Raw genomic sequence first — 57,671 nt, 5'->3', positions numbered from 1 at the left:
GCGGGGTCTTTTGTGGTAAAAATGTGGTACACAACCAATAAAGGATGCGTGTCAGATACATCAATCAGCGTGCCAGTGGTTCATCCATTTCCGGTGGTAAATGCAGGTCCTGATTTGTTTGTGCTCGAAGGCGGGCAAGCAATTATTCCGGCAACAGTTTCAGGAAGTAGTAATTATGTTTATTCATGGACCCCGGCAACGGATTTGAGCAATGCCAATACTTTGCAGCCCGTGGTACGCCCAGCGTTCGACAGAACATACACGTTGACCGTAGCTGGTGCCGGCGGTTGTAGCAGTACAGATGACGTGTTTGTAAAAGTATTGCTGGCACCCGTTATACCAAATGCATTCAGCCCCAATGGAGATGGCATCAATGATGTGTGGACAATCCGTTATCTTGACAGTTATGTTGGTGCTATCATCCGTGTGTTTGATCGTTATGGAAAAAATGTGTTTACCAGCACCGGATACCAGGTGCCGTGGAATGGAAAGTACAAAGACAAAGATGTTCCAGTAGGAGTGTATTATTATATCATAGATCCCAAAAACGGACGCAAACCAATTTCAGGATCTGTAACTATTGTAAGATGATGTTTCAAGTAAATAAGCTAACAGGAATGAGATTTTTTGCAGCATGCAGCATGATGATGCTACTGTGGGTGGCGGGCCGAGGGCAGCAGCGACCACATTATACGCAATATATCCTCAATAATTATATCATCAACCCTGCAGTAGCTGGTATAGAAAATTATACAGATATAAAAATTAGTCATCGCCACCAATGGGTGGGGATACTCGATGCACCGGTAACAACCTATGTAACGATACACGGGTCTATTGGAAAAGAAGATACTCGAACCAACCCGACAACTTTTGTACCAGAAGGAGAAAACCCGAGAGGGCAAGCGTATTGGGAATCTTACACTTCGGCTCAACCGCATCACGGATGGGGATTTACGATGATTAATGACAAAACCGGGCCACTCAATCGGTTTTCTGTGTATGGTACATATGCTTATCATTTGGGCATTGGCCCAAGAACAAGTTTGTCTGGCGGTATTAGTGTCGGGCTTACCAATAATGCACTCAATACATCTAAATTATTATTCGATAATCCTATTGACCCCGCCGTGGCTTCAAGCGGATACCTCAATAAAATGCGTCCGGATGTAAATGCGGGTTTGTGGTTGTATAGTGCTGATTTTTTTGCAGGCATTTCTGCACAGCAAATCATGAATCAGGGCCTCGAATTTTCGGGCAATACACTTACAACCAGCACCAAATCTTACCCGCATTTGTTTGTAACTGCCGGTTATAAATTGTATGCCAATGAAGATATCAGCATTATTCCATCTGCAGTTCTCCGGTATGTAAATCCATTGCCGCTTGGTGTTGACCTTAATGTAAAAGCTCAGTATCGTGACCGGGTTTGGTTAGGTGCCGGCTACCGTTTAAAAGATGGCTTGAGTGCTATGGCCGGAGTGAATATTTCCAATGTAATGAACATTGGCTATGCCTACGACTATACTACTTCTCCATTACAAAACTTTACAAAAGGCACCCATGAGATTGTAGTTGGCTTTATGCTAGGCAATAAGTGGGGTGATTTATGCCCCAGAAACTTGTGGTAGCATTCATAAAGGGCTCCCGTTTATTTTTTCTGGAGATCCAGTAAATACGTTACACCGTTTTCAGTTCGGGTAGATTTCACCGAACTGAGCGTGGTTCTGGTGATATTCCAGATGCCGGTTAATTTTTGTAACGGTGCTGGTCCGTTAGGAAAAGCAGAAGTAATGGTCATGGCAGATGCATCGCCCCGCCATGTGCCGGCAGCATCGGCCTGGCCAACCAATTGACCGTAAACAGTGAGGTCTTTGTTGAATTTAAAATCATATCCGGCAAATAAACCTGTCTGATTTGTACCGTTCTCACTATATAAGGTAACCGTCCATAAGTTATTGGTAATCAAGTTGACTACGAAGTCTTCTTGAACTGACTGTATAGCTTTTTTACAACTATACTGACCAAGTATTAGCAAGGCCATTACAGCTAAATGTATGCTGGTTTTGTTGCGCATCTCGTGTGTGTTTTCTTTAAATAGAAAATTACTACAAATCATTTATTGTTTGCACATTAAATGATTTACAACAGGGAAGGGGCGTCAATTACTTTTTCTCCAGCTACATTTCTCAAAGCCATAGTGAAACTTCCTGTGAGTGAATAGCAACCCGTTTCGCCTTTCTTATTCATGGCTATAAAGCCAATTTGCAATTTTCTGGCAGTGGCTTCTCCTCGGGCTTTTATCAAACGCTTCACTGCTTGTTTGCAGGCTTCGGCAGGCGAGTAGCCGTGCCGCATGTATTCTACCACGGTATGGCTACCACAAATTCTCACCACTTCTTCGCCAACGCCAGTTGCAGTAGCCGCACCCACTTCATTATCAACAAAAAGCCCTGCACCAATAATAGGAGAATCGCCAACACGCCCCTGCATTTTATACGCCATGCCGCTGGTGGTGCAAGCGCCACTAAGATTGCCGTGCTTATCTAAGGCCAGCATGCCAATAGTGTCGTGATTGTTTTTAATTCGTTCCAGCAGGTTTTCTACTGTTGTCATGGGACTGTACTGTGAGGTTTTCAGCCATTCTTTCCATGCTTTTTCACTCGCTTCGGTGAGCAGATTTTCCTTTTTCATACCATTTTCCAGCGCCAGGCGCAAAGCGCCTTCACCTACCAACTGAACATGCGGCGTCTTTTCCATTACCAATCGGGCAACTGTTATGGCATGTTTGATATGCTCAAGATACATAACCGACCCTATATTGTACTGATGATCCATGATACAGGCATCCAGCGTTACCCGGCCGTCACGATCGGGTAAACCACCATAGCCAACGCTTTGGTCATTCGGATCAGCTTCTGGAACCATAACGCCCTGGTGAACCGCATCCAATGCTGTACCGCCCTTAACCAGCACTTGCCACGCAGCAGCATTTGCTTTTACGTTGGGAGCCCATGTGCTTATTACCACAGGATTTATTTCGTTATCTGCATCAATTGGTTTTGCTTGAACATTTGAATTATTCAACAGAACACCTGTGGGTAATAATGAAGCTAATTGAACGAATTTCCTACGTCTCATGGTTGTGAAGTCTTAATGAGTTGGTATTAGTTTTCTCAAATGTGAAAGTAAGGTTTCAATATAGCTAAGTAGCTGGGTTTGTGTAAAAGTGTAAAGTAAAATATTTCATTATTATACTTATAATTAATATTATGTTAAGTGTCATATTTGAATAAAAGCCACTCTAATGTGGCCTTTATTCAAATATGCTTAGTGTGCTATTTTGGTGTACACCGCATTCCACTTCTTTTCTTCTGCTTCAAACTTGGCTTTGTCTGCAGGAACTTTGGTGGCTGCTTTTTTGTCTCCATAAATTAAGATAAGCTGGTCTACCAGTCGCTTGTAGTTCTGCAACTCCATTCCTTTCAAATCGGTATGCTTACCATAAGCCTCGGCAGATTTCAATAAGTACGGCAAGCCTTTGTCAACTTCATCGTTGTATGTTTTTTTCAAGGCGTCACGCTTGTCTGTGAGCTCTTTTGGTGGCGGAGGCAATTTTCCTGTTTTATCAGGCTTGGCTGTAGAATTTGCTTTGCGAATGTCGTCAGAAACCTTGCTGATATCTGCATTCACCTTCACTGCTTTATTGATAAAATGATTGCCCAAATAGTAAAATGGTTTTCCATCATCGGGCTTTTTATCGCCAGCCTGGCTGAGATAGTTAATCATTTTTTGCTCCATTTCAGCATAGTTAGATATGCCAGAAACATCCTCAGCATTTAACTTGTCAAACAAGATAAATCCATAGTTCTGCAGCAATTCCAGATTGCTTGGCTCTTTGGCAATTTTAGCTTCAATACGTTTTGTTTTCTCCGCTTCATCTTCCAAAGACATGATAAAATCTATTTCCTCGAAAGTGAAGTACTCACTTTTTGGATAGAGCTCTTTACCGAGTGCTTTGTATTTTTCAAAACCTGCTGCATCATCTTTTTTAAAGTAATAGCCCATAAGGAACTGATAAACGAACTCATTATCATCGCCTCCAATCTTTTTGTCTGTCAAACGGGTGAAATACGGAACGGCTGCATCGTCCTGCTTGGCATTTTGAAAAGCTGCCCCGGCCAGTAAGTTTGCTGTTGTATCAAATTCCATCTTGGCCAGTTTATTGGCAATAATGAAATCGCTCCACTCCACTGTGTTTTTAAAACTTGCAGAGGCTCCTGTCCAATCCTTCTTATTATAGCCTTTAATGCCTTCGTTGAAGAAACTGGAGTAATAGCCAATGGGTGCATTTGCATATGTGGGGTCTACAACCAAAGATTTGGCAGGATCCATTTCCAGGTACTTTTTATAGGCTTCGATGCTTTCGCTGCGCAGCTGCGTTGCGGTAGCTTCGTTTGCCGGATCATTCATCAGATAAGCTACAACAGTCGCTTTCAGGATATAAGCTTCTGGCTTGGCAGCATTTTTTGGCTTGGTAAGCAACTGGTCTAATTGCTCTTTGGCCTTTTTGTACTGCTGTATGGCCAGCGATGTTTTTACTTCATCAAATTGCGCCAGTGCAACCGATGAAATTAGTCCTGTCAAAGCAAGACTCAATGCAACTTTTTTCATGATCGATGTATTGGTTTACAATGTATTAGAATAGATTATTGATCTTCTTCGGTGGATGCTTCTGTGTCAGTGGGTGCATCTGGCTGCGCATCATCTGCAGGTGCAGCATCAGCTTCAGTGGTTGTGGCTCCTTCTTCTGTACTCAATAGTTCATCTTCCTCCTCTTCTTTCGCCATTTGTGTGATAGCGGCTATTTCGTCATCGTCCTCAATCCTAATGAGTTTTACACCCTGTGTAGCTCTTCCCGCTTCACGAATGCTGTCCACTCCGGTTCGGATAGTGATGCCGCTCTTGCAGGTAATCATCAAATCTTCCTCGTCTGATACGGTTAAGATACCCACCAGGTTACCAGTTTTTTCGGTAATACTGATGGTTTTAACACCTTTACCGCCGCGGTTAGTAATGCGGTACTCGTCAATCGGCGTTTTCTTTCCAAAACCTTTCTGGCTAACCACTAAAATCATCCGGTTTTCGAGGTCTTCCTTTTTCACACAAAGCATACCTACAACTGAGTCGTTAGCATCATCAACCTCTATGCCACCCACACCAATGGCTCCACGGCCGGTTGGGCGAACTTTTTCTTCCGGAAAACGAATGGCCCGGCCAGACTGTAACGCCATCATTATTTCGCTGTTACCATCAGTAAGTTTTGCTTCCAATAGCTGATCACCTTCTACAATAGTAATGGCATTAACCCCGGTAGATCTTGGTCTGCTAAAATCTTCGAGAGATGTTTTCTTAATAACACCTTTTTTGGTACACAAAACGATGTAATGCTGTTGAACAAACTCTTTATCATCTAAATTAGCGATATCAATAATAGCTCTAACCTTGTCATCCCCAGGCATTTGCATCAAATTCTGTATGGCCCTGCCTTTGCTGTTTTTGTCGCCTTCAGGTATTTCATACACTTTTAACCAGTACAGTCTTCCTTTTTCGGTAAAGAACAACAATGTGTGGTGAGTATTGGCTACAAACATGTGCTCAATCCAATCTTCCTGACGGGTACGGCTGCCACGGGCTCCACGTCCTCCCCTGCGTTGCTGCCGGAATTCACTGGAGCTGGTGCGTTTAATGTAACCCAGATTAGAAATGGTAACCACCACATCTTCCTGTTCAATTAGGTCAGCTATAGAAATTTCATCGGCCAGGTATTGTATTTCGGTGCGGCGAGGATCGCCAAATTTTTCTTTTACCTCCAACAATTCCTGCTTGATGATAGCAAAACGCATGTCTTCATTATCGAGCACCGTTTTCAGGTGGTCAATGAGCTTCATGATTTCTTCAAACTCGGCTTTAATCTTATCCCGCTCCATGCCGGTAAGGCGTTGCAAACGGAGATCCAATACCGCCCTTGCCTGAATCTCACTCATGCCGAAGTTGGTCATCAGGCCTTCACGGGCAATTTCTGGAGTAGCAGACTCCCTGATGAGGCGTATCACTTCATCGAGATGATCCAGCGCAATAAGGTAGCCTTGTAAAATGTGGGCTCTCTCTTCAGCTTTTTTAAGTTCGTAGCGGGTACGGCGTATCACAACTTCGTGGCGAAACGCTACAAACTCACTAATAAGATCACGAAGATTGAGGGTACGTGGACGGCCTTTTACCAAGGCAACGTTATTGATGCCGTATGAAGTTTGTAGTTCAGTTAATTTGTATAACTGATTGATTATTACCTGAGGTACAGCATCCCTCTTTAAGTCGAGCACCAAACGGGTACCTTCTCTCAGGTTACTTTCATTGTTTACATTTGAAATGCCTTCAATAATTTTTTCATTCACCAACTGACCAATTTTATCCGTCAGCGTATCCCGGTTTACCTGATAAGGAACCTGGGTGATGATGATTTTGTCTTTCCCTTTTTCGTCGGATTCTACAGTGGCTTTGCCACGAAGCACTACCCTGCCACGACCAGTGAGCAAGCCCTGCTTTACCCCTTCAAAACCATGTATTACACCGCCAGTTGGAAAGTCAGGTGCTTTTACATATTTGATGAGCTCTTCAGCTGTAATCTCTTTGTTTTCGATGTAGGCAATACAACCATCAACAACTTCGCCCAGGTTGTGGGGCAGCATGTTGGTAGCCATACCCACAGCAATACCACTGGCACCATTTACCAGCAGTTGTGGTATTCTGGTAGGCAGTACAGTGGGTTCTTCCAGGCTGTCATCGAAATTGAGCTGATAATCAACGGTTTCTTTTTCAATATCTACCAGCATGCTTTCAGAAAGCTTCTGCAAGCGGGCTTCGGTATAACGCATGGCAGCCGGTGGGTCACCATCCTGGTTGCCGAAGTTACCTTGGCCATCTACAAGGGTGTACCGCATGCTCCAGTCCTGAGCCATACGCACCATGGTATCGTAAATAGACGAGTCGCCATGAGGGTGATATTTACCCATCACTTCACCCACAATACGGGCACTTTTCTTGAATGGTTTGCCATAATCGAGGCCCAATTCATTCATGGCATAGAGCACCCTGCGGTGAACGGGTTTCAAGCCGTCGCGTACATCTGGCAGAGCACGACCGACAATAACCGACATCGAATAATCGATATAGGCTGTCTTCATTTGCTCCTCAATATTGATCTGAATTATCCTGTTGAAATCGTTTGTTTCCTGAGGCAATTGCTGTTCTTCCATAAGTGTGTTTACAAGGGTGACAAATGTACCGGAAACAGGCCTTATTTCATGGGGCTTACAGGCTTATTTTACCCACATTTTAACCTTGTATAAGTACGTTGAAAATCAGCTATTTATCATTTGTTTATGGTGTGATGTTCATACCATAGAAATCAATAAAAGCCTGCGCAACGTTTTTGTAAGAAAATTCTGCGGTTGTTTTGTCAGAAAGTTGGTGCCTGAAGGCAGAATGTTCGGTGTTGAAAGCCGACAGCATTGCAGTAGCTAATGCGGTAGTATTGCGGTTGGCTACAATCCAGCCTTGCTCCGGTTGCAGCAGCAACTCTTTCATGGGTGGAATATCGGAGCCTATTACGGGTACACCCACTGCCAAAGCTTCAATTACTACACAGCCAAAAGTTTCGAAAGCCGAATAGAGAATCAATGCTTTACTACGGGCTATTTCATGTACCAGTTCCGATTGGGGCATTTCTACCCTCCAAATAATCCGGTGAATGCAACCCAGTTGTTGAGCCAGTTCTTTAAGGTCTTTTCTCTCAGGCCCAACCATTACTAACACGCCATCCGGATATTGATGAACCACCTCGGCAAATGCCTCGATGATGAATTCGGGTTGTTTTTGCGGCGAAAAAGTAGATACATGTATGAGTTGATTGGCTTGGCTGTTGATGAGTGACGGGTTAAAAATGGCAGTATCTACTACGTTTGGAATGCGAACCACATTCTTACCGGAGAGCTCCTTCAATCGTTCGGCCAGGTAAACGGAGACGGCGGAAATGCCTTTGGCACCCCGCATGGCCTGCAGCCATTTAAAGCGTACATAAGCATTGGCTTGTTGAAAGTTCGGGGTGGCTTCTTTCAAATATTCGGTCCACTGCTCCGATATAAAAAAAGGCAATTGCCAGTGATTGGCCAATTTGTGTGCCAGCAAAGCAGCATACACAGCAATATGTGCATGAATGAGCTGTGGCTTACCAAACTCCTGCTCTTGTTGCCGGCTTTGCATCTTTACAAGTTGATGCATTTTTTGCAGCATCCGCCACTTGTCAATCACACGAATACCTGATGGAGGAATGTGAAAATAAACAACCGTTTCCCGGACATTCTCGATGAAACGTTTTTCTACCGAAACGGATGTAGTGATTTGCCCTTTGGCATCATGAACGAAAGCCCAAACATGCACCGGAATTTGCTGCGCTACTGCCCTTGCATGCCGTTGTAAAAAATCTCCTGTCAAGGGTTCCAGTGTATTTGGATACCAACTACAAATCCACAACAGATAAGGTGCCTCAGTGCTCATTTTTTCAAAAGTAATGCTATTTATGCCTTGGCTTTCATCACTTGCTGAAGCATATTAAAACCTGTGTTTTCTGAATTTGCAGAGCCAAAGGATTATGCCACCTTTGCCCCGCATGAATACCGGAATATTTCAAACATCTATTGGCAACGACCTTGCTATTGCTGCAGATTGGCTTCGCCAAAGTGAGTTGGTAGCAATACCTACCGAAACTGTGTATGGTTTGGCGGGCAATGCATTGAAGGAAGAATCCGTTTTAAAAATTTTTCTGGCCAAAGACCGTCCACGTTTCAATCCTTTGATTCTTCACGTGCCGGATATTGATGCAGTTAAGAAGTATGTGCTCGGCATTTCATCAGTCATGGAGTTGCTGATGAATACTTTCAGCCCCGGCCCAATTACTTTTTTATTGGATAAAAATCCGGCCTTGGTGAGTGATGTGGTAACGGCCGGCAGCTCAAAAGTTGCGGTACGTATTCCGGCACATCCCATTACACAAGCCCTGTTGAAACAACTCGATTTTCCTTTGGTGGCACCCAGCGCCAACCGTTTTGGGTATGTAAGCCCGGTAACTGCCGCCCATGTATACGAAGGCTTGCAGGGAAGAATTCCTTACATATTAGATGGAGGCACTTGCACCGTAGGTGTAGAAAGTACCATTGTGGATGAAGAAGACGGGCAACTCATTATCCGCAGAACGGGCAAAGTGAGTGTGGAAGACATAGCCAGAATAGCTGGCGTTACACCTGTGCTGAAAACTCATGCCGAAGATCATCCGGTGGCGCCAGGTATGCTAAAAACCCACTATGCAACCCATACACCTTTGTATTTGGGTAATGCAACAGATACATCGGCAATGGCTGCTGGTAAAAAGGTAATCATCATGGGTTGGGGAAGTGAGGAATCGATTGCTGCATCTTATCATTTTCAGGGCACAACTATCTTATTGCAAGTTGTTTCACTATCGAACGATTGTCGTATTGATGAAGTAGCCAGTAAGCTTTTTGCCAGCATGCGAAATGCAGACAATATGGGTGCAGAAGCCATTTTGGTAGAACCTTTTCCGAATGAAGGAATCGGGCAAGCCATAAACGATCGTTTGCAACGTGCATCGGTTTTGCATTGATGAAATCTTCATGCACCATAAAAAAACAAAGCCAGCTACTTGCGTAACTAGCTTTTGTATGTTGGTTGTTGTTGTGATTATCGCTTCAGTCCTTCAATAATTTTTTCGAAATCGGCGGCAATGAGGCTTGCACCACCCACTAAACCACCATCCACAGATGGACAGTTGAACAGTGCTTCTGCATTGTCGGCTTTTACGCTGCCACCGTACAAGATGGAAACAGAATTGGCCACGTTTTCATCGTATTGCTTAATGAGCATGGCCCGCAGATGGAAATGCATGTCTTGTGCTTGTTCGATACTGGCAGTTTTGCCCGTACCGATAGCCCAAATGGGTTCATAAGCAATCACTACATTTTTCATTTGCTCAGTGCTCAAATGAAACAAACTTTCCTGGAGTTGCTTTTTCACGTATTCATTTTGCGTACCAGCCTCCCGCACTTCGAGAGGCTCACCGCAGCAGAAGATTGGCTTCAGCCCGTATTCCAAGGCGATGTTTACTTTTTGTGCCAGTACTTCATTTGATTCGCCAAATTGTTCACGGCGTTCGCTGTGGCCAATCACTACATACTCCACACCAATAGATGCCAGCATAGCTGCAGAAATTTCTCCAGTGTAAGCACCATGGTCTTTGTGGTGTACGTTTTGTGCGGCTACAGTAAAGTAGTCGTTGTTTTGGCCCACCAAATCTTTCACCATAATGAGGTATGGATAAGGCACTGCCAGTACTACCAAATGACGCTTGTCGAAGGTATGTGAAATAGCGAGTAAATCTTCTACTAATGTTTTAGCCTGCTCTTTGGTGCAATTCATTTTCCAGTTGGCGGCTGCAATAAACTTTCTCATTTGTGAAAAATATGGGTTGTTGATTGAATTGATTTTCGTTGTTGAAATTACATGTGAATGAGGAATGGAAAGGCTGACATTTATCAAGCAGAATGGTGATTGAAAACATTCGACAACGTTTGCGCTTCCTGTTCGGTTAGCTCCTGCCCTTTCAATTGCTTCCAATTGCGGATATGTTCCAGTGCTTTTTCGAGCTGATACTTTTCATGCTGGCCCCAGCTGAAAGAGGGAACATGACCACTCGCCATACCAGCATCATGTAAACTGCAGCACACTCCGATGCAACATCCGGTATTGATGCTGGTATTAATGGCGGTTCTGGAATAGTCGCCCATGATGGTGCCTGCTTTTACCCCTACTGGTATATACCCTTGTAAGGCTTGCTGCCACACTTTCACCTCACCAGCCGTGTTTTTGATATTGCTGTTGCTGGTGCCGGCGCCCAGATTGCACCATTCGCCAATGTAACTATCCCCCAAATATCCATCGTGGGCTTTGTTGCTGTAGTTATGAATGATCGACTGTTTGATTTCGCCACCAACGGTACAGCGTTGGCCAATGCTGGTGCCACCGTAAATTTTCGCTCCGGCTTTTACCACCGTGCCTTTGCCAATGTACACCGGGCCGCGAATAATGCAACCTTCCATCACCAATGCATAATCGTCGATCATCACCGGTCCATCGGTAGTATTGATGATACAAGCCTGCATACGGGCGGTTGGTGCTATATACAATGCGTCGCCAAATACAGTGTTTTGCTGACGGAAAAAATCATTCGCCAATAGCAAGTTGGGCGCATTAACTGTTTGCTGTATGAATGTTGGGTTAAGTTGCACCAACGTGGTGGCATGGTCAAAACGCTTTGCTGTTACCTCCAGTGTTTTGCCCGATGACCAAACAGGCATTTGCCCAAACACTGGGGCCTGTGCGGTGCAAAAAGCTATAATACCAGTTGCATCTTCCAATACTTCGCCGGGCTGCATTTGTAAAATAGCAGCACACAATTCAGCATCGGGCAACACTGTTGCATCAATGCAATGATAGATAGCTGCGGATGGCAGCGCCACTGTCAAATGCTTTTCTGATACAGTGGCTATTGGTTGTTTGCTCAGCATAGCCCACCAGTTGGCCAGCGTAGTTGTACCCACCAGCAAATCGGCAATTGGCCTTGTAAGAGACAAGGGGTACAACTGTCGGCGACTGTGGGCGGTATCGTATACAACTATCATGAATACTAGCGAAATGCGGGCCAATATACTACCAATAGCGGTCACTCTTTTCAGCTGTTTGGCAGATGTATAAAAATAAAAACTCCCGCCAAAGGCAGGAGTTTTTAAACAGGTAGTATGGTTCGTAAAAATTACTTCTTGGCGTATTTCTTCTTGAACTTATCAATACGACCAGCGGTATCCACCAACACGTTTTTACCAGTGTAGAAAGGGTGGCTGGTGTTTGAAATTTCCAATTTAATCAGGGGGTATTCGTTACCATCTTCCCAGGTAATGGTTTCTTTGCTGGCAGCAGTAGAGCGGCTCAGAAAAGCAGTGCCATTACTCATGTCTTTGAAAACAACGAAGCGGTAGCTCTTAGGATGAATGTCTTGTTTCATAGTATGTTTTGTTTTACAACCCGACAGCGACCGGGTTGGTTAATGGTCGGCAAAAGTAGGCCAATCAGATTGAAATGCGCAAACCTTTTTCAAGAAATTTGTAATTGCTGAGTATCAGCAATTTAGCTCTTCATATTCACGAATTGAAGCGGAATGCCAAAGTTGCCGCCACGGCATTTGGCAATCACATCCTGCAGGTCGTCAATTTTTTTTCCTGTTACCCGAATGATATCGTCCATAATGGCTGCCTGTACTTTGGCACCGCTGTCCTTAATCATTTTCACAATTTTCTTGGCGTCTTCCTGTTTCAGGCCATTGCGTACGGGCACTTCTTTTTTCCAAACCTTTCCGCTTTGGTAGCCTTCTTTGGTCAGGTCGAATGCCTGGCCGTCGAGCCCCTGCTTAATGCTGCGGCTAATGAGTACATCAATCATTTGCTCCATTTTCATATCGCTATCCGCTTCCAGCGAAAGTACAAACGTCTTTTTGTCCAATTCCATCACCACATGGCTGCCTTTAAAATCGAAGCGGTTGGTGATTTCTTTACGGGTTACGTTTACGGCGTTATCCAGCGTTTGGCCGTCTACCTTGCTTACTATATCAAAACTGGGCATATCGTTTTCTTTTATTGGAGGGCAAAGATAGTCTTCTACCCTGCTGAAACGAACAGGCAGAACGGAAAACCGCCCTGCCTGCTGTAAGAATCTCAAAATGTAAATGTGCTTAGTTACCGCCAGATTTTACCCGGTTTTGTTCGTCGCCTGCACCACCGTTTTTGCGGGGTGATGGTCCTTTTACCGGCTTACCAAAACGGTAGGTGAAGCTAATGTTGAGTACCTGATTGTCCCACTGGTTTTTGATGCGTAAATCAATGTTCTGGTATTTTACGGTACCACGGAAATACTGCAGATCGAATGGATCACGGAAGTTGAGGCGCAATTGACCTTTGTCTTTCATCATTTTTTTGGTTACGGCAAAATTGATAACGCCCATCGACTGAGCAGTCAATACGCCTTCGAGCATACGGCTGCGGTAAAAACCACTGATTTCGCCACCCCAACCCTTTTTGAAAGTAAACTGGTTTTGAATGTTGGTCATCCAACCGTTCATATCTAGTTCGAGATAGCCACCGTTTATTTCACCGCTAAACTTGTTGTGAAAGGCATTCACATACACATTGGTTCTCCACCACTTGGTTACGGGCACACCTGCGTTGATGCTTACACCAATCTGGCGACTGTTGGCCACATTGTCTTTGGTAACGAATGTGGTATTGGTGGCATCATCCTGGCGAAACACTTCCGACATCATATCCGTGGTGCGGGTGTAATTGAGCGTCGTGTTAAGAAAGCCTTTGAAGCTGTGCGACAGTTCGATGTTGTGGGCAAACTGTGGTGTCAGATTAGGGTTGCCTGTTTGATATGTGTATTTATCAAGGAAGTAAATGAACGGGTTCATGTCTTCGTAGTCGGGGCGTTCAATGCGGCGGCCATAGTTCAACACAAAGCTGTGTTTTTCATTGGCTGCATATTGAACATATGCCGTAGGAAATAACTGTGTGTACGAACGGGTAAAGTCGAGTGAAGAAGTTAACTGATCGCCTTTGGCATTGGTGTTTTCTGCCCGCAATCCCAACTGGCCACTCCATTTTTTACTGAACTCTTTCGACAGGTTTACGTAAGCCGCATTGATGTTTTCAGTATAAATGAAATGATTGCTGCGGTCGGTATCAATAATCCAGTTGCCCGTGCTATGGTCAAATTCGGTATAACGGGCATCGTTATCGGTTTTTACAATGCTGGTTTTTACACCTGCTTCAAAACGAGCCTTGCCTTTCAACGGATGCGTATAATCAACCTTGGCACTGTAAATGTTGATGGTGGATGGCAAATCGCCACGCAGGTATTCATCTTCCTGCAGCTTGCTGCCGTCTTTATCAAAAAAGTAGTTGGCAAAATGCTGATCATTTTTGTTACGGTATTGCAGTACATCCACATCGGCAGTCAGCTCACGTCCGGTGCTGTCAAACTGGTGACGAACGTTGGCATTGGCGCCCCAGTTTTTAAAGCGCATTTCAATACTGTTGTTGGCTTCTGTTCTGGAAGTGAGGCTGTTGGCCGGATCCATAATGAGGGTGCTGTTGGTATTGCCATTGTTGCTTTTATTGCTGAAACCAGTCAGCGTAACACCCACCGTTGTTTTTTTACTGGCATAATAATCGAAACCCAGCTTGGCGTTGTGGCCCATGTTTTTGCGGCGCATGTTGCTCACTTGTTCAAAATTGCTTACTACTTGTTGAGTAGTTTGGTTGCGGAACACCCGCTGCAATTCCAGCTCCTGAAAATTCCTGTTGTAATAAGATGAATAATTGCCAAACAAGTTCCATTTGTTATTGCGATAGTTCAGGTTCAGGCTGTTGTTCAGCTTGGTGTAAACGCCCTGGCCACCCCCTACCGTAAATGAACCATTGAAACCTTTCGCCTTGTTCTTTTTGGTTTTGATATTGATGATACCAGCATTGCCGGCAGCATCGTATTTAGCGGGAGGATTGGTCATGATTTCTAACAATTCCAATTGGTTGCTGGGCAGGTTGCGCAGGTAGTTGGCCAAATCGGTGCCACTCATGTAAGTGGGTTTTCCATCAATCAATACCATTACGCCGGCCTTGCCTTTCAGGCTAATGTTGCCGTCTTTGTCTACTGTGATGCCGGGCGATTTTTCCAACACCTCCAATGCTGTGATACCTGCATTGCTGGCCTGGCCCTCTATGTTCACCACTGTGCGGTCAAGCTTTTGCTCCACCAATGGTTTTTTTACCGTTACCACTACATCTTGCAACTTTCCTGCGGCTGCTTCCAGTTCTGTGGTTCCAGCATCCTTGGTTTCTCCGGCTACAATGGTTGCTTTTGTAAATGATGGCTGATACCCTACGGCAGAAATGCGTAACAAATACTGACCAGCCAAAATTTGTTCTAGTTCGTATTGGCCTGCCGAATTGCTCACACTGAGCTTTACCAGCGATGAATCTTTAGTTTTTAATAATGCTACTGTGGCGGCGTCTACGCCCTTGCCCCCCGATTGTACCTGTCCTTTAAGTCCGCCTTTTGTGGTGGTTTGCGCCTGCAGGCCTGTAGCCAGCAATGTTGAAAATGCGATACCAAGCAGTGAGGATAATGGTTTCATGGTGTGTTGTTTTTGGTTCGTTTGATCTGATGAAATTGATTGGGCAAAGATTGGTACCTTGTATTGCTTAGTACAATAGAAAACAAGATAACTGGCTAAATACAGGTACAAACGGAAAGAGCCCATTTCGGGGCTCTTTTAGTGAGTTTCACCCGGAATGCAGGTGAGACGGATGCAGTAAATAGAAGGTTACGCTTTGGCTTTCCGCTTATAAAGGATAACGCCCACTCCCACCAAAATGAGGGCTAAGGCAATGAGTTCGGCCTGCGATGGATGAAAACCCAGCAGCTCGTTGGTGGTGTTTACCCTGATTTTTTCAATGAGGAAACGTTCGGTACCATTCATAATGAGGTACACGCCAAATAAAACGCCCGGCGCCAAGATGCGGGAACGCAAGAACCACAGTCCTGCAAAAAGCAACAGCCCCATTACAGTTTCATAGAATGGAGTTGGAAAAACCGGGAGTGGCAAGCGGTTGCTCCACTGGCCTTCATAGCCGGGTACTGGTATGCCTTCGCTCAGTACATTGTTCGGATAAGTATAAGCTACCATCCAGGTGGGTAAAAAAGAAGGTGCCACATAGCTGCTGTGCAAAATATCGGCAGTCGTATTCACTTCCTTCACACCATGCTGTGCTCTTTTAAAATAGTTGAGATGTACAGTGGCACTGTCATTCCATTGCTTGGGACTGCTGGCTAAAACAGCTTTGCCCTGCTCGTCGGCTACATAGGCACTGTTGGCCACGCCCCAGTCGCCGTCGCCGGCTACCTGGCAACCAATACGGCCTACGGCATAGGCAAGCATCAGAGCCGGACCAAATGAATCGACCAAATGCCAGAGGTTGATTTTGTGTTTGCGGGCATACCACACAATAGCGGCACCGGCACAAATCAAACCACCATAAAAGGTAAGGCCGCTGAAAGACAACAGCGCATTTACAGGATCGGCCACCAACTCTTCCCAGTTTTCGAAGTTGTGAAAGAGTTTGGCACCACCAAAACCAAACACCGCTGCCAATACAATCATATCGCCTACTCTGTCGCTGGGCCAAATACGGATGCTGCGTTTTTCGGGTTTGCTCAGTTTGGTTTTATTGCCAATGTACCAGCGCCATCCGGCAAAAGCAATGGCTGCCAAAATACCGGCAGGCAGGTTGCCCATTCCACTCAGTAGAAAGGCCTGCGGATCGGCCAGTGCAATTTCTTTATCAGTAAAGAAGCCAATGAATTTGAACCCAATGATAAAACCGAAGAAAGCATTCCAGATAATATCACTCATGGGAGCCCCGTCACCCACGGTTATTTGTGTTTCGGTAAAACCCAGCCAACCCGCTTGCTGACGACGTTTGAGTTCTGTTGTCAATGCCCATGCGGCACTCAAAAAAGCCAGTGCTACCAGAAAACCAAACGTATTGATGAGTTTGAAAAATTGAATTTCTACACCAAAAACTTCCTTGAGGAAAAAATACAAATTTGGGTACATGCAACGTGGCTTTTTACAGACAATGCCTGAGTGAGTAGCAAATAAAAACCTTCCCGCCGAAACGGAAAGGTCTTTTTATACAAAGCGTTCAATAGTTTGATTAGCAGTGTTGCTCAAACGCACTGATAAGGTTGCTGGCAATGACTTGTGCCGGGCGACCTTCAATTTGATGACGCTCCAGCATGTGCACTACCTGGCCATCTTTCAACAAAGCAATGGCAGGTGATGACGGAGGATAAGGCAGCAAATACTGACGAACCTGTGCTACTGCTTCGCGGTCGAAACCAGCGAAAGAAGTGGTAAGGAAATCAGGCTTTTTGCTGGCGTTGTGCACGGCCATTAGCACACCAGGGCGGGCACTACCGGCGCTACAACCACATACGCTGTTGATCATTACCAGTGTGGTTCCCGTTTTTTTCATTTGCTCGTCTACGGCAGCGGGGGTCAACAACTCTTCAAAACCATATTCTGTTAACTCGGCCTTCATGGGCTCTACTATCTCTGCTGGGTACATAATGCGAAAAGTTTATGCGAATAAATAATGTGCAAAGTTGCGGCAATGTTGCATTCATTGTGCCTCGAGTTTCAATCCTAATGTGATAATTGCTGAAATCGAAAAGACATCCCATTTGCGCCATTATGACTTCTTTTAAAAACCAGAAGCGCCATTTTGTCCTTAAGTTGAAATGGAATTCTATCTTTTTCTGACAAATGGAGTACTAAAAAGACGCTGGAACAGGCTTTGATACGGTTTGATTAAACAATTCAAACAAAAAACGAAAAGCATATGACACAGACAAAATTCATTAACCGCCCTTACGGTAACCGTTTTAATGGTGTATTCAACAGCCTGTTGGCCGATATGGAACGCAGTTTTGGACAGTTGCAGCCGCAACAAACCTTAGTGCCGGTAAACATTGCAGAAACTGCCGACGCTTATCACATGGAACTGCTGGCACCGGGCAGAAACAAAACACTTTTTTCCTTGCAGGTAGAAGAAGGTAACCTGACCATCAGTTACAAAACTCCGGAATCCGGCCAGGCTCAAGAAATTACCTATTCCCGTAAAGAGTTTTCGCTTGCTGATTTTAGCCGCTCCTTTTTTCTTGATGATAAGGTGGATACAGAAAAGATTCAGGCAAAATATGAAGATGGGATTTTAAAGGTGCTCTTACCCAAAAAAGCCGTTGTACAGCCAGCTCAGAAGCAAATTCCCATTTTATAACATTGGTTGTGTGCACAAGCATGCACTTATAGCAGTTGGTTTTTAACAGCCTCTCCGATTCTTCGGAGGGGCTTTTGTTTTTACTGCGTACTTTCGCTACACAAGTTTCGTTATCATACAGTTGCAATTTTTGCAAACCGGTAATTGATAAAATAATTCAGAAACAGACTTCATTATTAGTACGCAAATGAAAGTATTAGCTATGAAATTAAAAGTACTGTTGAGCCTCCTCATTGCTGGTATGTGTACCACCGTTGCCAAGGCCCAGGATAGCACCCATATTGAGCATAAGGCTGATACCGTTATCAGCTATCAGGATTCACTGGATGCCATCAAGTTGCGCATCATTAATATGAATCCGTATTTCACGCTGCATGTTGATTCTGTTTTACAATACGGGTTCGAGATAAACAAGCCTGCAAAAAATTATTACTGGTATTTGAAAAATGCGCCTGTAGGTGTAAAGCTTGAAAAGAACACCGGGCAATTGTATTTCAGAGCTGAAAAATCGTATTTCAAAAGTGGCAAGCTCAAATATGATGTACAGTACAAAGTAGAAATGGGTGTGCAGTCCCTGATTAATCCTCAGGAAAAAGTAGATACATTTTGCACCATCGTTTTTTATAGTACAGAAATTGTTGCTTCGAGATTAAAGCCAACTATCAGCAATAACCTGACGCTGGAAGAAGGCGATTCAGTAAAATTTCGAATACAATGCGATGAAGGAACATTCCCTACAGAGCACATAACCATGTACACCAACATTCCTATTGCTAATTACACTTCTGTAAGAAAGTGTGATGATGAATTTGAATGGATGGTGCCTTATGATTTTATTCGTGACAATGACACGGCCCGTCAAAAAACGTTGACGCTTCGTTTTGTTGGCGCAGATAAATTTTACAACAGAGATACTGCGGAAGTAAAAATCTTTATCCGGCCGGGTATAGATTATCCTACACAAAACATGCTCCACAAAAAGGTAAGCAATGAAGTGTCTGCTTATATAGCACAACTGAAACTTACCTTTTATGTATTGAGCAGAAATATCAAAAAAACAAAATCTACAAGAACAGGTTTTGATATTACCAGTTCGAGCACTGCACTGGCCGGTACTGCCCTTAGCACAGCTGGCGAATCGGCCGGCGCAAAGAATTTTGGTAAAATATTACCCAGTGTAGGGCTCACGCTGGTGCCGGTAAAAGAAGCCGTGTCGCCCAATAAAGTACAGGAACAAAACACGGCTACACAGGTTCGTTCTGTAGCTAAGCGTTTGGAGTATCTGGTAAGTGAGAATGCCATTGTTGGCAATAGGGATGTAAGCGTTCAAGCCAAAATTAAAAAGATGCAGGATGAACTCAAGGCTGCACGACTTCAGTTGGTTGATCTTCCTTTAGTTGAGTTTGATAACAACCTCACACAAGAAGATGTAGAAAAATTCTTTACCGATCCAAAAGTGAACAAGAAATATAAACTCAAGGTCAACTAAAGACAATTGTCTTTACGACGGGTATCAATAATGTATTGAATTTTCCACTCGCCATTGAGTTTTACGAGTTGAAAAGAATTGACACCGCAATGGCTAATCTGGCCATTGAAATAAAACTGATAGGGCGTCCAGACGGTAGCCATATTACCATCAATATGAATGGCACCAATGGAAATGCGTTCATCAAGTGCACCGGCTTTTTGTTTGGTAATGGATGAAGCAAATTGTGCAACCGTATTTCCTCTTACTGTGTCGGTTTGTTGTTTGGTTTTAGTAATGGTTTCTATATGGGCATTGGAAGCAAAAGCCTGCATTATGCCAGCTGAATCAGCCTGTCGCATGGCATCAAACATGTTGTTGATGACACCCGCAACAGCTTTTTCTTCTGCTGTGGTTTGAGCCAACCCGGCATGCCAACTTAAGCTTGCAACAATTATAACAGTAGTTGCCAAATTCCAATGTTTCATATCTACTTTTTTGATTAAGAAAAGTAGGTATAAAAAAAGCGGCACGAAGGCCGATTGTAAAATTCTTTATTTAATGTAGCCCAACAGCTTGAGCATGCTTTGTGCTGTTTGTTCTTTGGCATACACCCAATCTATGAGTTTACCATTTTTGTCGTGCTCCAAAATCACATGTTTGGGCGATGGTATCATGCAGTGCTTGATGCCACCATATCCGCTAATCTGATCCTGATAAGCACCTGTATGGAAGAAACCAACATACAGTGGCTCTGCACTCTCACCATTGAGCTTCGGCAAAAACACTTCGTTGATGTGTTCTTCCGAATCGTAGTAATCGTGGCTATCGCAAGTAATGCCACCCAACACCACCCGCTGGTATGGGTTTTCCCATTTGTTAATGGGTAGCATTAAGAACTTCTCACCTATGCCCCATGTATCGGGCAAGGTGGTAATGAAAGATGAATCAATCATGTACCAGCACTCACGGTCGTTCTGCACTTTCTCACCTATTACACTGTATATGTGTGCCATGCTTTCACCCACGGTATAGCTACCAAACTCAGTGAAAATGTTGGGCATGGGAACCTTCGCTTTTTTACAAGCAGATTTGATGACGCCTACAATTTCATTGATCATAAATTGGTAGTCGTAGTCAAAACCAAGGCTGTGCTTGATAGGGAAACCGCCACCAATATTGATGGAATCCAGCTCTGGACAAATCTTCTTCAACTGGCAATAGAGGTTCACTACTTTGTTCAGTTCGCTCCAGTAGTATATATCATCTTTAATACCCTTGTTCAAAAAGATGTGGAGCATTTTGAGCTGAAACTTGTCTTCGTAACCTTCAATGTTGTCTACGTAAAATTCCAGTATATCTTTCGCCCGAATGCCCAAGCGGCTGGTGTAAAAAGGAAAAGTTGGTTCTTCTTCTGCAGCTACCCGAATACCCAGTTTAAACGGCACTTTTACCGACTTTTTGTAAGCCAGCAATTCATCTTTGTTGTCGAGGATGGGCACCACATTTTTGAATCCGGTATTCAGCAATTTGGCTATGCGGCTGGTATACGATTTTTGCTTATACCCGTTACAAATGATGTGGATGTCTTTTGTAATCTTACGCTTTTCGTACAGCTTGTTGATGATCTCTATATCGTAAGCAAAAGAGGTTTCGAGATGAATGCCATGCTTCAGCGCTTCTTCTACTACAAAGCTGAAATGACTACTCTTGGTGCAGTAGCAATAGTAGTACTGTCCTTCGTATTTATGCTTTTTAATGGCATTGGCAAACATGTCTTTTGCCTGCTTGATCTGGCTGCCAATTTTGGGCAGGTAACTAATTTTTAAAGGCGTGCCATATTTTTCAATCAGGTACTTCAAATCAACGCCGTTGAATTTGAGGTAGCCATTTTCTACATTAAAATCTTTCTGAGGAAAATCGAAAGTCTGATGAACGAGGTCGGTGTAGGTATTCTGCACCAGGTCGGCTATGCGTCTGTTCATTTTGCGGAAAGCGTGGTTTTTTAAGAGGCAGACAAAAGTACTATTCTACAGCGGTATTGCGGATGCAAAAAAATAACCGGAAATGGATGCTGATCCCTTTCCGGTTACGTTATTGTTGCAATGATGTCAATGCTTACTTCACTGATTCAACCAGCTTCTTGAATGAAGCAGGCTCATTCATAGCCAGGTCGGCCAGCACTTTGCGGTCGAGGGTAATACCCTTTTCAGCCAGCTTGTGCATGAATACGCTATAGGTCAAACCTTCTTCACGTACGGCAGCGTTGATACGGGCAATCCACAAAGCACGGTATTCACGCTTCTTGAGTTTGCGACCAACATAACTGTAAGTCAAACCTTTTTCTACAATATTCTTGGCAACGGTATATACGTTTTTACGCTTGCCATAAAAGCCTTTGGCCTGGTCGAGTACTCTTTTACGACGGGCACGGCTGGCAACAGCATTTTTTGAACGAGGCATATCAAAAGAAATTTAATAGTTGATGAAATGAAATCTACCAGAATCGGCCGGTCTTACTTAAGACCCAACAGACGCTTTACGAAATGTGTGTTGGCCGGAGCTACTACACCTTTCTTGGCGAGGTTACGCTTACGCTTGGTTGATTTTTTGGTGAGGATGTGCCTCTTAAAGCTCTTTTGAAATGTGATTTCACCTGTGCCTGTCAATTTGAAACGTTTTTTGGCACTTGAGTTGGTTTTAACCTTTGGCATGGTTATATAAACTTTTGCTGTTACACCCTACTGGCGGATCCGGACCTCCCGTCTCTCTTATGGAGCCATTTGGGCAATGCTTCAATTGATTTTCACCAATCGGGCCGCAAAAGTAGGCGCTTTTAGCTTAAAAAATACATCTCTATCAAATTGAGTTGTCAAAAATGTATCAAATGAGGGTTCGCTATTCCAATATGCCTTTTGTATATCCTGATAACAGGCGCAATCATGGGCTTGTATCTGCCAATTCCAATTTGTAGCTTAGGAGAAAACATTGCCATATGATTCATTTCAACGAACTGAAACACGGAAACTATGTAATGGTACGCAACGAAGATACCTGGATGGAGGGTGTTGTTCACCACATTAACTCCGATGATGGTGGGCAGGTAGAAGTAACCACCGGTGTGCAAACCAACTGGTACAGCATTCCGGAAATTGAAAGCATCCCCTTGTCGGAAGAGCAGTTGCTGCGCTTCGGCTTCGAAAAAGAAGTGATGGAAAGCGGCAACATGAAATTCAAACATGGCGCATTCAGGGTACTGGTCGGGCCTACCAAATTGTTTACCGATTTTTTGATGTGGTACCGGGAAGAAAAAAGCCATATCAACTACCCCATGACGGTGCATCAGTTTCAAAACCGCTACGAAGCCATGGTTAAAATTCCACTGGAATAAAACAACAAAAGCCCCGGCATAGTGCATGCAGGGGCTTTTGAGTTATGTAGCGGATTATGCTTTTTTCTTGGTGCCTTTAGGTGCAAACATGGCAATCATGCGTTTGCCTTCCATTTTGGGCATGCCTTCCAATGCGCCTACTTCAGCCAGTCTTTCTGCAAATTTCAGCAGCAACACCTGACCTCTGTCCTGAAACATAATGGCACGACCGCGGAACTGCACATAGCATTTCACTTTGTTGCCATCTTTCAAAAACTTTTCGGCGTGTTTGGATTTAAAGTCAAAGTCATGATCGTCGGTACCAGGCGTAAAACGAATTTCTTTCACTTCGCTTTGCTTGGAATTGGCTTTCATTTCCTTTTCCTTCTTTTTCTTCTCATACAAGAATTTCTTGTAGTCAATCACTTTTACCACCGGCGGATCGGCGTTGGGTGAAATTTCTACGAGGTCCAATTCTTGTGCTTGAGCAATCTTCAGCGCATCCTGTGTGGTGTACACACCTGGCTCAACGTTATCTCCTACGAGGCGAACCTGAGCAACCCGGATTCTATCGTTGATACGATGCTCAGGCTCCGGCTGCCTGAAACGAGGATTAAAACCGCGTCTGTCTTTTGGGGGAAATGCCATTAAACTGTTTTAATTTAATAATGCGGATGATTTGGTGTAAACCGCAGGTCAAAATAACAGATTGTTTTTCAAACCTGTTGATTAATCACGGTTTTCCGCCTCTGCCGAGAGCAAATTAATGATTTCTTCCACAGATTTCATGCCTAGGTCGCCCTGACCTTGTTTGCGAACGGAAACGGATTGTTCATTCATTTCTTTTTCTCCTACTACAAACATGTAAGGCACTTTCAGCAATTCTGCTTCCCGAATTTTCTTGCCAATTTTTTCGTTGCGGTCGTCGGTGCTGGCACGGATGCCGGCTTTTTTGAGCTTGGCAGTTACCTCTTGGGCAAAGGGCAAAAACTTGTCGCTGATGGGCAACACTTTTACCTGATCCGGTGCCAACCACAATGGGAACTTTCCAGCATAGTGTTCCAGCAAGAAACCAATGAAACGTTCATGTGTACCCAGTGGTGCACGGTGAATAATCAACGGCACTTCGGCTTCGTTGTTGGCATTGGTGTAGCTCAGTTTGAACTTCAGACCGCTGTTAAAATCTACCTGGTTGGTGGCCAGCGTAAATTCACGACCGATAGCACTCCAGATCTGCACGTCAATCTTGGGACCGTAGAAAGCAGCTTCGTCCTGTACTTCTACAAATGGAGTGCCTGTTTCTATCAACACCTGGCGCACCATGGCTTCTGTTTCCTGCCACAGCTGTGGTTCATTTACATATTTCTGGCCCAGTTTTTCGGGTGAGTGCAGGCTCAAACGCATCACGTATTTATCTACTCCAAAAATTTTGAAGTACTTCAAATACATATCATTTACAGCCTTAAACTCCTGAAAGAACTGGTCTTTGGTGCAATAAATATGCGCATCGTTCATGTGCAGGCAGCGTACACGCATCAAACCAAACAACTCGCCACTTTGCTCGTAGCGGTAGCAGGTACCGTACTCGGCCAGGCGGTAAGGAAGGTCGCGGTAGCTCTTAGGCTCTGCCGCATATATTTTGTGGTGATGCGGGCAGTTCATCGCTTTCAGATAGTAGCGTTCACCATCCATTTCCATGGGTGGAAACATACTGTCGGCATAATATGGCAAGTGACCACTGGTGAGGTACATGCTTTCTTTAGCAATGTGTGGCGTAACCACCCGATGGTATCCGGCAGCTTCTTCCGTTTCCTTGGCCAGCTTTTCCAGCTCTTCAATAATGATGGTACCGTTGGGCATCCACAAAGGCAGGCCCGGTCCTACGTCATCATCAAAGCAAAAAATGCTGAGGTCTTTACCCAGTTTGCGGTGGTCACGTTTTTTGGCCTCTTCTACCATGGCGATGTAATCATCGAGCTCTTTTTGGCTGGGGAATGTAACGCCGTACACACGAGTCAGCATTTTATTGTTCTCATTTCCCTTCCAATAAGCACCGGCAATATTGGTGAGCTTAATGGCTTTGATAAAACCAGTATGCGGAATATGCGGCCCACGACACAGGTCGGTAAAATTGCCTTGTGTATAAAAGGTAATGCTGCCATCTTCCAAACCTTGCAGCAGATCGAGTTTGTACTCGTCGCCTTTTTCGGTGAAATAGGCCACGGCTTCATCCTTCGAAATTTCTTTGCGGCTGAACTGCAGGTTTTGCTTGGCCAGTTCTTTCATTTTGGCTTCCAGCTTACCCAGGTCTTCTTCCGTGAGTTTATGGCCACCAAGATCAATGTCGTAGTAAAAACCATTTTCTACCGGAGGGCCAACCCAAAACTTTACGCCGGGGAAAAGGCTCTCCACCGCTTCGGCCATCAGGTGTGCTGAAGAATGCCAAAACGTGCTCTTGCCATCTTTATCATCCCATTTCAAAAACTGAATGCTGGCATCTGCTTCAATAGGACGGGTCAGATCTCTTACTTCGCCGTTTACTTTGGCAGCAAGAATGTTTCTGGCCAATCCTTCGGAGATGGATTTTGCGATATCCAGACTGGAAACACCAGCGTTGTACTGACGAACGGCTCCATCCGGAAAAGTGATTTGAATGCTCATGTTTGTTTGAATCCCAATATGAAAGGGCGGCAAAATTAACAAACAATTACTTTCGGTCGGGCAGTGAATAAGGGTGTTGGCTTAATTTTATTTTTTAATTGATTTTACACCTGACCCAAGTGCTTACCATGGTGCGTATCCTTTCCTTTTTGCTGGCAGTTTCTACCTTTTTGCAAATACAGGCGCAAGAATTAAACGGCATTTGGAGGGGTTCATTTTACAACAAGTATGAGTATTTGATTTACCGCGAAGCGGCTATTTACCGCTACGAAGTACAGCTGTACAATATTGGCAAAGGAGTAAAAGGAGTTACCTATTCTTATCAGGACACCCGCTTTTATGGCAAAGCTTCTATGATTGGTGTGTGGTCGGGCCCGTCGTCCAACCTTACCATCAAAGAAAACAGCATGGAGGATTTGAAGATTGCCGGTGGCGGAGATGGCTGTCTCATGACATGCTATCTCACTTACAGAAAAGAAGGAAATCGTGAATTTTTGGAAGGCACGTATACCAGCGTAAATATGAAAAACGATACCATACCCTGCGGCAGTGGTGTGGTACGGTTAGAAAAAGTAACGACCAGCTATTTTGAAGAAGAAGATTTTATCAAGAATCCACCCACTGCTAAAACAGGTGGTAAGCCACAAGTGAAACCCGGGCAGGGAGAATTTTTAATAAAAAAACCGGCTCCAAAAACAACTACCGCGCCTAAAACAGGCACCACCGCTACAGTTAAAAAGCCTGCAACACCTCCTGCCAAAAGTCCTGTGAAAAAACCAGTAACGCCTGCACCCTCCACTGCAAAGAAAACAACCACCACTCCTCCCAAAACCACTACTACCAAACCGGCAACGCCACAGCCCAAACCCGGCACTGTGGTGAGTAAGCCTACCCCTACTCCTACCCCTGTGCCCACGCAAAAACCACAACCTGCGGCTACTAATACAGAACCTAAGAAAATAGCGGTAAAACCACCCACTCCTACCGTTTTAAAAAACCGCACCAACGAACTGGTGGAAACCATTTCTACCAGTGCCAAAGTGTTGGAAATTAGTTTTTACGATAATGGCGAAATTGATGGCGATACCATTAGTGTGTACAACAATAATCGGTTGCTCGTGTCACGAAAAGGATTGAGTACCGAACCTATTACGGTACGTATTCAACTCAACGAAGAAGACCCCGATCAGGAAGTAATAATGGTGGCAGAAAACCTGGGCAGCATTCCGCCAAATACTGCACTTATGATTGTACAAGCCGGCTCGCAACGCTTCACCGTTCGCCTGTCGAGCACCGAACAAAAAAACGCTTTGGTTCGCTTTCGGTACGACCCCAATGCATTGAAATGATTACATTGCTGCAGTAATACCTGCTAGTGAAAAAGACTCCGTTTTATTTACAACTTTATTTCGGCAATCGCTTCTATTTACTGGGGCTTAGCATTGTTGTTTGTTTTGTGTTACTATGGCTCACTCATTTGCCATTGTACATTGGGCAATGGTTTTTTTTAGCTGGTTTAGCATTGGTTTTGCTTGATACCGCGTACATGTTTTTCCCCAAGCATAAGTTTACCTGCAGCCGTATCATCAGCAACCGTTTTAGCAACAGCGATCAAAACGCTGTAACCCTCATGCTGTGGCATTCTTACCCGCTTCCACTCAGGGTAGATTTGATTGAAGAGCTGCCAGAACAATTTCAGGAAAGAGGCAATAAAAAAACGCAGCATTATAGCCGCAACAAAAAGCATTCGCTGCAGTACCTGCTCAGACCTGTGCTGCGGGGCGATTATCATTTTGGACATACAGTATGCTTGTTATCATCGCCATTACGGTTGGTACAGCGCCGTAGGTTGGGCAGCCAGCCCACTGTGGTAAAAGTGTATCCCTCCTTTTTACAACTAAGACAATACCAGCTTTTGGCACAAACCGTGCAAACCAAAGAGCAAGGTGCCAAGCAAATGCGTAAAATTGGCCATAGCCTTGAGTTTGATCACATTAAAGAATATGTGAGTGGTGATGATATCAGAGCAATGAACTGGAAAGCAACTGCCCGACAAGCCAGTTTGATGATCAACAGTTTTGTAGACGAACGAAGCCAACAGGTATACTGTGTAATAGATAAAGGCCGACTGATGAAAATGCCTTTTGATGGTTTGTCGCTGATGGATTATGCCATCAACAGTAGTTTGGTGCTGAGCAATGTGGCTCTTACCCGGCAAGACCGTGCAGGCCTCATCACCTTCTCTCACAAGGGTGGCGAATTTGTGGTGGCCGATCGCAAAGCCGGACAACTCAAATTATTGCAGGAAGCTTTGTACAGAATCAATACAGAGTTTTACGAAAGCGATTATGAAAAACTGTATTTACAAGTAAGAAGCCGCATTAAACAAAGAAGCCTGCTCATTTTATTTACCAATTTCGAGTCTACCTCGGGAATGCGGCGCCAACTGCCTTACCTGCGGCAAATGGCCCGCCACCACTTACTATTGGTGGTATTTTTTGAAAATACTGAGCTGGCAGCGCTGGCCCAAAACCCGGCCAATACGCTGGAAGAAGTGTACAACCATACCATTGCCGGCAAGTTTGTGTTCGAGAAAAAAATGATGGTGAAAGAACTGATGCATCATGGCATAATGGCGCTACTTACACCACCAGAGCAGCTTACTGTGCAAACTGTAAACAAATATGTGGAGCTTAAAACAAGGCAAGCCATTTAAAGACAGCACTGGGTATTCCTGTACATTTGCGCCCCATGAATGATTCCGTTTCTCCTTCATTAATTACACAACAGCAGGTACTGGATGGCCAGGTTTTTGTGGTAGACAAACCTTTCGAATGGACATCGTTTGACGTAATTGGTAAACTCCGTAAAATTTTCAAGATTAAGAAAATTGGCCATGCCGGTACACTAGACCCACTGGCTACTGGTGTGCTCATCGTTTGCACCGGAAAGTTTACCAAAAAGATTAATGAGTACATGGGTATGGAAAAGGAATACACCGGAACCATTACCCTTGGTGCCAGTACTCCTACATATGATTTGGAAAGTACACCAATACCTGTGGGTGATATCAGCCATATTAGCATTGAAACGGCACAAATTGCTGCCAATACATTTACCGGAGTGATTCGACAAATACCGCCTGCTCACTCAGCCATTAAAATAGATGGCAAGCGGGTGTACGAACTTGCCCGGCAAGGAAAAGAAGTAAAACTGGAACCAAGAACAGTAACGGTTAATGTATTTGAGCTCACCAGCTGGCAACCGCCCGTGCTTAGTTTTAGGGTGGTTTGTTCTACCGGAACTTATATCCGCAGCCTGGCCAATGATTTGGGTGCCGCCTTGGGTTGTGGTGGTTATTTGTCCTCTTTGTGCCGTACCCGCATTGGCGAGTTTGGCATCGACCAGGCACTACAGGTAACCGACATAGAAGCAAGGTTCGACAAAGACAGTATACCACCGAAAGCAAAATGAGCTTTTCATTGAAAGTGTTCATTTCTAATTGCTATTGAATAAGAATTTTTTATCAGCGGACGTTTACAATAGCGTTTTTTGCCGTTTCGTGTTTTGTTTTGAGCACATTGGATATAGCTGCATAATCTCCACCTGCATTTTGCAAGGCAGCAGTTGTTGCCAGCAGTTTTATTTGCAGCAAAGATTGCATTGAAGCAATGTTTGCAACATCTTCTTTGGCCAATGTTTGCTGTACCTCACTGATAGCAATTTGCAGATCGGCAACAGCACTTTTGCATGCACCAACGGTTGCAACTGAAACGACATTTTCTGCTTTTAGTTTACTTTCTGCATCCAAAACGATTGCCATCATTTCCGTTAGTTGACGCTTCGCTACTGTGTAATTTCCACCACCTGTATTGGGTACAGCAATGCTTGCTGTTTTATTAGAACGGGTTGAATTATGATCCTGCGCTTTTGTAGATGGCGTATTGATATTGGCATTGTTTGTTCTAAGCGACTGGCTGTTTTGAGAAGCTTGCAATTGAGTGATTTTTTTTCGTTGCAGTAAGCTGTCATCTTCCAAGTCATTCCATAAAATCTCTACGCGGTCATTCAACACATAGTTGGTTTCAATAGTAAATGTGTAATCGCCTGCAGATAGTCCGGTAAATTCAAATTCTCCTAAATCATTGGTTTGTCTGCTTTCTATAAAACCGCCGGGATTCTTTCCTCCCTTGATGTTAAGTCCACCAATGGGATTGCCGGGGCGTAGAGCGGCACTAATAACGGCACCACCAGGAAGCGCACCGCCTAAGCTGGCAAGTTCATTGCCAATCACTATTTCCTGAATACCGTCGCCATCTGTATCTGCCGTGTATATGGGCAGGTAGTTTTTTTGCACTGTTGAATTTGTAAAAACAGTGGCAGAAATAACATTTTTATTCACGTTGGCGGAAGATGCATTTACACAAATATTGCTTCGTGGGCTCCATATTAAATCAGCGGCACCATCGCCATCTGTATCGGCTGTTTGAAGTGAAATTTGCATCACTCCGTTTCTTTCCAGAATGTCAGTAAGTTCACTAATATCCTGCCTACTGCCATTAGTAAAGCCTGCAGTAACGGTAAACCTGTCAGCCCCTGCTTTTTTTGAAATATGCAAATCACTTATATATACTTTATCAGCTTTTGCTGAGGATGCCGGAATGGCAAAATGTAAATCACTCATACTGGCTTTACCAGCACCTGTGCCACGTGCTGCAGTGGTAGTCAATTGCCTGCTGCTTCCATCGGCAAATGTGCCATAACCTTGAGTGAAATCAACCAGCCCATCACCATCATTATCTGCTACTACAAAATGTATGTCTTGCATACTGGCTTTTCCCGAACCTGTACGCTGTTGTTGCACCAGATGTTGCCAAGTTTCATTAGGCGCAAGTACTTCACCTGCAACAGACATATCTGATTTGGCCATATAATAATGATAACCTTTTCTACCCACAAAACTGGCTCGCAACAAAATTGCATAATCACCCTGTGGTACATTGGCAAACCAGTATTCACCACACGCATTGGTAGTTGTGGTTGCTATAACAACACCCGTTAATAAATCAGTTAATTCCACCTTCAAACCTTCTGCTTTTCCATCACAATCATTATCAATTCCTCCGCCGGCTTTTCTTGATTCAAACATTGGATTTTGTCCACTTTTGCCCTTCTCTTCGTAAATCGGATTTTTAACTACGGCAAGGCAGGGATTGCAAACATCTTCTTGTGTATAGCCATCTGCATACACGGGCAGGTATTGTCGCTTGCCTGTTGGCAATCCACTGCCTGCTTCGCGGCTTCGCTTGCCAGATGCCATACCAGAGCCCGGTTCTCTTGCATATAATTTTACCTGTACTCCGTTTATGGTTGGTGGAGGAGTTGTATTTCTTCCTGTAGCTGCATAGGCCGCACTTGAAGCACCACTACCTGCTTGAGCATTGGTTACCACACCCGCTGCATTTTGGGCTATGTTCCGAATTACTTTTCCTGAAATAATACGGTTAGACCCTATTGGCTGAACTCCGTTGTTGTAAACTGTTGAATTGTTTGCGGCTGTTCTGTTTTTTGGGACAGTAAAATTGGTTGAAATTCGTTGGGGCATATCGCTGACCACTCTGCTCATGAAGTTGGCTGCATCTTCGGGGCAGGCAAAAGTATGTTCTTCCACATGTCCATCGGGCTGTGTAATTTTTGTGGTAACCGGGCCACATGTTTCAGGCGCAATCCTTACAGGTTCGGCACCTGTTGCTTTCGTTTTAATGGCAACTGGTTTGCGCATACTTTCAGGGAGTATAATACTAATGCCATCATCATCAGCATCTGGGTCGGTATTCCTTACAGGCTTTTTCTGACGCATACCGGTGGGTTGCCCGCTACCTGCATCTTTTATTCTTTTGCCACTTGATTGGCCATTGCCAGTGTACAATGCCGAGTGTACATCTCGTTGTGCACCAAAAGTTTTTACAAACGAAATGCCGGTGGTTATTACTTCCATTTTTCGCTTCTGCTCAGTAGCAATGTCTACGCCTTGCTGCGGATCAAATACCAGCACTGCAGAAGATGAACGTAGAAAATCGGCATTCAACTGAATGGCACTTCCGTGGCCAAGCGGATAGGCAAAAGATAAACTGCCATTGAAACCAGGAAATAGCGTTTTGTTACCTGCATCTACCCTATACAATGGTCGGATAGCTCCCTGTTGGCCAACATCCAGATTGCCACTCTGATTAATGAATAGCCCACCCTTGATGCCGGCAATAATTTGCACCCGCTCACCTACCCTGAACGATGGGCCTGCAAGTAAAAAAGCATTCTGGGCAGGGCTGCTACTAAACGTGCTGCCTTGCGGAAATTTTCTATCCAACATAAATTGCTGTATAGATGCATTGTTAAGTGGAGCATGCAAAAAGCCGGCATTTATTCCCAAACCTATTGGCCCCATAAAATACTGGCCCTGTAGCCCTGCCTGCAAGCCATTGCCCCGAAATAAAGCAGCTTCTTTGCTGCTTGTACCCATTGACAAGCCGGAGTATAAAGCAAATGACCAGGCATCATCTAACACAGATGCAATACCGTTACTACCTGTTATGCGTTGTTGATTGGTTTGTTGTGCCACAGCAGTAGCCATTACGCACAAAGCTGTAACTGAAAAGTGCAGAATACATTTTTTCATGCAAAACATGTTGGGGTTGAATAAATGGGTATCCGGGCAGTAAAAGAGAGCAGCGTTTTGAAAAGAAGTAGTGTGTGGCAATAAAGCAAGCAGCAAAATTCACTTAGCCATCACACAGCAGTAGGGCAGCGTATAAAAAGAAAGTTAGGAAATTTTGGAGAAGATGTAGAATCCTTTTTTTGAAAAGCATTGTAAGCTTTACCATAGCTAAAAGATAAGCAACATGCAGCTTTACCAAAGCATATGTTGGTTTACTGGTAAAATGTAACCATGAAATTTTAGAACGGATAACCAATGCCAAACTGTACGGCCAGGTTACTGCGGTTGTTTACACCGAGGCGGTTGGTACTTTTCCACTCAAAGGTTTTGAGCCAGCCAGCGCCTTCTCGTACTGGATCTTTTACTTTAAAACCTGCATCAAAACGTACTACCAAAAAACTGAGGTCCCAGCGAATACCATAACCTAACGCTACTGCCAGATCTCTATAAAGATTTTTTAAACTAAATGCCCCAAACCCATCACTGGCCGGAGTATGGTTCCAAATGTTGCCAATATCAGCAAAAACGGCACCTTCTAATGAGTAACCGAATAGGCGCATCAATCTTTTACGATGTTCGATATTGAACTCTAATTGTATATCGCCAAAGCGGTCGGTAAAGCGGGCCGTATCGCTTGCCAGGCTATTGCCTAAACCTAACTGCCGTATGCTCCAGGCCCGCATACTGTTGCTACCGCCCGTTACAAACTGCCTGAAGAATGGCAGGTTTGCGTTTCGCTGATCGGAAAGGTCCCACCCAACACCACCGAAGAAACGAAAATGCAACGATGACTTTGGTAGTTGAATGCGGTGCAACACCTGCGCTTCTACTTTAAAAAATTTGAAGAATGCTCTTTTAAACATTGAGTCGATGACGGGAACAGTCAGTTCGCCGGAAATCCGCACATTACCGCCATGCTTTGTATTGTTGTATGCCAATGTTCTTTCGAAGCTGGCCCTTGTGCTGAGTACATTGCCGGGTGTAAATGAGTAAGCCAACGAAGGGTTGTCGAAAATGATTTTGTTGAGGCTATCAGTAGACACTGTATCAACAATTTCTATACTGGGAAAGGAAAAACTGAATGTGTTTTTTCCTTTACGTAGCTCCCAGCCCAAGCCTGCGGTAAAGCTCGATTGCTTAAAAAACCGGAACCTGTCTGTAAGGGTTAGCCCGCCTTGTATGAAAGTTCTTCTGCTATCAAGCTGCCTATTATCCAACACCCGGAAGGGCCACAGCAACCGTGGTAACGAAAAGGTTTGATTTACATTGAAAATAAAGGATTGAAAAATATCGCCGGAGCCCGAAGAGGCATTGTTGTTTATTTCCAAACCGGCCCTGCCCTGCAGGGTAGATTGGGTGCCTTTCTTCCATACATTACGGCTGCGGTAAGTTGCACCTAATGCCACTGCAAAAAAACGACCTGCCAATACGTTGCTGGCAGAAATATTGTTGTTTTGACTTCCTTCGAGGTCAACCTGAACACTTTGCCTTTTGGCGGGATACAAAAAGAAATGAAAATTAACTTTGGCTACAGAATCGGTATCGTAGGTAAAAGTCCGTACATCCAACTGTTGCCACGGACCCATTTGCGAAAAGCTGTTTACTGTGCGGAAATATCTTGTTTCATTGTAGAGTTGACCCGGTAGTAAATAGTTGGAACGTCGCAGCATTTTCTCCTGATAGTTGTGCTTGTTTTCACGTATCTGCACCCCCGACCCATTACTCAACTCATTGAACTTTCCCATGCTGATGAGGCTATCGGGGTTGTCGCTGATATTTGTTTCAGGATAAATAAATACACTGTCAATTTGGTACTGCTTAAAAAAGTCGGGATTGGCTCCGGGGCGTTTGAGTATTCTTACTTTGGCCGTAGGATTTTCCCTTCTTTTTTGTGCTTGAATTTGTTGCTCAATCGGGTCGAGGTCGAAGTTTACAAGCGATGGATCGGTGGTATCCACTTCGGCCAATAAGCCGGCACGGCTCATTCTGAAAAAACCTTGCTGGCGGTACATGGCCGTGAGCCTGTCGAGTTCAGCAGCTATGTTTTGTTTGCTGTAGAGATCCCCTTTTTTTAATACCGCTTTTCCACGAGTTTCTTCAGCTTTCAATTGCATCAGTGTATCGTTGCGCAGCGTAGAGCTATCGCTAAAGGCGTACCATATGGTATCTATGCGAATGGGCTTGCCCAGCTTCAACCGGAATTCAGTTTTTACTTCTACCCTTCTTTCTTTTTGTAACTGAAAAAATTTGTTGGCTCTTTTTACAGTATCAAATTTTACAATCACCGTATCGAAAGAAGCGCCATAATATCCTTCGCTGTTCAGAAAGCCATTCATAAAAATCCGGCTTGTTGAAAGCGTTGTCGAATCAAAAACAGGTGGTTTTAAAATTTGGGTAAAGCCAAGCACCAGGCGGCTTGGCACCGCTAAGCTGTCTGCTACAAATGTGAGCAACCGCTCTTCCAGTACTGTTTTTTGCTCTTTGTTTAAATCGGGGGCATTTAGTTTTACCTCATTGCTCACCACATAAGGTTTGCCCACCGGCGCATCTTTTACCGCCACACAGCCGCTAAGCCATAGCAAACAAAAGGCTGGCAGGAAAAAACGGCTGAAACGTTGCAATACTGTAAGTTCGCCGGGGTGAAGTAAACGCATGAATGGCTGTATGCTAAGTAAAAATGAAGTCAAATATATCCAAAGTTTAAAGGCCAAAAAACAAAGGCTTGATGCCGGTGCTTTTGTAGTGGAAGGTCACAAAACTGTTTTGGAGTTACTGGCACATCAACGCTGGACGGTGCAGGCTTTGTATGGCACGGATGAATTTTTGCAATCTATTCCCCAAAAACTATTGCTGCCGCCTAAAACCGTTGTGGTATCGCAGGCCGAACTGGAACGGATCAGCTTTTTACAAACACCACAATCTTGCCTGGCTGTTGTTTCAATACCCGTCACCCCAACTGCCCTTTTTCCAACTAACGATTGGAGTTTATTGCTTGATGATATTCAAGACCCTGGCAATCTGGGTACAATCATCCGCATAGCCGATTGGTTTGGCATTGAACACATATTTGCAACAGCGCATACAGCAGATGTTTTCAACCCGAAAGTGGTGCAAGCAAGTATGGGAAGTTTTCTGCGGGTACAAGTGCATTACGGCACTTGTGAAAAATGGTTGAAAGAACAACGGCCTGCCTGTTACATTGCTGATATGCATGGTAGTAACGTATGGCATTTGCAGCAGCCCACACCTGGTGTATTGGTAATTGGCAATGAAGGCAACGGGGTAAGTGAAAGCATTGCCGCTTTTGCTACTGAAACCGTTAGCATTCCGAAGTTAGGTTCGGCCGAAAGTTTGAATGCAGGCGTGGCTACAGGCATCCTACTTTCGCACCTGTTGCAAAATGCTAATTAAACCGCAACGCTTTGATGATGCTGATGCGTTGCAAATAGCCCAAAGGCAATCGCAATGCTGCCAGGCAAATAACAAAAGTGCCCACCACCACTGCCAGCACCTGCCACCAAATTATCCGTACTGGCACAGTACTTACATAGTAAGTTTTCTCATCCATTTTTATGAGCCCCGTGTATTGCTGCAACAGCAGCAAACTCAATGAGAGCAATAGTCCTATGGCAATGCCTTTGCCAGCAATGCGGGCTGCGTAGTGCCAGAAAATAATGCGTTGCTCCTGTAGCGGCATACCCATGGCAGCTAGTAAGGCTACCATTTTGGTACGTTCCATTACCAGTATCAGCAGGCAGGTAATGAGGTTGATGATGGCTACCGCCAGCATTATGCCAATCACTATTTTCTTGGTTTGATTTTGTATACCCAGCCAATCGAAAATATTTGGGTAGATATCGGCCACCGGCGAAGCCATAATGCCTTGCGGCATGGCTTGAGTAAATGGCTTTTCAATAAGTGGCGCATTGGCCGGATCTTGCAGCCATACTTCATAACCGCCTATCTGGTTGGGTGCCCACAAGTTGAGGCGTTGTAAAAAGCGTACATCGGCCAGCACAAATTGCTGATCGTATTCTTCGATGCCGGTGCTGTACAATCCGCAAATAATTTGTTTGCGGCTGCGGATGTCATCGCCATTTCTTAAAAAAATAGTGCTCACGGTATCTCCCACTTTTACCTCCAGGGTACGGGCCATGGCCTCGCTGATAATCAGCTGGCTGCTATACCCACTATCCGGAAATTGAAGCATACTGCCTTGAGTGATAAACCTGCTAAAGTCGCTGGTGGCCAGGCGCCTGTCTATGCCTTTCATGAGTACGCCATCAAACTGGCCGGTACTACGCAGCACTACCGAACGGGCTGCAAATGCCTGCACATGCACCACGCCGGGTTGAGCAGCTATTATTTTTTCGAGGCTGTCACTCGCCGCAATGGGCGTTTCTTCGGCCACCATGGTACGGTATGGTTGTAAAGCCTGCACCCTTATATGACCCCAAAAACTATATACCTTATTGGCCACCTCGTATTGAAATCCATTGATTAAACTAATAGTGATAATCATGGTGGCCACACTTACCGCAGTAGCAGCTGTGGCCAACCGTACAATAAATCCGGAAAAAGAAGATGGCTGCTGGCTGGCCAACCGTTGTGCTATGTATCGGCTTGTTTTCAACAGAATAAATAAAGACGTAAAGAAAACGTTTTTGAGTTGTTTAAATGTCTCTTGGTTTCAGTAGCTATATAGAAAAACGATTTACTTTGATACTTATGAAAGCAAGTGTTGTGAAATGTTTACTGGCCGGTGCTGCAGTTTGTATGCAATGTAGCATTCAGGCGCAGCCATTGGTGGAAGAAGTGCGGTCGCCCAATGTAACCGGTATAAAGCTGTACAAGAAAACCGATCAGCTCCTCTATCCTATTTTGCGCCTTGGCGAAACTGAGGGTATGGAGCTGCATTTTGACGACATCAACAACAGCAGCCGCAGCTATTTTTATACCTATGTGCTTTGCAATGCTGACTGGACGATGGCCAATGTGAGCAACATGGATTACATTAAAGGATTTACACAAACAAGGTTGAATCAATTTCGATTTTCGTCGGCCACGCAATCGAAATATGTTCACTACGGTGCCACTTTGCCTGCTGCCAACAGTATGCCATCCAGAGCGGGCAATTACCTGTTGAAAGTGTACGAAGGTGGTGATACTGCTAAACTCCTTTTTTCTAAACGATTTCTGGTAGTCAATCAAAAGGCCACCGTATCGGCAAGAATGCAACAACCTTTTGCACCGGAGTATTTTTTAACTCATCAGAAAATTCTCATCAACCTCAACTTGGGCAATCAGGATATCATGAACCCAGCCAAGGAGCTCAAGGTGATGGTGATGCAAAACAACCGTTGGGACAATGCCCGTATGTTATCAAATCCCACATTTATCCGTGGCCGAACTTTTGAGTATAGCGATGAACAACAACTGGTGTTTGAAGCCGGTAAAGAATGGCGCTGGCTCGATTTACGCAGTTTTCGATTGCAAAGCGACCGGGTGGCTTCGGTGAATTATAACGTGCAACCCTTTGATGTTCGCATTCGCCCCGATACCATACGAAGCCCTATTCGCTATGCTTTTTACGCCGATATCAACGGTCGGTATGCGGTGAGCCATATCGAAAATATTAACCCTTGGTGGCAGGGCGACATTGGCAAAGTGCACTTCACTTTTTTGCCCCAAAATGGAGAAATACCAAATGAGTACAACGTGTATTTATTTGGCGAAATGACACAGTACCAACTAAACGAACAAACCCGCATGAAATGGAATGACAACCTGCAGGCGTATGAAACTTCCATTTTGCTGAAAAACGGGTATTACAACTATTGCTATGTAACGGTGCCGAAAAAAAATCCTTCCGCATTGCCTTCTATGAAGCCCACCGAGGGCAGCATTTGGGAAACAGAAAATGACTACCGGGTGCTGGTGTATTATACGCCGTTTGGCAGCCGTACCGATGAACTGGTAGGTATATCAGAACTGAACTCAAGGGTATTTATGACAGGTAACTAAATAAAAAACTCCGGCAATTGTACCGGAGTTTTTTATTGGAAATGTATTGCGTTACGCTTCAGTTTTCTTGGCGTCTTCAATAAACTTGGCGAGGCCAATATCGGTAAGCGGATGCTTGAGCAACCCGAGGATTGAATCCAGCGGACAGGTACACACATCGGCGCCAGCTTCTGCAGCTTTTACAATGTGCAACGCATTGCGGATAGATGCCGCCAGAATTTCTGTTTTGAATCCCTGAATGGCGTAGATATTCGCTATTTGTGCAATCAACTGCATACCGTCCCAGCTGCTATCATCAATACGACCAATAAACGGCGACACATAATTGGCGCCTGCTTTGGCTGCCAAAATAGCCTGCCCTGCAGAAAAAATCAGCGTACAGTTGGTTTTAATATTGTTGTCAGAAAACCACTTGATAGCTTTTACTCCGTCTTTGGTCATGGGCACTTTTACTACAATATTTGGATGGATAGCAGCCAGCTTTTGGCCTTCGGCAATCATGCCTTCAAAATCGGTAGAAAAAACTTCAGCACTTACGTCTCCATCTACAATTTCGCAAATGGCTTTGTAATGGTTCATGATGGCTTCATTACCTTTTACGCCAACCTGTGCCATTAGTGAAGGGTTGGTAGTAACGCCGTCGAGAATACCCAAATCATTGGCTTCTTTAATTTGAGCCAGGTTTGCGGTATCAATAAAAAATTTCATGATAAATGGTTTTTATGATGTTGCTCTTACAGTAAGATAGAAATAAACGACAATGTAATCGATTGCAAATAAACGGAACTTGCCAGAAATGACACACCCCCAAATATGGGGGTGAAAGAAAAAAAAGTGGCAGGCTGAATACATCGCACCGCTACAACCGCCTACCCTTGCTACCTTCCGGTCCTGGGGGAGTTCAGCAGGAGCTGGTCGTGTATGACCTGCCGCTGCAAATGTAGGGGAAAGCGTACAAATAAATCCCAGGATTTTTCGATAAAAAAAGCCATCGTTTATCGTAATAATTCATGCATCTGGTAATTGGTGCGTGTATTGTACCCACCTATTTTTGTTTGTATGGTACAATACCATGTTGCAATATGAACAGTTCCGATGCCAAAAAAACTGCCTTCAAAGCCCTGAATGATTTTTTCGATCATGTGTATGTTATCACCATCGAAAAAGCCGACAGCCGTAGGGCGAAACTGGCCACCTTGTTGCAGGGCCTTGAATATGATTTTTTTTATGGCATGGATAAAACCCTGCTGCAGCAAGATGATATAAGACTGCAACAGTTGTACAACGATTCAAAATCCCGGCGATTGAACCGGTACGGCAATCCGATGACCATTGGACACATAGCCTGCTCCTATAGCCACTGTATGGTGTACATGGATATGCTGCAACGTGGATTTGAAAAAGTATTGATACTGGAAGACGATGTGGTGCCGATGGTGCATCTGATTCATCATATTCATGATGTGCTGAAAACACTACCCGATAATTGGGAGATTTTATACTGGGGCTATGACCGCCATGAAAAATGGAACATGGCCAGCCGTTTCAAACAGGGGTTGTATCACATTACCGCAGCACTTGGTTTGCTCAAGTGGAATCATACCATGATCAGAAACTTACATGCAAAACCACACACCAATTTTTTGCATAAAGCCGGTAGCCACGATTTAAGCCATGCTTATGGCATTACTAAATCGGGGGCAAAAAAAATGCTGGAAATTCAAAACCCTGTTGTATTCAATGCCGATACCGCCATGGCCTATGGTATAGCCAATGGATGGATTAAAGGATACATAGCCAAGCCCATTATTTTCAAACAAGAATTTGAAGTGCGGCCCGATGAATATGTATCAATGATTAAAGACTAACCGGGAAATACAGTGTTGTTGATGGCCCACACCAGATTGAGTCCTTTGTCTACGTGCTCTGTTGTATAGGAAAAACCTATCGACTCAATAAAATCGCATACGCCCTGTAAGTTGTTTCGGTCATCATCAATGTCATGTGTTTCAATAATCATAGTATCTACCCTGCTGAAAATACGGGCGGGGCTGTTGTACAAAATGTCGTATTCGCTACCCTCGCAATCCATTTTTAGTAATCCAATTTGTGTAGCACAGTTATCAATAATTTCTGTTAATGAAATAGCAGGTATTTCAATGCCATCATGATTGTCATAAAATCCTGCAATCACCGAAGCAGAGTCTGATTCTGATTTGTCTTTATTGAAATAAAACGTGACACTTGGCACCTGTTTACCGGTCACTACTTTATCCACTACCGAAACTTGCTTCAAGCTACTTTGTGGCGGCAGCAGGTTTTTTTGCAGAATGGCAATATTGCCTGCTAAAGGTTCAAAAGCGATAATGGTTCTTTCAGGAAAATGATTGGCCACCCATGCACTAAACATACCAATATTGGCGCCAATATCCAGCACGGTGGTTGCAGGTTTCAAGTGTTTGGCTACAAAATCATGATGATAGCCATCCTGCATAAACACTTCTTTAAATACCCGCAACATAGAGTAAGGCACTACAATGTTGGCACCGCTTTTTTTAAGGGTAAAAACGGCTTCTTTGCCTTTACCCAAAAACTTAAACGTAAAGTAGCGGGGCCAGTTCCTCACCTGCTTTATCAGTTCTTTATATTTCTGTCGGCTGTTAATGCTCATAATAAAAAATTGGAAAGTTATTTGTACAACGCCCGTAACTGAGCATATTTATGGTAAGAGTAGTATGCGTTCATACAGGCAATCCGCCAGCCGGCTGTACCATCTAAAAATCCGGCCCGAAAGAAAAAGCCATTTAAGAAAGACCAACCCGCACTTAACCAAGGTTTCATGCTGCTGACCCGTTTGCCTCTTATATACATGGCTTGTGCGGCTATGTCACTAAAGCGAATCATTTGGCGGCGGTGTTCTTCTGCAGTGGCAAACGACCAGTGCAAAATATCCAGCGGCACCTTATCAAGGGTAGCGTTGGCAACGGTCACCACTTTGTCATGCGGATTTTCTCCTCCCCAATGCCCCATTTCTTTTCGCCACAGTCGTAGTTTTTTATCGGGATAATAATCGCCGTGTTTAATCCATTGACCACAGTAATTGTTCAACCGGTTAAAGATGTAAGCATCTTTTGATAAGCCTTTTTCTTTGGCTTGTTGCAACCATTGTTGCAGGGGGTCACTCAGGGCTTCATCAGCATCCAAACTTAAAATGTAATCAGCATTGGCAAGGCTGGCTGCAAAATTCTTTTGTTCGATGTATCCTAAAAATGGCTGATGAATTACCCTTGCTCCTATCGCTTCACTAATAGCCACAGTATCATCTGTAGAACCGGAATCCACCACGATGATTTCATCGGCCACGGCTTTTACCGAATGCAGGCAGCGGGCTATTTTATCGGCTTCGTTGTAGGCTATGATAACTGCAGCAATAGACATGTGCCAATGAATTTAAAACAAAGATGAATACACCTGATGTACGGAAGCTGCTGCAATTTCATTGCTGAATTGCTGTGCATAGGCAATGCCTTTTGCAATATGCTCTTGCACCAATGCAGCATCGGTAAGTATGCGGCGCATTTGGTGAGCTATTTGTTCCGGGTTGGATGGGTCTACATAAAAGGCAGCATCGCCACCCGCTTCGGGCAGGCAAGATGTATTGCTGGTGATAACCGGTACCCGGCTGTACAAACCTTCCAGCACAGGTATGCCAAAGCCTTCGAAAAAGGATGGATAAATGAGCATGCTACTCATTTGGTAAATGGCGGGAAAATCTTCGGCATCCACACCTACCCTTCCGTTGGCCTGTTGTTTGTACGATAAAAATATCACCCTGTTGCTGAGTTGATGCCCGGCTATAAATGCTTCTACTTTCGCTTTATATTCTTTGCCTCTGCCAATCACTACCAATGGCAACGTCACGTCCTTAGCTTGATGCAATGCCTTGCAAATTTTGATCAGGTTTTTTCTTTCAATGATAGAACCTACATATAAAAGATACTCCTGTGGCAAGCCATACTTTTCCCGAACAGCTTTCTTTATTTCATTGCTGGCCTGCTGGGCATACATCGGATGACAACTTTGATAGCACACATGAACCTTACGTTCATCTGCAGCATAGATGTCAATCAAATCCTGTTTGGTTTGCTGGCTGATGGCAATGATAGCATCCGCATTGGCGCAGGCATAGCGAAACTTTCGGGTATATATTTTTCTATCCAGCCAAGGGTATTGGTCAGGATAGCGTTCATGAATCAGGTCATGCATGGTTACAACCGAACGAATGCCGCTTTGTGCAATACCCTGTGGTATTTCGTGGCTGAGGCCATGATACAATTGAATGTTGTGCTTTTTCAAATTGCCCACTACCCAACTGCTACGCCATGCAGATGGCAACATTTTATGCAATGGTTGTTGCGGAAGCATCACCTCCATGTTACTGCCCGTAGCCTGAAACAACCGGCCCAATTTGGGTGTACACAAATAGTAATGATGCTGCGGAAAATCTTTGGCCAACGACGATATCAAAGTCCGGCTGTAATTGCCCAAACCAGTATCGTTTACAAAAGCTCTTTTGGCGTCGAAGGCGATATTCATGTGTTGCAAAGTAGGCGCAAATATATTCAAAGCATGTTGCAGCATTCGTGCTGCCCGGCTAAGCACCTACATTTGCAGCCGCAGGCATTGGCCTTTGCGTTAAAAATACAGGCATGAAAGTTTCCGGTTTTACATACGTCCGCAATGGCATTCATCTCGATTATCCATTCGTAGAGTCCATTAAAAGTTTGCTGCCACTGGTAGATGAACTGGTAGTGGTTGTGGGCGATTCGCATGACGGAACCCGTGAAGCAGTCGAAAATATTGGCGACCCTAAAATCAAGATTGTCGATACTATTTGGCCGGCAGACCTGCGCAAAGGCGGAAAGATTTTTGCCTTGCAGGCCAACATCGGCCTAGACAACTGCAGCGCAGATGCCGACTGGATTTTTACCCTGCAGGCCGACGAAGTGTTGCACGAAAAAGAATTGCCTATCATTCGGCAAAGCATGGAAGCGGCTTTGCACAATCCCAAGATTGAGGGATTTCTTTTCCGTTTCCTGAATTTCTACGGCGATTTTCGCCACTTTGGCCCCAGCCGCCGGTACCACCAACATGAAATTCGCATTGTTCGCAACGGCATAAATGCCCGCCCCTACCGCGATTCGCAAGGGTTTCGGGTGTTCATCAACAATGAAGATGAAAGCACTGCCCGTAAGCTAAACGTGTGGTCTATTCCTTGCCGGGTGTTTCATTACAGCTATGTAAAAAATCCGAAAACACAACTGCTCAAACAGGCAGAGTTTGGCAGCCGCTGGCACGATGGAGAAGATTATGTGGCCAATTTTTTAGCGGCCAATCCCGATGGTTTTGATTACAGCCAGATAGATTACCTCGCCACTTTCGATGAAGCGCATCCTGCCCTGATGCAGCCCCGGATCGCCGCTCAGGATTGGACATTTAATTACAATCCGGCTGTAAACAATATGTCGGCAAAAGAGAAAATACTACGCTGGGTAGAAAAGCTGACCGGCAAACAGTTTTTCATTTACAAGAATTATAAAATAGTAAAGGAATAGCGGTGGCCATTTGAAGCAGGTAGTTGTTTTTTTATTGAATTTCGCCGCCCGACACTTAAAAAACAAGCATTATGCAATTGAAAGAAGCGATTCAGGCAGCCTTTGAAAACAGGGCCCTGTTGCAACAAATAGAATACAGTGAGGCTGTAGAAATTGTGATTGAAGAAGTAGACAAAGGTCGCCTGCGGGTGGCTGAACCCACCGAAAACGGCTGGCAGGTAAATGAGTGGGTAAAGCAGGCCATCCTCATGTATTTCGGCATCCGCAAAATGGAAACCTTTAACCTCCACCCTTTTGAGTTTTACGACAAAATGAAACTCAAAAGCAACTACGCCGATTTGGGTGTACGTGCTGTACCGCATGCCGTGGCCCGCTACGGAGCATTCCTGGCCCGCAATGTTGTATTGATGCCTTCTTACGTTAACATTGGCGCTTATGTAGATGAAGGCACCATGGTGGATACTTGGGCAACTGTGGGCAGCTGTGCTCAAATTGGTAAAGGCGTACATCTTAGTGGTGGCGTAGGCATTGGCGGCGTGTTGGAACCCTTGCAAGCAAGCCCGGTGATCATTGAAGATGGTTGCTTTTTAGGAAGCCGCAGCATTGTGGTAGAAGGCGTGATTGTAGAAAAGGAAGCTGTGCTTGGTGCCAATGTTGTACTTACACAAAGCACCAAAATTATTGATGTGAGTGGTAGCGAACCCATCGAGTACAAAGGCCGTGTACCAGCCCGCAGCGTTGTAATTCCGGGCACCTACAACAAGCAATTTCCTGCCGGTACTTATGGTGTAAACTGTGCGTTGATCATTGGCCAGCGCAAGCCCAGCACCGATTTGAAAACCAGTTTGAATGATGCACTCCGCGACTTTAATGTAGCAGTGTAAAAAAGAAAATAAGCCTATTTGAAAATTTCGGTTGGAGTTTTCAAATAGGCCTCTATATTTGCAACCCGATCTGAAAATTGAACCCCGGTTCAATGATTATCAATCACCTGCCCAGGTGGCGAAATTGGTAGACGCACTGTGTTCAGGTCGCAGCGCCTTCACGGGTGTGCTGGTTCGAATCCAGTCCTGGGCACTTCAATAGCCTGAGCAAAATGCTCGGGCTATTTTTGTTTTATGGTATTCGTATATGTCATAGAAAGTTTGCTCGACCAGAGCTGGTATACCGGAATGGCTTTGAATGCAGAGCTTCGGTTAAAAGAGCACAATGCGGGTAAAAGCAAGTATACAAAAGGGCACATGCCTTGGAAAATTATTTACACTGAAGAACATCCCGATTGGGCAGCTGCCAGAGTGAGAGAAAAATATCTCAAAACAAGCCATGGAAAACAATGGCTGAAAAACAAGCTCAATAGTAACTGAACGGGTGTGCTGGTTCCCTGTCTGCTTGACGCAGTCAGGCAGGGAATCCAGTCCTGGGCACCAAATAAAAAACCTCGCATTTGCGAGGTTTTTTATTTATGGGTCCGTTGGTTTTACAACGTATTCATATCAATCACAAAACGGTACTTCACATCATTTTTCACCAAGCGTTCATAGGCATTGTTGATGTCGGCGGCGGCTATCACTTCCACATCGGCTACCACATTGTGCTCGGCACAAAAGTCCAGCATCTCTTGTGTTTCTTTCATACTGCCAATCATGGAACCAATAATGCTGCGCCGATTACTGATGAGAGAAAACGGCGCCACTTTAGGTGCTTCGGGTGGCAAGCCCACTACCAGCAATTTGCCTTCTAATGCCAACAGGTTGAGGTAGCCGGTAAAATTGTGATTGGCACTCACAGTATCTAAAATGATATCGAAGTAGCTGCCATATTGCTTCATTTGTTCTTTATCGGTGGTGAGGATAAAGTTCGTTGCCCCCAAACGCTTCGCATCTGCTTCTTTGGAAGGCGAAGTGCTGAGTACTGAAACTTCTGCACCAAATGCCACTGCAAATTTTACACCCATGTGGCCCAAGCCTCCGAGACCAACCACTCCTACTTTCATGCCCGCTTTTACACCTGCAAAACGGAGCGGTGAATAGGTGGTGATACCGGCACACAACAAAGGTGCCACAGCACTCAGGTTGAGTCTGTCATCCACCTTCAACACAAATTTTTCTTTCACCACAATGCCACTGGAATAACCACCTTGTGAAACAGTAACACCATCTCTTTCCATAGCATTATAGGTGCCGGTAGCGCCTTCTACACAATACTGTTCGTAGTCGGCCTGGCAATGCTTGCAGGTATTGCAACTATCAATAATAACGCCCACACCAACGGTATCGCCCACTTTGTATTTGGTAACAGCACTACCCACAGCAGCTACTTTACCCACTATTTCGTGACCTGGCACCATGGGGTACATAGAGCCACCCCATTCATCCCGCACCTGATGCAAATCGCTGTGGCAAACACCACAATATAAAATGTCAACCTGCACATCATCGGGGCGAAGGTCGCGGCGTTCAAAAGAGAAAGGCGCCAACGGACTTGTGGCTGATTGGGCTGCATACGCTTTTACTGATATCATGTTCTATGTTTTTTAAGTAGACAATACAAAAGTCGAAGAATACAAAACGGCATCCAATACATTTTGTTGGCCAAAAGAAAAAGTACAGACTCAATGGACTACTCCTCTTCTTCAGATTTCAAAATCATGCCTAGCAAACTAAAGGCCCCTTTGGCGACCACTTTTTTGCCAGCCCAATAGAAGTTGCTGCTGCTGATGCCTACCAAACCGTTTTCCTTATCGCCGGGCGTAATTTCTACCAATTGAAATTGCTTGCTGGTTGTTTGCACAAATACAAAGTGTTTACCCTTGCTCAACAAAATGGCAGCTTCGGGTACTGCAGGCTGCATTTGCTTGCCTAATTCGATGGTTGCTGTTACTGCCATACCGGGCACCAGTTCTCTGGAGTATTGGTGAAAATGGCAATGCACCATGCCAGAACGGGTATCGTCAATAGTGCGGCTCACCAGCAATACATCTGCAGGATAGGCTTTTTCGGGATGGGCCACTAAGCGTACTGCCACTTCCTGATCTTTCTGAATGAGGGGTAAATCTTTTTCAAACACTGTAAGTGAAGCATGAATATCACCGGGGTCTACCAACTCCGCCAGTACTTCTGTAGGGGCTACATAGCGGCCTTTGTTAACGGGTACTTTCGAAATAAAACCATGAATAGGCGAACGAACCGCAATGGTACGAGACATGTTTTCTGTGGTCAGTTGTACTGCATCAATACCAATGAGTGCTAATTTTTGTTTCAGTGCTTCCTGCATGGCTTTTTGCGCATCAAAGTCGGCTTTTGTTTGCTGATACATTTTTTGACTGCTGGCTTCGGTAGCGGCCAATTGCTGCTGTCGTTCCAGTTCTTTTTCCAGGAAATACATTTTGCTTTTGCCTACCAAATAATCTTGTTGCAATTGAATGTAAGCAGGATCTTCCATCGTAATGAGCACTGCCCCTTTGTTGATTTCTTGCCCGGGCAGCAAATCAATACTCTTGATGTAACCACCCATAGGGCAGGTAATACTCACCATGTTTTGCGGCGGCACATCAATGGTACCGTTGAGTTGCACAGTCTGGTTGATATGAGCTGAAACAACATCCACAATTTCGATACCACCGTTTTTAATTTGTGCATCGGTCAATTGAAGAGTGGTGCTTACCGCAGCCGGAGCTTTGGCTTCTTCTTTGGCTGCATCCTTTGTGCCACAGGCCGTTGATACAACAAGGATGCTATAGAACAATATTTTTTTCATAATGAAATGTCTTAACGATTGAGCTGATTAATTTTTCTCTTGTAAATACTGAAGTTCTGCCACAGCAGTACGATAAGCAAACCAGCTATCGAGGTATTGCAATTGTACTTGTAAGGCGGGTTCTACAATCAGCATCCAGTTCATATAATTGAGTTCGCCGGCTTTGAGTTGCTGTTGCGCCGTTTGCAAAATATCCTGCTTGCTTGGCAGCAATTCCTGTTCAATAGACTGCACTTGTTGCCACAGCAACTGCGTTTCTTTCCACTTCAGTTGATAGTTGCCCGATAGCTGCTGTTGCTGCATTTGCTGCTGTTGCAAAAGTGTTTGCTCCCGCAATGCTGATGCTTTTACTTTAGCTTTTGATGCTTTGCCAAACAGCGGAAAACTCACGCCAACTTGTGCTGCCGAAAAACGGGTGCCTGCTTCATAAAACTTATCCGTACCATCTCTGCTGGTTTGAAACCCAATCAGGCTTTGGTTGTTGTAACCCAGTTCTAATTCTGGTTTGCGGAGTGATTTCAGGTATTGCGTTTCTGCAGCAGCAGCCTTGGCTTGTGCCGCTACAATTTGTATTACCGGATGTTGTGAAATGGTTGTAGAATCAATGCCGTGCAGTAATACCGCCGATTTGAAATTCTTGTCTACAGGTTGTAGTGGCTCGGTGGTTTGCAGCAATACTTGCAGCTGCAATACCTCACGTTGCATTGCAATGTCGGTTGTTTGCATAGCCTGCCTAACGAGTTGTTGCTGCTGCCGGTAGCCGGCTAATTCCAGTTTATTGGTTTCCCCTGCCTGCAAGCGTTGTGTTGCCAGTTTTACTTGACGCTCATACAAAGTATCCATCATTTGTAAATGCAATTTGCGTTCCTGATGATAGGCATAATTGACAAAATGTTGCCGCACCATCAAGCGCAATTCAGCTACACGCAATTGCATTTCTTTTTCAAACACAAATACTGCAGATTGAAATACCTGCTTTTGCGCAGCCACCGAACCAAATGGCAAAAAAGGTTGCGCTACCATAAATCGGCTATCAAAATTGACAGAGTTTGTTTGCCCTAATTCAGCAACAATTCTGGTGCGTGGCATTTCTCCGGCGGTAGCTTGAAGTGCCTGTAAATACTGCTGTTGCAACTGCCCTGCTTTCAATGTTATGTTTTGCTTGGGCAGCAAATCAAAAGCTTGTTCCAATGTGAGCTTTTGCTGAGCCTGAGCAGTAATGCCCGCTCCCAACATAAGTGTGATGATTACAGCTACAGTCGGATTATTTCTTTTCCTATTCATACGAGGATTGGTTTCTACCCATTGATACAAAACAGGGAGTACAATGAGGGTTAGGAAAGTGGCGGTTATTAATCCTCCAATAACAACAGATGCCAACGGTCTTTGCACTTCGGCTCCGGCACTATGGCTGAGTGCCATGGGCAGAAAACCAAGTGAGGCTACGGCTGCCGTCATCAGTACCGGCCGCAAACGGGTGTGAGTGCCGGTTACAATCAATTCTTGTAAAGACAATTTGCCTTCTTTTTTCAGTCGGTTAAATTCTGTAATCAATACAATACCATTCAACACTGCCACGCCAAACAAGGCAATGAAGCCCACGCCTGCAGAAATACTAAACGGCATATCTCTCAACCATAAAGCAAACACACCGCCAATAGCCGATAGTGGAATGGCTGTAAAAATGAGCAATGAATGTTTGAATGAATTGAATGCAAAAAACAGCAGCAAAAATATCATAGCGAGTGATGCAGGCACTGCTATCATCAACCGGTTTTTTGCGGCATTCAAATTTTCAAAGGCTCCGCCAAAATGAAGGTAATAACCTGGTGGAAGCTTTACCTGATTGGTTACTTTATCTTGTAATTCATGTACCACACTTTCAACGTCTCTGTTGCGTACGTTGAAAGCCACAATAATTCTACGGCTGGCATTTTCCCGCTGTATCTGATTAGGCCCTTCTTCTATAGAAATATTAGCCACCATATACATAGGTATTTGAGTGCCTTGTGCGGTTGGTACAAGTAGTTGTTGAACGTTGCTTACATCTTGCCGGCTGTTGTTTTCCAAACGCATCACCAAATCAAAACGTTTTTCTTTTTCATACACCAATCCAGCAGATTCACCAGCAAATGCAGTACGAACAATCTGGTTAATGTCGTCTACATTTACGCCGTACAAAGCCATTGCATCACGGTCATATTTCACTACTATTTGTGGCAAGCCGGTTACTGCTTCAAGGTATAAATCACTGGCACCTTCTACCTTTTCGGCAATGGCACCAATTTTAGCAGCATAAGCGGCCAATGAGTCGAGGTCTTCGCCAAAAATTTTACATACCACATCCTGCCTTGCACCTGATATTAATTCATTGAAACGCATTTGTACAGGAAATTGAAAGCCAGCTGATAAGCCGGGCACTTCGCTCAATGCTTCACTCATTTTATCTGCCAATTCATCATAGCTCTCAGCAGAAGTCCATTGTTTTTTGTCTTTCAGCAAAATAATGAGGTCTCCCATTTCGATAGGCATAGGATCGGTTGGAATTTCGCTGGCACCAATTCGGCTTACAATTTTTTCTACCTCCGGAAACCGGGCTTCCAAAATGGCTGCGGCTTTTTGCGATGCTTCTACTGATGCTGTGAGAGAACTTCCGGTAAGCAATCTTGTATCTACTGCAAAATCACCTTCTTCCAATTCGGGTATAAATTCACCGCCAAGTGTCGTCATCAATGCAATGGCCGTGGCAAAAACAACCACTACCAATACCATCAATGATTTTTTAAAGCGTAATGCCAATTGTAAAAATGGCAAGTACGATTTTTCTACCAAAGCCATGAACTTATCGGAGAAATCTACCTTGCTGGAAATCTTTTTACCAATGCCCAACGAAGTAATCATGGGTACATAAGTAAGTGATAGTAAGAAGGCACCTACCAATGCAAACGAAACCGTTTGTGCCATGGGTTTAAACATCTTTCCCTCTATGCCTACCAATGCTAAAATGGGGAGGTACACAATCAGAATAATGACCTGACCAAACACTGCAGCATTCATCATTTTGCCAGCAGCATTTTCCACTTCATGGTTCATTTGCTCCTGCGATAAAGTAGTGATACCACCGGGAATCTTTTTGTGGTGCAAGCGGTGTAACACTGCTTCCACAATAATAACTGCACCATCTACTATCAACCCGAAATCGAGAGCCCCCAAACTCATAAGGTTGCCACTTACACCAAACAGGTTCATCATAATGATAGCAAACAACATAGCCAGCGGAATAACCGACGCTACGATGAGACCAGCCCGCAGATTGCCCAGAAACAATACCAGTACCAGCACCACAATCAATGCACCTTCTGTCAGGTTGGTTTTTACGGTTTTGATGGAACGTTCAACCATTTTGCTGCGGTCATAAAATGTTTCGACCAGCACACCTTCCGGCAGCGATTTTTTAATCACTTCCATCTTTGCTTTCACCTGGTTTACCACATCCATACCGTTGGCACCTTTCAGCATCAACACTACAGCGCCGCTAACTTCACCCTTGCTGCCATCTACCAATGCGCCGTAGCGTATAGCATGGCCTTCTTTCACCGTTGCTACATCACGTACATACACAGGGGAACCATTGGCTGAAGCTTTCAGCATAATGGATTCAATCTGGCGTATGTCTTCAATCAAACCCTCGGTACGAATGAAGAGTACCTGGTCATTTTTTTCGATATAGGCACCGCCAGAGTTTTGATTATTTTTCTGCAAGGCATTGTAAACATCTGCAATGCTCAGCCCCATGCTGTTGAGCTTTTCAGCACGAAAAGCAATTTCATATTGCTTGAGATGACCACCGAATGAACTGACATCGGCAACGCCTTTTGTGCCCAGTAGTTGTCTACGTATTTGCCAGTCTTGAATGGTACGTAAATCCGCCAGTGAATACTTGCCCTCGTAGCCCGGAGCCGCTTTTACAATGTACTGGTACACTTCACCCAAACCGGTGGTAAGTGGCGCCATGGTTGGGCTGCCTGCACCGGGAGGAATTTCATCTTTGATGTATGGCAGCCGTTCTGCTACCTGCTGTCGGGCCCAGTAAATATCTGTTTCATCGTTAAACACAATTGTAACTACCGACAAGCCAAACCGACTGATGGAACGCATTTCGGTAATGCCCTGTATGTTGGAGCAGTTTTGTTCTACAGTAAATGTTACAAGGCGTTCTACTTCTGGCGCAGCCAAAGCAGGGCTCACGGTAATTACCTGCACCTGATTGCTGGTAATATCCGGCAAAGCATCGATGGGTAATTTTTGAATATGGATGATGCCTGCTACAACAAGTGCAGCCACCATAATGCCCACAATTAATTTATTGCGGATGGAAAAATGAATAATAGCGTTAAGCATAATGATATGCGCTTACATACCAGACTTTGCTGGTACGCAATGATTTAAATGGTATCAAAAATTGTTGCGAAAGTTGGATTATGCAACCAGATGCCGCGGCGGCTGAAAAATGTCTGCTGAATATAAATCGAACAGAAACTGATGGAAAGGAATAATGCGGGGTTTACTTACAATAAGTACCGGAGCCCTGAGTGGAGTAACATGCGTAGGCGGAAAATAACCAAGGGGCAACAGACTGGTGCCATCTTCATGTGTTTTAAATGGCAATTGCATGTCTTTTTGCCAATCACCATCTATATCAACCTTCTCGTTGTAGTGCATTTTAATAAAAGCCATCAACGATAATTGCGGATCCTCCTGACTGTGTTCGAAATAGTGCTTTACAAAACTGGGCAACTTCAGCAGCTGGTAGGCTTCTGTAGTGCCAATGAGGTAAATACACATCAGTGATATAGAAAGAATCCGTCGCAAGGTGCTAAAGGTAAAACTTTTGGGGCAGTGGCAGGATGGTTATATTCGTTGTTATCCATAAACGCCATCATTTGACTACACTATGAAAGGAATCCTGCTCACTGTCACTTTGTTTTTTGCGATCGAAAATATCCATGCACAAACTTCCTCCAATCCCGCTGTACCACACTATGGTGCAGTGTTTGCCCAAGTGCCAGGCCTTTCATTTACTGCAGATAAAAACCTGCCCTACAAAGTGGTAATTGAAATAGACAAGAGTGATACAGGTTCTGCAGACATTAGCCAGTCGCTGGAAATTGCCAGCCGCTTTGTAAACCTTTTGGCCGTCGACGGCATTTCGCAAGACAAGCGTTCTATCGTTATTATTTTTCACAATGCCGGCAGTTATTGCATTCAAAAAAATGAAGCATATCAGCGGAAATATGGACGGCCCAATCCTAATCTGCAGGTTTTGGATGAACTAACAAAGGCGGGAGTAACGATGATGGTTTGTGGGCAGAGTACTGTAAAAAGAAAACTGTTGCCAGAGGAATTATTGCCGCAGGTAAAAATTGCCACTTCTTATATGACGGCCTTTGTTACCCATCAACTCAAAGGTTATGCTGCCATGAAAATGTAGCACTACTTCAACAGCTTGGGCAGCAGTTTGCTAATCTCCATCCAATCGGGGTCTACTGCTGCTACTTTGCCATTTTTGTCAATTAAATAGGTGGTAGGAATCTGGCGGATATTCCATTTGTACGCCACGGCATCTTCTCCTCCTTCAGCATCGTGTACCTGAAGCCAGGTCATTTGGTCTTGCTTGATGGCCCGCTTCCATGCAGCAGTGTTTTGATCTACCGAAATGGCAAGAATTTCGAACCCTTTGGCCTTGTATTGTTCGTATACCGGTTTGGCCATTTTGTTGGAAATACGGCAAGGGCCGCACCAGCTGGCCCAAAAATCAATGAGTACCACTTTGCCACGAAGGCTGCTCAAGGCCACGCTATCACCTTGTGCATTTTGCAGCCGGATGTCTGGCGCCGTTTGCCCTTTACGGGGCGGCTGCGCCAGCAATGCTGTGCTGAACAATAAGCAAGAAAGCAGGGCAGCAAAAAATAACTGATTGATTTTCATAATAATTGATGCAAAATGGTGTGGCTAAATTACAGCCGTATTGGCTTGGCTTGTTGCTGGCAATTTGTTAACCTTGCAAAGCACAAGCTTCAAATAATGGGAATAAAAGCAATTATCCAACAAGCTTGCCTTTTCCACATATCCACCAAAACGGCGAAAAAACCAGAATTTTAGTGGATAATGTTTGGCCACGATGGTCATTCCTCCTACTTTTGCAGCCCTAATTTCTGGATGGGTCATGTCTGGCAAAAGAACGTACGATATTGCATTTGTAGGATTAAAGCCGGGCGAACACCAGTTCAGTTATGAAATTACGGACAAGTTCTTTCAAGATTATGATGAGCAGGACTTCACAGACGTGAATGCCACCGTTAAGTTGAATTTGGACAAAAAGACTGGTTTCTTTTTACTGAAATTTGATGTAGGTGGATCACTCAAAGTCATTTGCGACCGCTGCGGCAATAACCTGCCCATGCATTTGTGGGATGAGTTTAAAATAGTGGTGAAGTTGGTAGACAACCCGGACGAAATGAACGAGCAGGAAGAAGATCCTGATGTTTATTATATCGACCGTAACGAAAGCCACCTGCATTTGAGTGATTGGATTTATGAGTTCATCAACCTGAGCATACCTATGACACGCATGTGTAATGATGCAGAAATTGGTGGCCCGTACTGCAACAAAGAAGTACTGGAAACGCTCAATAAGCTCCGCCCCAGCGAAGAAAATCACAACACAATCTGGAAAGACCTGGACAAATTCAAGGGACTTGAAGAAAACAGTAATTAATAAACGCTTTTGATAACTTTTAATTAGATCCGTTATGCCTAATCCGAAACGACGCCATAGCCAGCAGCGCAGCGCAAAACGCCGTACGCATTACAAAGCCGTTGCAGCTACCCTGAGTGTAGACAGTGCTACCGGCGAAACACATGTTCGCCACCGTGCACATGTTAGCGAAGGAAAGCTGTACTATAAAGGCCAGGTGGTGGCTGAGAAGTCTCCCATCAAGAAATAATTCCCATTCTTAATGGTTAAGGTGACACTTTGCTAAAAGGTGTCACCTTTTTATTATTTTCCGCACCTTATGAAGATAGCATTGGACATGATGGGCGGCGACTATGCCCCCCTTGAAGCGGCGAAAGGAATAAAACAGTACCTGGCTACCCCAAGAGCTGGTGTACAAATTCAATTGTTGGGTGTTGCAGCCGATGTGGCTGAAGCATTGGCTACAGTTGGATTGACAGGCCATGAACAACTCCACATTGTAGACTGCCCGGAAATTATAGGCTACCATGAGCACCCCGTAAAAGCCTTGAAAGGCAAACCTCAATCGTCTATTTCTGTAGGGTTTGGCATGCTGGCAATGGGCAAAACCGATGCCCTCATTAGTGCGGGCAATACTGGTGCCATGCTGGTGGGCAGTATGTTTTCATTGAAGCTTTCTGCGGGTGTGTTGCGCCCTACTATTGCTACCATTATTCCACGTGAAGGAGGCAAAACAGGTCTCTTGCTCGATGTGGGCATCAACAGTGATTGCAAGCCAGAAAACCTGGATCAGTTTGCCATTATGGGCACTGCTTATGCCAGAGAAATTTTAGGTATAGAAAATCCTTCTGTTGGCCTGCTCAATATTGGTGAAGAAGAAGGGAAAGGCAACATGCTGGCACAAGCTGCATATCCTTTGCTAAAGGCCAATACCCACATCCGCTTTGTGGGTAATATGGAAGGCCGCGATATTCTGGAAGACAAAGCGGATGTAATTGTGTGTGATGGTTTCACGGGCAATGTATTGCTGAAAATGATGGAATCTATTTATCCGATTACACAACGCCAGGGCATCAGTCATCCTTACTTCGATCGTTTTCATTTTGAGCAGTACGGTGGCACACCTGTTTTGGGAGTAGAGAAGCCCGTGATTATCGGTCACGGCGTTTCGCAGGAGGAAGCATTCTGCAATATGATATTGGTGGCAGAAAAAATGATTACCACCAACTTCATTGGCAAACTGGCCGCAGAAATTGAAGTAAATCCGGGTACTGAAAACGAAGTACCGGAACCTTAAGTTTAACGAAGAAATTTCCCCCAAATAATCAGGGCTATGGCCAAAGCGGCCACAATCATAGGAAGCAACCACCACCGGTCGGTTGCTTTTTCGTGTTGGTCATAAAAGGCTTCCATTTCGGTGTTGGTTGTTTCTACATCGCCCACCACCATTTGGTGTACTGCGCCCTCTCTAATCACTCTTTCGGCAGCAATAGACTCAAAACCTGTTTGAAGCGTTGCTGGTAAAAAAACAACATGATTGTCTTGCTGATGTAAAGTGCCAAAGGCCCCAATCGCAACAGCATCACCTTGCTGTAGTTGCTGTGCAGTTTCATTTTGCCACAGCATTACTTTTTCAAAAGCATCTTCTTCAGTTGATTGCAGTTGCTGTGCTACGAAACGCACCAAAGGCTGCATGCTTACTGCATTATCTGCAGTTAATTGCTCGAAAGACAACGCTGCTGTAGGCGGCACAAATGCACGTTCTGCTACATCGTACTGAGCGGGTTGTGAAGCTGCACGAAGCACTCCAACACCATCCAGTGGCAGTTCTTGATGCGACAACAGAAATTCATTCAGCAATGCGTTCATGCCAACAAATTAACAGGAACTGAATCAGATGAGCAAAACTGCCCGATTTAGAAGTGGAAAATGGCACCGCCCAAGGCCTGGAAGCCAAACACCCGGTACTGGTTCCATCGCTGGTAATCCTGATTCACAATGTTGTTAAGCTGCAACCAAAGTTTCACTTTTTTGTGTACGTCAAACTCCAGACCTGCATTCAAATCCAATGCTGATTTTCCCTTTTTGTCATCGCCGGTTTGGTCGCGGTACCAGGCGCCATTGATGGTATACAAGTCGGCTTTGAAACGCAGATCTTTCAAAATGAGTACCTGCACCGAAGAACGCAATTCGAAAGGTAGCAAACCATAGGCTTTTGGTGCTGCATCTATGTCGTTGTAAATATTTACTTGTAAGCTGTTGGTCCAGTTCAGCTTTTGGCCTTGCTGATACACCAGTTCACCAGCAATAAATACACGGTTCAAATCCAGCTCACGAAGAATTTGAAAGCTGCTACCATCCTTACTATCATTTACAAACAGCGGCACATTGCTTTGTTTGCCTACACCGGCTTTTACCCGAAAGCCGAGATTCTCATTGACATTCGATTTTACCGCAGCAAATATTTCGCTGTTGCGGGTATTGGTCAGGCTATCAGGCTGCTGAATCCAAGGATTGAATGCCGCCAAAGAACGGAAGGTTTGCTCGTCATAGTATCCACGAATCCCAGCTTGTAATACGAGGTTTTTTTCATTCAGTAAGTATTCAACCGACACATCGGGCAGCAGCTTAAATACCTTGTTGTTCCATGACGGAATAATGCCTGCTTTGACAGAAATATTTTCTTTCAACTGCAACTGCGCATTCACCGGAATCATGAAGAGGTTGTTGCTAAAATCAGCTTTGTTGCTTCGCAAAGAAGACAACATGCCTTTGATGCCTACCGTTACACTGGCATTGTCGCCAATGGTTTTGGTGATAGGTGCTTCAAAACGAACCGCCGTTTCCTGTGCATCATATTTATCCGAAAAGAAATGCGCATCAATCTTGGCATCATAACTCACACCGGCACCTCCGGCAATGCTGTTGCCCAAACCAGCACCAACAAAAATGGTATTGTATTGCAAGGCCATCGAATCGAGCACTGGTGGCGTTGCCTTAGGCTCCCAACCATAGCGCTGCGTTTGCTGGCCCTGGTAACCGCCATATAAATGCAGTGAATTGTTTTGCTTCATGTGCAGCCACAGATTGCCTTTTACACCATACTGGGCGGCTTTCTGATAATCGAGATTGCCTTTAGAACTGGTGTAGTTTCCTTCCACGCTGCCGTTCGATTTTTCGCCATTGCCAAACGAAGCCAGTGCTTGCAAAAAAGGTGTACTG

General features: G+C 44.5%; 52 protein-coding genes, 1 tRNA gene and 1 other RNA gene (2 of these 54 only partly in view). 20 read left to right on the top strand and 34 right to left on the bottom strand.

The window, feature by feature from the left end; all coding sequences use genetic code 11:
* Both V7Q13_RS03745 and V7Q13_RS03740 read left to right on the top strand, forming a co-directional pair.
* Window positions 1-591, top strand: partial view of a PKD domain-containing protein gene (locus tag V7Q13_RS03745; RefSeq protein WP_333799335.1) — the end only. Its footprint begins 2,994 nt before the window's first position; only the last 591 of its 3,585 coding nucleotides appear in the window; the start codon falls outside the window, past its left edge; the stop codon is at window positions 589-591.
* A 50-nt stretch (window positions 592-641) separates the two neighbouring features.
* Complete coding sequence (locus V7Q13_RS03740; RefSeq protein ID WP_333799334.1) at window positions 642-1,631, top strand: PorP/SprF family type IX secretion system membrane protein; 990 nt, start codon at window positions 642-644, stop codon at window positions 1,629-1,631.
* A 20-nt stretch (window positions 1,632-1,651) separates the two neighbouring features.
* On the opposite strand, the gene V7Q13_RS03735 is transcribed toward V7Q13_RS03740, so the two are convergent.
* The 5 genes from V7Q13_RS03735 to V7Q13_RS03715 all read right to left on the bottom strand — a co-directional run bounded on the left by V7Q13_RS03735 (window position 1,652) and on the right by V7Q13_RS03715 (window position 8,616).
* Complete coding sequence (locus tag V7Q13_RS03735; RefSeq protein ID WP_333799333.1) at window positions 1,652-2,077, bottom strand: hypothetical protein; 426 nt, start codon at window positions 2,075-2,077, stop codon at window positions 1,652-1,654.
* A gap of 65 nt (window positions 2,078-2,142) precedes the next feature.
* On the bottom strand, window positions 2,143-3,030 hold the full coding sequence (locus V7Q13_RS03730; RefSeq protein ID WP_333799332.1) for an isoaspartyl peptidase/L-asparaginase family protein: 888 nt from the start codon (window positions 3,028-3,030) through the stop codon (window positions 2,143-2,145).
* Between the two features lie 300 nt (window positions 3,031-3,330).
* The gene (locus tag V7Q13_RS03725) at window positions 3,331-4,674 is read right to left on the bottom strand and encodes a hypothetical protein (protein ID WP_333799331.1); all 1,344 of its coding nucleotides are present in this window, start codon (window positions 4,672-4,674) and stop codon (window positions 3,331-3,333) included.
* A 35-nt stretch (window positions 4,675-4,709) separates the two neighbouring features.
* A complete protein-coding gene (gene gyrA, locus V7Q13_RS03720; protein WP_333799330.1) occupies window positions 4,710-7,316 on the bottom strand; it encodes a DNA gyrase subunit A in 2,607 nt (868 codons plus the stop codon).
* Window positions 7,317-7,440: 124 nt separating this feature from the next.
* A complete protein-coding gene (locus V7Q13_RS03715) occupies window positions 7,441-8,616 on the bottom strand; it encodes a glycosyltransferase family 4 protein (protein ID WP_333799329.1) in 1,176 nt (391 codons plus the stop codon).
* Window positions 8,617-8,728: 112 nt separating this feature from the next.
* Here V7Q13_RS03715 and V7Q13_RS03710 point away from each other — a divergent pair, with 112 nt between their 5' ends.
* Window positions 8,729-9,739: an L-threonylcarbamoyladenylate synthase gene (locus V7Q13_RS03710; protein WP_333799328.1), complete on the top strand. Its 1,011-nt coding sequence runs from the start codon at window positions 8,729-8,731 to the stop codon at window positions 9,737-9,739.
* Window positions 9,740-9,816: 77 nt separating this feature from the next.
* Here V7Q13_RS03710 and tpiA read toward each other — a convergent pair whose 3' ends face one another.
* From tpiA to V7Q13_RS03675, 7 genes are all read right to left on the bottom strand, one after another.
* Window positions 9,817-10,584, bottom strand: coding sequence for a triose-phosphate isomerase (gene tpiA, locus V7Q13_RS03705; protein ID WP_333799327.1), 768 nt, complete (start codon window positions 10,582-10,584; stop codon window positions 9,817-9,819).
* An 83-nt stretch (window positions 10,585-10,667) separates the two neighbouring features.
* Window positions 10,668-11,813, bottom strand: a complete 1,146-nt coding sequence (locus tag V7Q13_RS03700) for a putative sugar nucleotidyl transferase (RefSeq protein ID WP_333799326.1) — start codon at window positions 11,811-11,813, stop codon at window positions 10,668-10,670.
* Window positions 11,814-11,944: 131 nt separating this feature from the next.
* The gene (locus tag V7Q13_RS03695; protein WP_157478577.1) at window positions 11,945-12,193 is read right to left on the bottom strand and encodes a type B 50S ribosomal protein L31; all 249 of its coding nucleotides are present in this window, start codon (window positions 12,191-12,193) and stop codon (window positions 11,945-11,947) included.
* Window positions 12,194-12,315: 122 nt separating this feature from the next.
* Entirely contained in the window at window positions 12,316-12,807 is a 492-nt protein-coding gene (locus V7Q13_RS03690) for a YajQ family cyclic di-GMP-binding protein (RefSeq protein ID WP_333799325.1), read from the bottom strand.
* 109 nt (window positions 12,808-12,916) lie between these two features.
* Window positions 12,917-15,376, bottom strand: coding sequence for a TonB-dependent receptor domain-containing protein (locus tag V7Q13_RS03685; RefSeq protein ID WP_333799324.1), 2,460 nt, complete (start codon window positions 15,374-15,376; stop codon window positions 12,917-12,919).
* A 189-nt stretch (window positions 15,377-15,565) separates the two neighbouring features.
* Entirely contained in the window at window positions 15,566-16,858 is a 1,293-nt protein-coding gene (locus V7Q13_RS03680; protein ID WP_333799323.1) for a prolipoprotein diacylglyceryl transferase, read from the bottom strand.
* 100 nt (window positions 16,859-16,958) lie between these two features.
* Window positions 16,959-17,372, bottom strand: coding sequence for a BrxA/BrxB family bacilliredoxin (locus tag V7Q13_RS03675; protein WP_333799322.1), 414 nt, complete (start codon window positions 17,370-17,372; stop codon window positions 16,959-16,961).
* 273 nt (window positions 17,373-17,645) lie between these two features.
* Here V7Q13_RS03675 and V7Q13_RS03670 point away from each other — a divergent pair, with 273 nt between their 5' ends.
* Entirely contained in the window at window positions 17,646-18,083 is a 438-nt protein-coding gene (locus V7Q13_RS03670) for an Hsp20/alpha crystallin family protein (protein ID WP_333799321.1), read from the top strand.
* Between the two features lie 202 nt (window positions 18,084-18,285).
* Window positions 18,286-19,572, top strand: coding sequence for a hypothetical protein (locus tag V7Q13_RS03665; protein WP_333799320.1), 1,287 nt, complete (start codon window positions 18,286-18,288; stop codon window positions 19,570-19,572).
* Here V7Q13_RS03665 and V7Q13_RS03660 read toward each other — a convergent pair.
* The 4 genes from V7Q13_RS03660 to rpmI all read right to left on the bottom strand — a co-directional run bounded on the left by V7Q13_RS03660 (window position 19,569) and on the right by rpmI (window position 22,265).
* Window positions 19,569-20,039 (bottom strand): nuclear transport factor 2 family protein, encoded by a 471-nt coding sequence (locus V7Q13_RS03660; protein ID WP_333799319.1) that lies wholly within the window; start codon window positions 20,037-20,039, stop codon window positions 19,569-19,571. The two genes, V7Q13_RS03665 and V7Q13_RS03660, sit on opposite strands and share 4 nt — an antisense overlap.
* Before the next feature lie 66 nt (window positions 20,040-20,105).
* Window positions 20,106-21,536, bottom strand: coding sequence for an arginine decarboxylase (locus V7Q13_RS03655; RefSeq protein ID WP_333799318.1), 1,431 nt, complete (start codon window positions 21,534-21,536; stop codon window positions 20,106-20,108).
* A gap of 133 nt (window positions 21,537-21,669) precedes the next feature.
* On the bottom strand, window positions 21,670-22,014 hold the full coding sequence (gene rplT / locus V7Q13_RS03650; protein ID WP_157478568.1) for a 50S ribosomal protein L20: 345 nt from the start codon (window positions 22,012-22,014) through the stop codon (window positions 21,670-21,672).
* A gap of 53 nt (window positions 22,015-22,067) precedes the next feature.
* The gene (gene rpmI / locus V7Q13_RS03645; RefSeq protein WP_157478567.1) at window positions 22,068-22,265 is read right to left on the bottom strand and encodes a 50S ribosomal protein L35; all 198 of its coding nucleotides are present in this window, start codon (window positions 22,263-22,265) and stop codon (window positions 22,068-22,070) included.
* A gap of 281 nt (window positions 22,266-22,546) precedes the next feature.
* On the opposite strand from rpmI, the gene V7Q13_RS03640 reads away from it, so the two are divergent.
* Window positions 22,547-22,942, top strand: coding sequence for a hypothetical protein (locus V7Q13_RS03640; RefSeq protein ID WP_333799317.1), 396 nt, complete (start codon window positions 22,547-22,549; stop codon window positions 22,940-22,942).
* Between the two features lie 54 nt (window positions 22,943-22,996).
* On the opposite strand, the gene infC is transcribed toward V7Q13_RS03640, so the two are convergent.
* The gene (gene infC / locus V7Q13_RS03635; protein WP_333799316.1) at window positions 22,997-23,569 is read right to left on the bottom strand and encodes a translation initiation factor IF-3; all 573 of its coding nucleotides are present in this window, start codon (window positions 23,567-23,569) and stop codon (window positions 22,997-22,999) included.
* An 81-nt stretch (window positions 23,570-23,650) separates the two neighbouring features.
* Entirely contained in the window at window positions 23,651-25,582 is a 1,932-nt protein-coding gene (thrS, locus tag V7Q13_RS03630; RefSeq protein ID WP_333799315.1) for a threonine--tRNA ligase, read from the bottom strand.
* A gap of 128 nt (window positions 25,583-25,710) precedes the next feature.
* On the opposite strand from thrS, the gene V7Q13_RS03625 reads away from it, so the two are divergent.
* The 3 genes from V7Q13_RS03625 to truB all read left to right on the top strand — a co-directional run bounded on the left by V7Q13_RS03625 (window position 25,711) and on the right by truB (window position 29,056).
* Window positions 25,711-26,931, top strand: a complete 1,221-nt coding sequence (locus V7Q13_RS03625; RefSeq protein ID WP_333799314.1) for a hypothetical protein — start codon at window positions 25,711-25,713, stop codon at window positions 26,929-26,931.
* A 197-nt stretch (window positions 26,932-27,128) separates the two neighbouring features.
* A complete protein-coding gene (locus V7Q13_RS03620) occupies window positions 27,129-28,298 on the top strand; it encodes a DUF58 domain-containing protein (RefSeq protein WP_333799313.1) in 1,170 nt (389 codons plus the stop codon).
* A gap of 35 nt (window positions 28,299-28,333) precedes the next feature.
* Window positions 28,334-29,056: a tRNA pseudouridine(55) synthase TruB gene (gene truB, locus V7Q13_RS03615; protein ID WP_333799312.1), complete on the top strand. Its 723-nt coding sequence runs from the start codon at window positions 28,334-28,336 to the stop codon at window positions 29,054-29,056.
* Window positions 29,057-29,108: 52 nt separating this feature from the next.
* Here the strand turns inward: truB and V7Q13_RS03610 are convergent, their stop codons facing one another.
* Complete coding sequence (locus tag V7Q13_RS03610; protein WP_333799311.1) at window positions 29,109-32,258, bottom strand: carboxypeptidase-like regulatory domain-containing protein; 3,150 nt, start codon at window positions 32,256-32,258, stop codon at window positions 29,109-29,111.
* A 278-nt stretch (window positions 32,259-32,536) separates the two neighbouring features.
* Entirely contained in the window at window positions 32,537-34,951 is a 2,415-nt protein-coding gene (locus V7Q13_RS03605) for a BamA/TamA family outer membrane protein (protein WP_333799310.1), read from the bottom strand.
* Window positions 34,952-34,961: 10 nt separating this feature from the next.
* Here V7Q13_RS03605 and V7Q13_RS03600 point away from each other — a divergent pair, with 10 nt between their 5' ends.
* On the top strand, window positions 34,962-35,708 hold the full coding sequence (locus V7Q13_RS03600; RefSeq protein ID WP_333799309.1) for a TrmH family RNA methyltransferase: 747 nt from the start codon (window positions 34,962-34,964) through the stop codon (window positions 35,706-35,708).
* On the opposite strand, the gene V7Q13_RS03595 is transcribed toward V7Q13_RS03600, so the two are convergent.
* Window positions 35,701-36,930 carry an ABC transporter permease gene (locus V7Q13_RS03595; protein WP_333799308.1) on the bottom strand — a complete coding sequence of 410 codons (1,230 nt, stop codon included), beginning with the start codon at window positions 36,928-36,930 and terminating at the stop codon, window positions 35,701-35,703. The two genes, V7Q13_RS03600 and V7Q13_RS03595, sit on opposite strands and share 8 nt — an antisense overlap.
* Window positions 36,931-37,025: 95 nt before the next feature.
* Between V7Q13_RS03595 and V7Q13_RS03590 the strand changes: the two genes are divergently transcribed.
* Complete coding sequence (locus V7Q13_RS03590) at window positions 37,026-38,321, top strand: type IX secretion system plug protein (protein ID WP_333799307.1); 1,296 nt, start codon at window positions 37,026-37,028, stop codon at window positions 38,319-38,321.
* A 51-nt stretch (window positions 38,322-38,372) separates the two neighbouring features.
* Here V7Q13_RS03590 and fsa read toward each other — a convergent pair whose 3' ends face one another.
* Together fsa and ffs are read right to left on the bottom strand one after the other, a co-directional pair.
* On the bottom strand, window positions 38,373-39,029 hold the full coding sequence (gene fsa / locus V7Q13_RS03585) for a fructose-6-phosphate aldolase (RefSeq protein ID WP_333799306.1): 657 nt from the start codon (window positions 39,027-39,029) through the stop codon (window positions 38,373-38,375).
* Between the two features lie 124 nt (window positions 39,030-39,153).
* Window positions 39,154-39,253, bottom strand: an RNA gene (gene ffs, locus V7Q13_RS03580) — signal recognition particle sRNA small type.
* 150 nt (window positions 39,254-39,403) lie between these two features.
* On the opposite strand from ffs, the gene V7Q13_RS03575 reads away from it, so the two are divergent.
* Window positions 39,404-40,189, top strand: coding sequence for a glycosyltransferase family 25 protein (locus V7Q13_RS03575; RefSeq protein WP_333799305.1), 786 nt, complete (start codon window positions 39,404-39,406; stop codon window positions 40,187-40,189).
* Here the strand turns inward: V7Q13_RS03575 and V7Q13_RS03570 are convergent.
* From V7Q13_RS03570 to V7Q13_RS03560, 3 genes are read right to left on the bottom strand one after another with little or no spacing between them, the layout of a single operon-like run.
* Entirely contained in the window at window positions 40,186-40,992 is an 807-nt protein-coding gene (locus tag V7Q13_RS03570; protein ID WP_333799304.1) for an FkbM family methyltransferase, read from the bottom strand. The two genes, V7Q13_RS03575 and V7Q13_RS03570, sit on opposite strands and share 4 nt — an antisense overlap.
* Window positions 40,993-41,009: 17 nt before the next feature.
* Complete coding sequence (locus V7Q13_RS03565; protein WP_333799303.1) at window positions 41,010-41,759, bottom strand: glycosyltransferase family 2 protein; 750 nt, start codon at window positions 41,757-41,759, stop codon at window positions 41,010-41,012.
* Window positions 41,760-41,771: 12 nt separating this feature from the next.
* Entirely contained in the window at window positions 41,772-42,917 is a 1,146-nt protein-coding gene (locus V7Q13_RS03560; protein WP_333799302.1) for a glycosyltransferase family 4 protein, read from the bottom strand.
* Window positions 42,918-43,030: 113 nt separating this feature from the next.
* Here V7Q13_RS03560 and V7Q13_RS03555 point away from each other — a divergent pair, with 113 nt between their 5' ends.
* The 4 genes from V7Q13_RS03555 (at window position 43,031) to V7Q13_RS03540 (ending at window position 45,300) form a co-directional block, all read left to right on the top strand.
* Complete coding sequence (locus V7Q13_RS03555) at window positions 43,031-43,936, top strand: glycosyltransferase family 2 protein (RefSeq protein WP_333799301.1); 906 nt, start codon at window positions 43,031-43,033, stop codon at window positions 43,934-43,936.
* A gap of 71 nt (window positions 43,937-44,007) precedes the next feature.
* Window positions 44,008-44,820: a 2,3,4,5-tetrahydropyridine-2,6-dicarboxylate N-succinyltransferase gene (locus tag V7Q13_RS03550; RefSeq protein WP_157478547.1), complete on the top strand. Its 813-nt coding sequence runs from the start codon at window positions 44,008-44,010 to the stop codon at window positions 44,818-44,820.
* Window positions 44,821-44,929: 109 nt separating this feature from the next.
* Window positions 44,930-45,013 (top strand) — tRNA-Leu (locus V7Q13_RS03545).
* Between the two features lie 41 nt (window positions 45,014-45,054).
* Window positions 45,055-45,300, top strand: coding sequence for a GIY-YIG nuclease family protein (locus V7Q13_RS03540; protein ID WP_333799300.1), 246 nt, complete (start codon window positions 45,055-45,057; stop codon window positions 45,298-45,300).
* A 113-nt stretch (window positions 45,301-45,413) separates the two neighbouring features.
* On the opposite strand, the gene V7Q13_RS03535 is transcribed toward V7Q13_RS03540, so the two are convergent.
* From V7Q13_RS03535 to V7Q13_RS03520, 4 genes are all read right to left on the bottom strand, one after another.
* Window positions 45,414-46,457 (bottom strand): NAD(P)-dependent alcohol dehydrogenase, encoded by a 1,044-nt coding sequence (locus tag V7Q13_RS03535; protein WP_333799299.1) that lies wholly within the window; start codon window positions 46,455-46,457, stop codon window positions 45,414-45,416.
* A gap of 98 nt (window positions 46,458-46,555) precedes the next feature.
* Window positions 46,556-47,692 carry an efflux RND transporter periplasmic adaptor subunit gene (locus tag V7Q13_RS03530; protein WP_333799298.1) on the bottom strand — a complete coding sequence of 379 codons (1,137 nt, stop codon included), beginning with the start codon at window positions 47,690-47,692 and terminating at the stop codon, window positions 46,556-46,558.
* 27 nt (window positions 47,693-47,719) lie between these two features.
* A complete protein-coding gene (locus tag V7Q13_RS03525; protein WP_333799297.1) occupies window positions 47,720-52,093 on the bottom strand; it encodes a CusA/CzcA family heavy metal efflux RND transporter in 4,374 nt (1,457 codons plus the stop codon).
* A 78-nt stretch (window positions 52,094-52,171) separates the two neighbouring features.
* Complete coding sequence (locus V7Q13_RS03520) at window positions 52,172-52,537, bottom strand: hypothetical protein (RefSeq protein WP_333799296.1); 366 nt, start codon at window positions 52,535-52,537, stop codon at window positions 52,172-52,174.
* A gap of 109 nt (window positions 52,538-52,646) precedes the next feature.
* On the opposite strand from V7Q13_RS03520, the gene V7Q13_RS03515 reads away from it, so the two are divergent.
* Window positions 52,647-53,183, top strand: a complete 537-nt coding sequence (locus V7Q13_RS03515; RefSeq protein ID WP_333799295.1) for a DsrE family protein — start codon at window positions 52,647-52,649, stop codon at window positions 53,181-53,183.
* 2 nt (window positions 53,184-53,185) lie between these two features.
* Here the strand turns inward: V7Q13_RS03515 and V7Q13_RS03510 are convergent, their stop codons facing one another.
* Together V7Q13_RS03510 and V7Q13_RS03505 are read right to left on the bottom strand one after the other, a co-directional pair.
* Window positions 53,186-53,680: a TlpA family protein disulfide reductase gene (locus tag V7Q13_RS03510; protein WP_333799294.1), complete on the bottom strand. Its 495-nt coding sequence runs from the start codon at window positions 53,678-53,680 to the stop codon at window positions 53,186-53,188.
* Between the two features lie 24 nt (window positions 53,681-53,704).
* Window positions 53,705-53,920 carry a hypothetical protein gene (locus V7Q13_RS03505; protein WP_333799293.1) on the bottom strand — a complete coding sequence of 72 codons (216 nt, stop codon included), beginning with the start codon at window positions 53,918-53,920 and terminating at the stop codon, window positions 53,705-53,707.
* Between V7Q13_RS03505 and V7Q13_RS03500 the strand changes: the two genes are divergently transcribed.
* From V7Q13_RS03500 to plsX, 3 genes are all read left to right on the top strand, one after another.
* Entirely contained in the window at window positions 53,919-54,470 is a 552-nt protein-coding gene (locus V7Q13_RS03500) for a YceD family protein (RefSeq protein WP_333799292.1), read from the top strand. The genes V7Q13_RS03505 and V7Q13_RS03500 overlap by 2 nt on opposite strands.
* A gap of 34 nt (window positions 54,471-54,504) precedes the next feature.
* Complete coding sequence (gene rpmF / locus V7Q13_RS03495; RefSeq protein ID WP_157478539.1) at window positions 54,505-54,699, top strand: 50S ribosomal protein L32; 195 nt, start codon at window positions 54,505-54,507, stop codon at window positions 54,697-54,699.
* A 69-nt stretch (window positions 54,700-54,768) separates the two neighbouring features.
* Entirely contained in the window at window positions 54,769-55,746 is a 978-nt protein-coding gene (plsX, locus tag V7Q13_RS03490; protein WP_333799291.1) for a phosphate acyltransferase PlsX, read from the top strand.
* Window positions 55,747-55,748: 2 nt separating this feature from the next.
* Here the strand turns inward: plsX and V7Q13_RS03485 are convergent, their stop codons facing one another.
* Both V7Q13_RS03485 and V7Q13_RS03480 read right to left on the bottom strand, forming a co-directional pair.
* Window positions 55,749-56,318 (bottom strand): hypothetical protein, encoded by a 570-nt coding sequence (locus tag V7Q13_RS03485; RefSeq protein WP_333799290.1) that lies wholly within the window; start codon window positions 56,316-56,318, stop codon window positions 55,749-55,751.
* Window positions 56,319-56,365: 47 nt separating this feature from the next.
* Window positions 56,366-57,671: the 3' portion of a hypothetical protein gene (locus V7Q13_RS03480; protein WP_333799289.1), read on the bottom strand. It continues 335 nt past the right edge of the window; only the last 1,306 of its 1,641 coding nucleotides appear in the window; the start codon falls outside the window, past its right edge — the gene reads right to left on this strand; it ends in the stop codon at window positions 56,366-56,368.

The organism is Phnomibacter sp., assembly GCF_036803085.1.
Classification (GTDB): Bacteria; Bacteroidota; Bacteroidia; order Chitinophagales; family Chitinophagaceae; genus Phnomibacter.
The sequence above is the reverse complement of the archived record's forward strand: the minus strand, read 5'-3'. Positions and strand labels throughout refer to the sequence as shown.

Bases quoted from the DNA above. Each gene is read 5' to 3' on its own strand.
- V7Q13_RS03740 (WP_333799334.1), top strand. From the start codon at position 642: ATGATGATGCTACTGTGGGTGGCGGGCCGAGGGCAGCAGCGACCACAT.
- V7Q13_RS03735 (WP_333799333.1), bottom strand. From the start codon at position 2,077: ATGCGCAACAAAACCAGCATACATTTAGCTGTAATGGCCTTGCTAATA.
- V7Q13_RS03725 (WP_333799331.1), bottom strand. From the start codon at position 4,674: ATGAAAAAAGTTGCATTGAGTCTTGCTTTGACAGGACTAATTTCATCG.
- gyrA (WP_333799330.1), bottom strand. From the start codon at position 7,316: ATGGAAGAACAGCAATTGCCTCAGGAAACAAACGATTTCAACAGGATA.
- V7Q13_RS03715 (WP_333799329.1), bottom strand. From the start codon at position 8,616: ATGAGCACTGAGGCACCTTATCTGTTGTGGATTTGTAGTTGGTATCCA.
- V7Q13_RS03710 (WP_333799328.1), top strand. From the start codon at position 8,729: ATGAATACCGGAATATTTCAAACATCTATTGGCAACGACCTTGCTATT.
- tpiA (WP_333799327.1), bottom strand. From the start codon at position 10,584: ATGAGAAAGTTTATTGCAGCCGCCAACTGGAAAATGAATTGCACCAAA.
- V7Q13_RS03700 (WP_333799326.1), bottom strand. From the start codon at position 11,813: ATGATAGTTGTATACGATACCGCCCACAGTCGCCGACAGTTGTACCCC.
- V7Q13_RS03695 (WP_157478577.1), bottom strand. From the start codon at position 12,193: ATGAAACAAGACATTCATCCTAAGAGCTACCGCTTCGTTGTTTTCAAA.
- V7Q13_RS03690 (WP_333799325.1), bottom strand. From the start codon at position 12,807: ATGCCCAGTTTTGATATAGTAAGCAAGGTAGACGGCCAAACGCTGGAT.
- V7Q13_RS03685 (WP_333799324.1), bottom strand. From the start codon at position 15,376: ATGAAACCATTATCCTCACTGCTTGGTATCGCATTTTCAACATTGCTG.
- V7Q13_RS03680 (WP_333799323.1), bottom strand. From the start codon at position 16,858: ATGTACCCAAATTTGTATTTTTTCCTCAAGGAAGTTTTTGGTGTAGAA.
- V7Q13_RS03675 (WP_333799322.1), bottom strand. From the start codon at position 17,372: ATGTACCCAGCAGAGATAGTAGAGCCCATGAAGGCCGAGTTAACAGAA.
- V7Q13_RS03670 (WP_333799321.1), top strand. From the start codon at position 17,646: ATGACACAGACAAAATTCATTAACCGCCCTTACGGTAACCGTTTTAAT.
- V7Q13_RS03665 (WP_333799320.1), top strand. From the start codon at position 18,286: ATGAAATTAAAAGTACTGTTGAGCCTCCTCATTGCTGGTATGTGTACC.
- V7Q13_RS03660 (WP_333799319.1), bottom strand. From the start codon at position 20,039: ATGAAACATTGGAATTTGGCAACTACTGTTATAATTGTTGCAAGCTTA.
- V7Q13_RS03655 (WP_333799318.1), bottom strand. From the start codon at position 21,536: ATGAACAGACGCATAGCCGACCTGGTGCAGAATACCTACACCGACCTC.
- rplT (WP_157478568.1), bottom strand. From the start codon at position 22,014: ATGCCTCGTTCAAAAAATGCTGTTGCCAGCCGTGCCCGTCGTAAAAGA.
- rpmI (WP_157478567.1), bottom strand. From the start codon at position 22,265: ATGCCAAAGGTTAAAACCAACTCAAGTGCCAAAAAACGTTTCAAATTG.
- V7Q13_RS03640 (WP_333799317.1), top strand. From the start codon at position 22,547: ATGATTCATTTCAACGAACTGAAACACGGAAACTATGTAATGGTACGC.
- infC (WP_333799316.1), bottom strand. From the start codon at position 23,569: ATGGCATTTCCCCCAAAAGACAGACGCGGTTTTAATCCTCGTTTCAGG.
- thrS (WP_333799315.1), bottom strand. From the start codon at position 25,582: ATGAGCATTCAAATCACTTTTCCGGATGGAGCCGTTCGTCAGTACAAC.
- V7Q13_RS03625 (WP_333799314.1), top strand. From the start codon at position 25,711: ATGGTGCGTATCCTTTCCTTTTTGCTGGCAGTTTCTACCTTTTTGCAA.
- V7Q13_RS03620 (WP_333799313.1), top strand. From the start codon at position 27,129: ATGTTTTTCCCCAAGCATAAGTTTACCTGCAGCCGTATCATCAGCAAC.
- truB (WP_333799312.1), top strand. From the start codon at position 28,334: ATGAATGATTCCGTTTCTCCTTCATTAATTACACAACAGCAGGTACTG.
- V7Q13_RS03610 (WP_333799311.1), bottom strand. From the start codon at position 32,258: ATGAAAAAATGTATTCTGCACTTTTCAGTTACAGCTTTGTGCGTAATG.
- V7Q13_RS03605 (WP_333799310.1), bottom strand. From the start codon at position 34,951: ATGCGTTTACTTCACCCCGGCGAACTTACAGTATTGCAACGTTTCAGC.
- V7Q13_RS03600 (WP_333799309.1), top strand. From the start codon at position 34,962: ATGCTAAGTAAAAATGAAGTCAAATATATCCAAAGTTTAAAGGCCAAA.
- V7Q13_RS03590 (WP_333799307.1), top strand. From the start codon at position 37,026: ATGAAAGCAAGTGTTGTGAAATGTTTACTGGCCGGTGCTGCAGTTTGT.
- fsa (WP_333799306.1), bottom strand. From the start codon at position 39,029: ATGAAATTTTTTATTGATACCGCAAACCTGGCTCAAATTAAAGAAGCC.
- V7Q13_RS03575 (WP_333799305.1), top strand. From the start codon at position 39,404: ATGAACAGTTCCGATGCCAAAAAAACTGCCTTCAAAGCCCTGAATGAT.
- V7Q13_RS03570 (WP_333799304.1), bottom strand. From the start codon at position 40,992: ATGAGCATTAACAGCCGACAGAAATATAAAGAACTGATAAAGCAGGTG.
- V7Q13_RS03565 (WP_333799303.1), bottom strand. From the start codon at position 41,759: ATGTCTATTGCTGCAGTTATCATAGCCTACAACGAAGCCGATAAAATA.
- V7Q13_RS03560 (WP_333799302.1), bottom strand. From the start codon at position 42,917: ATGAATATCGCCTTCGACGCCAAAAGAGCTTTTGTAAACGATACTGGT.
- V7Q13_RS03555 (WP_333799301.1), top strand. From the start codon at position 43,031: ATGAAAGTTTCCGGTTTTACATACGTCCGCAATGGCATTCATCTCGAT.
- V7Q13_RS03550 (WP_157478547.1), top strand. From the start codon at position 44,008: ATGCAATTGAAAGAAGCGATTCAGGCAGCCTTTGAAAACAGGGCCCTG.
- V7Q13_RS03540 (WP_333799300.1), top strand. From the start codon at position 45,055: ATGGTATTCGTATATGTCATAGAAAGTTTGCTCGACCAGAGCTGGTAT.
- V7Q13_RS03535 (WP_333799299.1), bottom strand. From the start codon at position 46,457: ATGATATCAGTAAAAGCGTATGCAGCCCAATCAGCCACAAGTCCGTTG.
- V7Q13_RS03530 (WP_333799298.1), bottom strand. From the start codon at position 47,692: ATGAAAAAAATATTGTTCTATAGCATCCTTGTTGTATCAACGGCCTGT.
- V7Q13_RS03525 (WP_333799297.1), bottom strand. From the start codon at position 52,093: ATGCTTAACGCTATTATTCATTTTTCCATCCGCAATAAATTAATTGTG.
- V7Q13_RS03520 (WP_333799296.1), bottom strand. From the start codon at position 52,537: ATGTGTATTTACCTCATTGGCACTACAGAAGCCTACCAGCTGCTGAAG.
- V7Q13_RS03515 (WP_333799295.1), top strand. From the start codon at position 52,647: ATGAAAGGAATCCTGCTCACTGTCACTTTGTTTTTTGCGATCGAAAAT.
- V7Q13_RS03510 (WP_333799294.1), bottom strand. From the start codon at position 53,680: ATGAAAATCAATCAGTTATTTTTTGCTGCCCTGCTTTCTTGCTTATTG.
- V7Q13_RS03500 (WP_333799292.1), top strand. From the start codon at position 53,919: ATGTCTGGCAAAAGAACGTACGATATTGCATTTGTAGGATTAAAGCCG.
- V7Q13_RS03505 (WP_333799293.1), bottom strand. From the start codon at position 53,920: ATGACCCATCCAGAAATTAGGGCTGCAAAAGTAGGAGGAATGACCATC.
- rpmF (WP_157478539.1), top strand. From the start codon at position 54,505: ATGCCTAATCCGAAACGACGCCATAGCCAGCAGCGCAGCGCAAAACGC.
- plsX (WP_333799291.1), top strand. From the start codon at position 54,769: ATGAAGATAGCATTGGACATGATGGGCGGCGACTATGCCCCCCTTGAA.
- V7Q13_RS03485 (WP_333799290.1), bottom strand. From the start codon at position 56,318: ATGAACGCATTGCTGAATGAATTTCTGTTGTCGCATCAAGAACTGCCA.